The 52,710-nt window shown below is 33.8% G+C and carries 54 protein-coding genes, 1 tRNA gene, 1 rRNA gene and 1 other RNA gene; 46 read left to right on the top strand and 11 right to left on the bottom strand.

Features of this window, described 5'->3' with window-relative positions:
• The 3 genes from IDG64_RS09095 to IDG64_RS09085 all read left to right on the top strand — a co-directional run.
• A partial coding sequence (locus IDG64_RS09095) for a restriction endonuclease subunit S (RefSeq protein ID WP_206171307.1) occupies positions 1 to 800 on the top strand: 800 nt, incomplete at its 5' end.
• Positions 801 to 1,192: 392 nt separating this feature from the next.
• Positions 1,193 to 1,891, top strand: coding sequence for an exotoxin beta-grasp domain-containing protein (locus tag IDG64_RS09090; RefSeq protein WP_000769136.1), 699 nt, complete (start codon positions 1,193 to 1,195; stop codon positions 1,889 to 1,891).
• Between the two features lie 19 nt (positions 1,892 to 1,910).
• On the top strand, positions 1,911 to 3,473 hold the full coding sequence (locus IDG64_RS09085) for an FKLRK protein (protein WP_001208887.1): 1,563 nt from the start codon (positions 1,911 to 1,913) through the stop codon (positions 3,471 to 3,473).
• Positions 3,474 to 3,579: 106 nt separating this feature from the next.
• On the opposite strand, the gene spn is transcribed toward IDG64_RS09085, so the two are convergent.
• Positions 3,580 to 3,888: a myeloperoxidase inhibitor SPIN gene (gene spn / locus IDG64_RS09080; protein WP_000669519.1), complete on the bottom strand. Its 309-nt coding sequence runs from the start codon at positions 3,886 to 3,888 to the stop codon at positions 3,580 to 3,582.
• Between the two features lie 366 nt (positions 3,889 to 4,254).
• On the opposite strand from spn, the gene IDG64_RS09075 reads away from it, so the two are divergent.
• The 12 genes from IDG64_RS09075 to IDG64_RS09020 all read left to right on the top strand — a co-directional run bounded on the left by IDG64_RS09075 (position 4,255) and on the right by IDG64_RS09020 (position 13,777).
• Positions 4,255 to 5,037 carry a tandem-type lipoprotein gene (locus IDG64_RS09075; protein ID WP_014533152.1) on the top strand — a complete coding sequence of 261 codons (783 nt, stop codon included), beginning with the start codon at positions 4,255 to 4,257 and terminating at the stop codon, positions 5,035 to 5,037.
• A 47-nt stretch (positions 5,038 to 5,084) separates the two neighbouring features.
• A complete protein-coding gene (locus IDG64_RS09070) occupies positions 5,085 to 5,867 on the top strand; it encodes a tandem-type lipoprotein (protein WP_000540909.1) in 783 nt (260 codons plus the stop codon).
• Between the two features lie 47 nt (positions 5,868 to 5,914).
• A complete protein-coding gene (locus IDG64_RS09065) occupies positions 5,915 to 6,700 on the top strand; it encodes a tandem-type lipoprotein (RefSeq protein WP_000527388.1) in 786 nt (261 codons plus the stop codon).
• A gap of 27 nt (positions 6,701 to 6,727) precedes the next feature.
• Positions 6,728 to 7,513 carry a tandem-type lipoprotein gene (locus IDG64_RS09060; RefSeq protein WP_001058899.1) on the top strand — a complete coding sequence of 262 codons (786 nt, stop codon included), beginning with the start codon at positions 6,728 to 6,730 and terminating at the stop codon, positions 7,511 to 7,513.
• Between the two features lie 18 nt (positions 7,514 to 7,531).
• Positions 7,532 to 8,323 (top strand): tandem-type lipoprotein, encoded by a 792-nt coding sequence (locus IDG64_RS09055; RefSeq protein ID WP_000269697.1) that lies wholly within the window; start codon positions 7,532 to 7,534, stop codon positions 8,321 to 8,323.
• Positions 8,324 to 8,383: 60 nt separating this feature from the next.
• Complete coding sequence (locus IDG64_RS09050; RefSeq protein ID WP_001205665.1) at positions 8,384 to 9,190, top strand: tandem-type lipoprotein; 807 nt, start codon at positions 8,384 to 8,386, stop codon at positions 9,188 to 9,190.
• 35 nt (positions 9,191 to 9,225) lie between these two features.
• On the top strand, positions 9,226 to 10,017 hold the full coding sequence (locus tag IDG64_RS09045; RefSeq protein ID WP_024936941.1) for a tandem-type lipoprotein: 792 nt from the start codon (positions 9,226 to 9,228) through the stop codon (positions 10,015 to 10,017).
• A gap of 18 nt (positions 10,018 to 10,035) precedes the next feature.
• Positions 10,036 to 10,821, top strand: a complete 786-nt coding sequence (locus IDG64_RS09040; protein ID WP_024936940.1) for a tandem-type lipoprotein — start codon at positions 10,036 to 10,038, stop codon at positions 10,819 to 10,821.
• Positions 10,822 to 11,002: 181 nt separating this feature from the next.
• On the top strand, positions 11,003 to 11,815 hold the full coding sequence (locus tag IDG64_RS09035) for a tandem-type lipoprotein (protein WP_000455736.1): 813 nt from the start codon (positions 11,003 to 11,005) through the stop codon (positions 11,813 to 11,815).
• Positions 11,808 to 13,130: a lipase family protein gene (locus tag IDG64_RS09030; protein ID WP_000166024.1), complete on the top strand. Its 1,323-nt coding sequence runs from the start codon at positions 11,808 to 11,810 to the stop codon at positions 13,128 to 13,130. The genes IDG64_RS09035 and IDG64_RS09030 overlap by 8 nt, the downstream gene beginning before the upstream one ends.
• Entirely contained in the window at positions 13,127 to 13,450 is a 324-nt protein-coding gene (locus tag IDG64_RS09025; RefSeq protein ID WP_000971505.1) for a hypothetical protein, read from the top strand. The genes IDG64_RS09030 and IDG64_RS09025 overlap by 4 nt, the downstream gene beginning before the upstream one ends.
• A 27-nt stretch (positions 13,451 to 13,477) precedes the next feature.
• Positions 13,478 to 13,777 (top strand): hypothetical protein, encoded by a 300-nt coding sequence (locus IDG64_RS09020; protein WP_029258562.1) that lies wholly within the window; start codon positions 13,478 to 13,480, stop codon positions 13,775 to 13,777.
• A 322-nt stretch (positions 13,778 to 14,099) separates the two neighbouring features.
• Here IDG64_RS09020 and IDG64_RS09015 read toward each other — a convergent pair whose 3' ends face one another.
• Positions 14,100 to 14,300 (bottom strand): hypothetical protein, encoded by a 201-nt coding sequence (locus IDG64_RS09015; protein ID WP_072470803.1) that lies wholly within the window; start codon positions 14,298 to 14,300, stop codon positions 14,100 to 14,102.
• A gap of 191 nt (positions 14,301 to 14,491) precedes the next feature.
• On the opposite strand from IDG64_RS09015, the gene IDG64_RS09010 reads away from it, so the two are divergent.
• Both IDG64_RS09010 and IDG64_RS09005 read left to right on the top strand, forming a co-directional pair.
• Positions 14,492 to 15,694: a GTP-binding protein gene (locus tag IDG64_RS09010; protein WP_001062979.1), complete on the top strand. Its 1,203-nt coding sequence runs from the start codon at positions 14,492 to 14,494 to the stop codon at positions 15,692 to 15,694.
• A gap of 267 nt (positions 15,695 to 15,961) precedes the next feature.
• A complete protein-coding gene (locus IDG64_RS09005; protein ID WP_049872772.1) occupies positions 15,962 to 16,141 on the top strand; it encodes a hypothetical protein in 180 nt (59 codons plus the stop codon).
• Positions 16,142 to 16,351: 210 nt separating this feature from the next.
• Here IDG64_RS09005 and IDG64_RS09000 read toward each other — a convergent pair whose 3' ends face one another.
• From IDG64_RS09000 to IDG64_RS08985, 4 genes are all read right to left on the bottom strand, one after another.
• On the bottom strand, positions 16,352 to 16,414 hold the full coding sequence (locus IDG64_RS09000) for a phenol-soluble modulin PSM-alpha-4 (protein ID WP_014532416.1): 63 nt from the start codon (positions 16,412 to 16,414) through the stop codon (positions 16,352 to 16,354).
• Between the two features lie 63 nt (positions 16,415 to 16,477).
• A complete protein-coding gene (locus IDG64_RS08995) occupies positions 16,478 to 16,546 on the bottom strand; it encodes a phenol-soluble modulin PSM-alpha-3 (RefSeq protein ID WP_014373779.1) in 69 nt (22 codons plus the stop codon).
• 51 nt (positions 16,547 to 16,597) lie between these two features.
• Complete coding sequence (locus IDG64_RS08990) at positions 16,598 to 16,663, bottom strand: phenol-soluble modulin PSM-alpha-2 (protein ID WP_014373780.1); 66 nt, start codon at positions 16,661 to 16,663, stop codon at positions 16,598 to 16,600.
• A 31-nt stretch (positions 16,664 to 16,694) separates the two neighbouring features.
• Positions 16,695 to 16,760 (bottom strand): phenol-soluble modulin PSM-alpha-1, encoded by a 66-nt coding sequence (locus tag IDG64_RS08985; protein ID WP_014373781.1) that lies wholly within the window; start codon positions 16,758 to 16,760, stop codon positions 16,695 to 16,697.
• Between the two features lie 520 nt (positions 16,761 to 17,280).
• Here IDG64_RS08985 and IDG64_RS08980 point away from each other — a divergent pair.
• From IDG64_RS08980 to IDG64_RS08970, 3 genes are all read left to right on the top strand, one after another.
• Positions 17,281 to 18,765 carry an NADH dehydrogenase subunit 5 gene (locus IDG64_RS08980; RefSeq protein WP_000948300.1) on the top strand — a complete coding sequence of 495 codons (1,485 nt, stop codon included), beginning with the start codon at positions 17,281 to 17,283 and terminating at the stop codon, positions 18,763 to 18,765.
• A gap of 12 nt (positions 18,766 to 18,777) precedes the next feature.
• Entirely contained in the window at positions 18,778 to 21,483 is a 2,706-nt protein-coding gene (locus IDG64_RS08975; RefSeq protein ID WP_000211549.1) for a DUF2309 domain-containing protein, read from the top strand.
• Between the two features lie 161 nt (positions 21,484 to 21,644).
• Positions 21,645 to 22,007 (top strand): Na-translocating system protein MpsC family protein, encoded by a 363-nt coding sequence (locus tag IDG64_RS08970; protein WP_000831495.1) that lies wholly within the window; start codon positions 21,645 to 21,647, stop codon positions 22,005 to 22,007.
• A gap of 228 nt (positions 22,008 to 22,235) precedes the next feature.
• Here IDG64_RS08970 and IDG64_RS08965 read toward each other — a convergent pair whose 3' ends face one another.
• Complete coding sequence (locus tag IDG64_RS08965) at positions 22,236 to 22,652, bottom strand: hypothetical protein (protein ID WP_001789536.1); 417 nt, start codon at positions 22,650 to 22,652, stop codon at positions 22,236 to 22,238.
• Positions 22,653 to 22,689: 37 nt separating this feature from the next.
• On the opposite strand from IDG64_RS08965, the gene IDG64_RS08960 reads away from it, so the two are divergent.
• The 10 genes from IDG64_RS08960 (at position 22,690) to aaa (ending at position 32,433) form a co-directional block, all read left to right on the top strand.
• A complete protein-coding gene (locus IDG64_RS08960; protein WP_000565820.1) occupies positions 22,690 to 23,364 on the top strand; it encodes a phosphatase PAP2 family protein in 675 nt (224 codons plus the stop codon).
• Positions 23,365 to 23,400: 36 nt separating this feature from the next.
• A complete protein-coding gene (locus tag IDG64_RS08955) occupies positions 23,401 to 24,135 on the top strand; it encodes an alpha/beta hydrolase (protein WP_001220804.1) in 735 nt (244 codons plus the stop codon).
• Positions 24,136 to 24,361: 226 nt separating this feature from the next.
• Entirely contained in the window at positions 24,362 to 24,475 is a 114-nt protein-coding gene (locus IDG64_RS08950) for a hypothetical protein (RefSeq protein ID WP_000510435.1), read from the top strand.
• A gap of 164 nt (positions 24,476 to 24,639) precedes the next feature.
• Complete coding sequence (locus IDG64_RS08945; RefSeq protein WP_000828721.1) at positions 24,640 to 25,977, top strand: sodium-dependent transporter; 1,338 nt, start codon at positions 24,640 to 24,642, stop codon at positions 25,975 to 25,977.
• A 216-nt stretch (positions 25,978 to 26,193) separates the two neighbouring features.
• A complete protein-coding gene (locus tag IDG64_RS08940; protein WP_000634095.1) occupies positions 26,194 to 27,099 on the top strand; it encodes a PLP-dependent cysteine synthase family protein in 906 nt (301 codons plus the stop codon).
• Positions 27,092 to 28,234, top strand: a complete 1,143-nt coding sequence (locus IDG64_RS08935; protein WP_001036657.1) for a bifunctional cystathionine gamma-lyase/homocysteine desulfhydrase — start codon at positions 27,092 to 27,094, stop codon at positions 28,232 to 28,234. Before IDG64_RS08940 ends, IDG64_RS08935 begins: the two co-directional genes overlap by 8 nt.
• 295 nt (positions 28,235 to 28,529) lie before the next feature.
• On the top strand, positions 28,530 to 29,555 hold the full coding sequence (locus IDG64_RS08930) for a methionine ABC transporter ATP-binding protein (protein ID WP_000569271.1): 1,026 nt from the start codon (positions 28,530 to 28,532) through the stop codon (positions 29,553 to 29,555).
• A gap of 3 nt (positions 29,556 to 29,558) precedes the next feature.
• Positions 29,559 to 30,218: a methionine ABC transporter permease gene (locus tag IDG64_RS08925; RefSeq protein WP_000467994.1), complete on the top strand. Its 660-nt coding sequence runs from the start codon at positions 29,559 to 29,561 to the stop codon at positions 30,216 to 30,218.
• A gap of 36 nt (positions 30,219 to 30,254) precedes the next feature.
• On the top strand, positions 30,255 to 31,097 hold the full coding sequence (gene gmpC / locus IDG64_RS08920) for a dipeptide ABC transporter glycylmethionine-binding lipoprotein (RefSeq protein ID WP_000825526.1): 843 nt from the start codon (positions 30,255 to 30,257) through the stop codon (positions 31,095 to 31,097).
• Between the two features lie 331 nt (positions 31,098 to 31,428).
• Positions 31,429 to 32,433 (top strand): autolysin/adhesin Aaa, encoded by a 1,005-nt coding sequence (gene aaa / locus IDG64_RS08915; protein WP_001170264.1) that lies wholly within the window; start codon positions 31,429 to 31,431, stop codon positions 32,431 to 32,433.
• Positions 32,434 to 32,617: 184 nt separating this feature from the next.
• Here the strand turns inward: aaa and IDG64_RS08910 are convergent, their stop codons facing one another.
• Complete coding sequence (locus IDG64_RS08910) at positions 32,618 to 32,887, bottom strand: hypothetical protein (RefSeq protein ID WP_001129473.1); 270 nt, start codon at positions 32,885 to 32,887, stop codon at positions 32,618 to 32,620.
• A gap of 148 nt (positions 32,888 to 33,035) precedes the next feature.
• On the opposite strand from IDG64_RS08910, the gene IDG64_RS08905 reads away from it, so the two are divergent.
• Both IDG64_RS08905 and IDG64_RS08900 read left to right on the top strand, forming a co-directional pair.
• Positions 33,036 to 33,431 carry an NUDIX hydrolase gene (locus tag IDG64_RS08905; protein ID WP_000588530.1) on the top strand — a complete coding sequence of 132 codons (396 nt, stop codon included), beginning with the start codon at positions 33,036 to 33,038 and terminating at the stop codon, positions 33,429 to 33,431.
• Positions 33,421 to 33,906, top strand: coding sequence for a GNAT family N-acetyltransferase (locus IDG64_RS08900; RefSeq protein WP_000183668.1), 486 nt, complete (start codon positions 33,421 to 33,423; stop codon positions 33,904 to 33,906). The genes IDG64_RS08905 and IDG64_RS08900 overlap by 11 nt, the downstream gene beginning before the upstream one ends.
• 168 nt (positions 33,907 to 34,074) lie before the next feature.
• Here IDG64_RS08900 and IDG64_RS08895 read toward each other — a convergent pair whose 3' ends face one another.
• The 3 genes from IDG64_RS08895 to gltC form a co-directional block, all read right to left on the bottom strand.
• On the bottom strand, positions 34,075 to 34,857 hold the full coding sequence (locus IDG64_RS08895; protein WP_000994678.1) for a YibE/F family protein: 783 nt from the start codon (positions 34,855 to 34,857) through the stop codon (positions 34,075 to 34,077).
• Positions 34,854 to 35,972, bottom strand: coding sequence for a YibE/F family protein (locus tag IDG64_RS08890; protein WP_077477270.1), 1,119 nt, complete (start codon positions 35,970 to 35,972; stop codon positions 34,854 to 34,856). Before IDG64_RS08890 ends, IDG64_RS08895 begins: the two co-directional genes overlap by 4 nt.
• A 114-nt stretch (positions 35,973 to 36,086) precedes the next feature.
• Positions 36,087 to 36,971 carry a glutamate biosynthesis transcriptional regulator GltC gene (gltC, locus tag IDG64_RS08885; RefSeq protein WP_000403907.1) on the bottom strand — a complete coding sequence of 295 codons (885 nt, stop codon included), beginning with the start codon at positions 36,969 to 36,971 and terminating at the stop codon, positions 36,087 to 36,089.
• 181 nt (positions 36,972 to 37,152) lie between these two features.
• Between gltC and gltB the strand changes: the two genes are divergently transcribed.
• The 14 genes from gltB to IDG64_RS08815 all read left to right on the top strand — a co-directional run.
• Positions 37,153 to 41,652, top strand: a complete 4,500-nt coding sequence (gene gltB, locus IDG64_RS08880; RefSeq protein WP_000551377.1) for a glutamate synthase large subunit — start codon at positions 37,153 to 37,155, stop codon at positions 41,650 to 41,652.
• A gap of 17 nt (positions 41,653 to 41,669) precedes the next feature.
• Positions 41,670 to 43,133 carry a glutamate synthase subunit beta gene (locus tag IDG64_RS08875; protein WP_000503595.1) on the top strand — a complete coding sequence of 488 codons (1,464 nt, stop codon included), beginning with the start codon at positions 41,670 to 41,672 and terminating at the stop codon, positions 43,131 to 43,133.
• A 268-nt stretch (positions 43,134 to 43,401) separates the two neighbouring features.
• Positions 43,402 to 43,494 (top strand) — tRNA-Ser (locus IDG64_RS08870).
• Positions 43,495 to 43,963: 469 nt separating this feature from the next.
• On the top strand, positions 43,964 to 45,391 hold the full coding sequence (gene treP, locus IDG64_RS08865; RefSeq protein WP_000279374.1) for a PTS system trehalose-specific EIIBC component: 1,428 nt from the start codon (positions 43,964 to 43,966) through the stop codon (positions 45,389 to 45,391).
• A 63-nt stretch (positions 45,392 to 45,454) separates the two neighbouring features.
• A complete protein-coding gene (gene treC, locus IDG64_RS08860; protein ID WP_000031495.1) occupies positions 45,455 to 47,095 on the top strand; it encodes an alpha,alpha-phosphotrehalase in 1,641 nt (546 codons plus the stop codon).
• A gap of 24 nt (positions 47,096 to 47,119) precedes the next feature.
• The gene (gene treR / locus IDG64_RS08855; RefSeq protein WP_001118675.1) at positions 47,120 to 47,848 is read left to right on the top strand and encodes a trehalose operon repressor; all 729 of its coding nucleotides are present in this window, start codon (positions 47,120 to 47,122) and stop codon (positions 47,846 to 47,848) included.
• Between the two features lie 61 nt (positions 47,849 to 47,909).
• An RNA gene (ffs, locus tag IDG64_RS08850) (signal recognition particle sRNA large type) lies at positions 47,910 to 48,179 on the top strand.
• Positions 48,180 to 48,251: 72 nt separating this feature from the next.
• Positions 48,252 to 48,353, top strand: coding sequence for a hypothetical protein (locus IDG64_RS08845; RefSeq protein ID WP_031775041.1), 102 nt, complete (start codon positions 48,252 to 48,254; stop codon positions 48,351 to 48,353).
• A 137-nt stretch (positions 48,354 to 48,490) separates the two neighbouring features.
• On the top strand, positions 48,491 to 49,015 hold the full coding sequence (locus tag IDG64_RS08840; protein ID WP_001167822.1) for a GNAT family N-acetyltransferase: 525 nt from the start codon (positions 48,491 to 48,493) through the stop codon (positions 49,013 to 49,015).
• A gap of 68 nt (positions 49,016 to 49,083) precedes the next feature.
• On the top strand, positions 49,084 to 50,781 hold the full coding sequence (gene dnaX / locus IDG64_RS08835) for a DNA polymerase III subunit gamma/tau (RefSeq protein ID WP_001109058.1): 1,698 nt from the start codon (positions 49,084 to 49,086) through the stop codon (positions 50,779 to 50,781).
• 89 nt (positions 50,782 to 50,870) lie between these two features.
• On the top strand, positions 50,871 to 51,188 hold the full coding sequence (locus IDG64_RS08830) for a YbaB/EbfC family nucleoid-associated protein (RefSeq protein ID WP_001213992.1): 318 nt from the start codon (positions 50,871 to 50,873) through the stop codon (positions 51,186 to 51,188).
• A 6-nt stretch (positions 51,189 to 51,194) separates the two neighbouring features.
• Positions 51,195 to 51,791: a recombination mediator RecR gene (gene recR, locus IDG64_RS08825; RefSeq protein ID WP_000559156.1), complete on the top strand. Its 597-nt coding sequence runs from the start codon at positions 51,195 to 51,197 to the stop codon at positions 51,789 to 51,791.
• 204 nt (positions 51,792 to 51,995) lie between these two features.
• Positions 51,996 to 52,094 carry a hypothetical protein gene (locus IDG64_RS08820; RefSeq protein WP_001791812.1) on the top strand — a complete coding sequence of 33 codons (99 nt, stop codon included), beginning with the start codon at positions 51,996 to 51,998 and terminating at the stop codon, positions 52,092 to 52,094.
• A 552-nt stretch (positions 52,095 to 52,646) separates the two neighbouring features.
• A 16S ribosomal RNA gene (locus tag IDG64_RS08815) occupies positions 52,647 to 52,710 on the top strand; the annotation flags it as partial.

Below are 52,710 nucleotides of genomic sequence, written 5' to 3'. Positions count from 1 at the left end.
TATCTTTAGCAGGATCTTCGACGATACCAGATTTAAACCATAGTGATTTTTATAGTATTAGTTCTTCTTATCCGCTGCTTAGAGAACAGCAAAAAATAGGTAAATTCTTCAGCAAACTCGACCGACAAATTGAATTAGAAGAACAAAAGCTTGAATTACTTCAACAACAGAAAAAAGGCTATATGCAGAAAATCTTCTCACAGGAATTGCGATTTAAGGACGAGAATGGAAATGATTATCCGGATTGGGAGAAAAAGAAACTAAAAGAAATAGCTTGTGTTTATACAGGAAACACGCCAAGTAAAAAAGAAAATATATATTGGAATAAGGGTGAATACGTTTGGGTTACACCTACTGACATTAATAATAGTAAAAATATTTATGAAAGTGAAAACAAATTAACCCAAGAAGGCTATAAAAAAGCAAGACAATTACCAGAAAATACACTATTGGTTACGTGTATAGCTAGTATAGGAAAAAACGCAATATTGAGAAAACAGGGCTCGTGTAATCAACAAATAAATGCAGTAGTTCCATTTGAAAATATAAATATAGATTATCTTTATTATATTTCTGATTCATTATCAACGTTCATGAAATCTATTGCAGGAAAAACGGCTACACAAATAGTTAATAAAAACACTTTCGAAAATTTGGAAATTTATTTAGCTCCTTTTGAAGAACAGAATAAAATAGCAGATTTAATTAGCTCACTAGAAGAATTAATTGAAAAGCAAGCATCGAAGTTAATTAAAATGAAGAGTCGTAAACAAGGAATGCTTCAAATAATGTTTATTTAAGAGTAAGAAGAATTAACTATTTTGATAAGGCGAATTGATTTTAATGATTGCGTCGAGTTAAAAATATAGTAAAAATAAATCGAAATAAATACGAACATTAAATTTAGACACTGTGATAGTACGATGTCTTTTTTGTGTCGAAATTGTGTACAGAATAAGTAGTTAAATAAAGATTAAGTTGAGATAAAGTGTTATTCGTAAATAAAAGAGAGTAGATCGATAGGAATTGAATGATATTAGTTAACTATTTATTAAATTACTTAATAATGATTAATTTTTAGTTAAAGTAAGTTTAATGTGAAGCACGACCATTGCTCATTATAATGAATGAGGATTGTTCGTATTGCGTAATAGAATAAATCAAATAGACTAAAAATTGGGAGCATAGAATTATGAAATTAAAAAATATTGCTAAAGCAAGTTTAGCACTAGGGATTTTAACAACAGGGATGATTACAACTACTGCTCAGCCAGTAAAAGCAGACGAAGCTAGTAGCAGATTATCAGTTACTTCAAAAGATACACAAAATTTAAAGACGTATTATACTGGAGCAAGTTTTGATCTTAGAGGATTAAGCGGATATAAAGAAGGAGATAAAGTAATATTTCCTCAAAATGGTCAACAAATTGATGTTACATTAACAGGTAAAGAGGGAGACGTGGTTCAATCTAATGACGACGTTACAAATGTTGATGTGTTTGCTGTTCCTGAAGGTACAGGTCGTTCTGCCATAATGACTACAATTGGTGGGATTACTACACCAAACACTCAAAGTTATAAAGACACTACAAATAATGTGAACTTAAGAGTATCAAAGAGTACAAGTCCCAATACCATATCTGTGTCTGTAAAAAATTATGATATTTTTAAAGAAAAAATTTCATTAAAAGAACTTGATTTCAAATTAAGAAAGCATTTAATTGATAATCATGATCTTTATAAAACAGAACCTAAAGACAGTAAAATTAGAATTAATATGAAAGATGGCGGCTACTATACGTTTGAATTAAATAAAAAGTTACAAACTCATCGTATGGGTGACGTAATTGATGGTACTAAAATAAAAGAAATTAATGTTGAATTAAACTAAAAATTCGAGGGAGCATATCATGAGGGAAAATTTTAAGTTACGTAAAATAAAAGTCGGTTTAGTATCAGTTGCAATTACAATGTTATATATCATAACAAACGGACAAGCAGAAGCATCTGAAAATCAAAATATAGAATCTAAAAATTCTTCTAGTAATATAGCATCACAGCCAAAACAAATTAATGAGAATTATACAGGACATAAAGAAAATGAAAAAGGTGAAGATCAAAATAAACCTGCTAACTTTGTAAAATTAGGAAGTGTTAATCCTGGAGATACATCTGTCAAAGGTACAACATTACCACATCAAATTATACTTTTAAATATTGATAAACAGAGTGTAGAACCAGTGGAAGATAATAATGGTGGATTTGTAATGTCGGATGAAAAAGGAGAATTTGAATATAAACTTAAAGATCGTAAAATAGTTCATAACCAAGAAATAGAAGTTTCATCATCTTCCTTAGATGGATTAGAAGAGGATGACGAAGAGGAAGAAATTGAAAAAAAATCTTCGGATAACAAAGGTGAAAGTATAGAATCACCTATAGAGAAAAATGAAGAAGTTGAAGAGTCAAGTAATGATGCTACAGCTACATACACTACACAAAGATACGAAGGTGCGTATAAGATTCCTGATAAGCAATTAGAAAAGAAAGGCGATCATCACCAGATTTTAGTGGAACCTATTACTGAATGGACAGGCATAATTAAAGGACATACTTCAGTGAAAGGAAAAGTTGCATTATCAATTAATAATAAATTTATTAATTTTGAAGAAAGTGGTAAAAGCAAAAAAACTTTAACTGAAGAAGAAGGTAAATCAAGAATTGAAGGTATCTGGAAGCACATTGATGATAAAGGATATTTTGATTTTGATTTCAAAAAGAAAAGATTTGATAATTTAAACTTAAAGAAAGATGATATTGTTTCTTTGACATTTTTACCAGAAGATGAAGATGAGGCGTTAAAACCAATTATTTTCAAAACAAAAGTAACAAGCTTTGATAACATTGCTTCTGCATATACAGAATATAATCCTGAAAAGGTAGAAAAAGTAAAAACTCTAAATAATGGTTTAGAGGACTTGAATGTCAAAGATATTTATGGTTTTGTATACGAGAGTGAGCGTGGTATTGGTATTCCGCAAGCAAATAATAACGCCACTAAAGTAATTGAAGGAAAAACGAAATTTGCCAATGCTGTCGTAAAAGTTTACTCAAGTTTAGGGGATGGGCAAGAATTCCCTGATTTACAAGTAAATGAAAAAGGAGAATTCAGCTTCGACTCTTTTGATGCAGGTTATAGGTTATACAATGGTGAGAATTTAAACTTTACTGTTGTTGATCCTGTTACTGGTAAACTATTAAGCAAATTGGTAACTAAAGAAATTGATATTTATGAATCACCTGAACAAAAAGCAGACCGTGAATTTGATGAAAGACTTGAAAATACACCTGCTTACTACAAGTTATATGGTGATAAAATAGTTGGTTTCGATACTAATGATTTCCCAATTACTTGGTTCTATCCATTAGGTGAAAAGAAAGTTGAACGTAAGGCACCAAAATTAGAAAAATAATTAATAAAATAAAACAGCTTAATGATGTAATGAAACTAGTGAGTTAATCACTGACTTCAACGTCATTGAGCTGTTTTTTGTGCTTTGTTACAAAGCATTATTGAATTTATTTTACGTGTTCATATTTTGAAACATCAAAGCCGTCTTGCTTAGCTTTGTTGATGATGTCTTTGATTGAATGTAATCCTTTATCGGCGAAGTATGATCTTAAGTTGTCTTTTGTAGCTTGGTCAGCATTCTTATCTAGTAACACATCGATATAACTTAACTCGTGTTCTAAGAAGTTTGCGTCATCATGTAGTACGAGTCCATTTTGAGAATACACTTTCGCATCTGCTTGATTACCATATCCAACAACGCCAGTTGCTAATACACCTACCATTGCCGTAGCTACTAAAACCTTTTTAAATTTCATATCTATCACTCCTCTAAAAAATGTAACTCCATCATAACACTGAATATTAAGAAAATTACGTTTATTAAGTCGATTTAATAATTTTTAATAAATAGTTAAAGTGGCAAATATTGCTAAAAAGCAATTAATCTTTAGTGCGATGCTTGAGTTCCTTAGTATTGAGTAGTAGATTTCGAAGATATTTTAATTCAAATGAAACAATAATAAAAAAATGATGCAACATAATAATAAGTACAAATTTAATTAATAAATTAAATTGATTGTATATGTATATTTTGGTAACGTAAAAGAGAAATATACAAAATAATTAATTATTTATATGAAAAGAGAATATAAATGAAGTATAAAACAGAGAGACGTGAAACGATGGGATATTTAAAAAGGTTTGCATTGTACATAAGCGTTATGATTTTAATATTTGCGATAGCAGGTTGTGGCAAAGGTAATGAAACAAAAGAAGATTCAAAAGAAGAACAAATCAAAAAGAGCTTTTCGAAAACTTTAGATATGTATCCAATTAAGAATCTCGAGGATTTATACGACAAAGAAGGATATAGAGATGGTGAATTTAAAAAGGGCGATAAGGGTACATGGACTTTACTCACAAGTTTTTCAAAAAGTAGCAAACCAGGAGTAATAGATGATGAAGGTATGGTGCTATATCTAAATAGGAATACCAAAAAGGCAACAGGTTATTATTTTGTAAATAAAATTTATGATGATATTAGCAAAAATCAGAATGAGAAAAAATACCGTGTTGAACTTAAAAATAATAAGATTGTTCTTTTAGATAATGTAGAAGACGAAAAACTTAAACAAAAAATTGAAAATTTTAAATTTTTTAGTCAGTATGCCGATTTTAAAGATTTAAAAAATTATCAAGATGGAAGTATAACAACTAATGAAAATGTACCGAGCTATGAAGCAGAATACAAATTGAATAATAGTGATACAAATGTAAAAAAACTTAGAGATATTTATCCAATTACAACGAAAAAGGCTCCAATATTAAAGTTACATATAGATGGTGATATAAAAGGAAGTTCAGTTGGATACAAAAAAATAGAATATAAATTTTCAAAAGTTAAAGATCAAGAGACAACATTAAGAGATTATTTGAATTTTGGACCGTCTGATGAAGATAGCTAAAGATAATTAGATGTAGAAATAATTCTAAAACAGAGAGACGTGAAACGATGGGATATTTAAAAAGGATTGGATTGTACATAAGTATCTTGGTTTTAATAGTTATGGTAGCAGGTTGTGGCAAAGGTAATGAAACAAAAGAAGATTCAAAAGAAGAACAAATCAAAAAGAGCTTTGCGAAAACGTTAGATATGTATCCAATCAAAAATCTTGAAGATTTATATGACAAAGAAGGATATCGAGATGGCGAATTTAAAAAGGGTGACAAAGGGATGTGGACTTTACTCACAAGTTTTGCTAAAAGTAACAAGCCAGGTGAAATAGATGACGAAGGTATGGTTTTATTCCTTAATAGAAATACAAAGAAGGCAACAGGATATTATTATATGAGTAAAGCTCATGATGAATTTAATGGAAAAGATCAACAAAAAAAATATCATGTTGAATTAAAAAATAATAAGATAGTACTTTTGGATAAATTAGAAGATGCAAAGCTCAAAAATAAAATAGAAAATTTTAAATTCTTTAGTCAGTACGCTGATTTTAGAGATTTTAAAAACTATAAAAATGGAAATATATCAAGTGCAGATAATGTACCAAGTTTCGATGCAGAATATCAAATAAGTAATACGGATAAAAATGTAAAAAAACTTAGAGAAGTTTATCCAATCACAACCAAAAAGTCGCCAGTATTAAAATTACATATAGATGGCGACATAAAAGGAAGTTCAGTTGGTTATAAAAATATAGAATATAATTTTTTAAAAGTAAAAGACCAAGAAACAGCTGTAAGAGATTTTGTGAATTTTGGGCCGTCTGATGAAGATAGCTAAAGTTTATTAGATGTAGAAATAATTCTAAAACAGAGAGACGTGAAATGATGGGAAATTTAAAAAGTTTTGCATTGTACATAAGTATCTTGATTTTAATAGTTATTGTAGCAGGTTGTGGCAAAAGTGATGAAACAAAAGAAAATTCGAAAAAAACACAAATCAAAAAGAGCTTTGCGAAAACATTAGACATGTACCCAATTAAGAATCTCGAGGACCTATATGATAAAGAAGGATATAGAGATGGCGAATTTAAAAAGGGTGATAAAGGGACATGGGTTATCAGTTCAGCAATGGTTAAACAGCCAAAAGGTAAAATTATGAGATCAAGAGGTATGTATCTATTTTTAAATAGAAATACAAGAACGGCAAAAGGATATTTTATTGTAGATGTAACAAGTAACGATACATTAAAAAAGACAGAAGATAAAGAAAAGCGTTATCCAGTAAAGATGGTAAATAATAAAATAATACCGATTGGTCCAATTAATGACGAAGGCATAAAAAAAGAAATTGAAAACTTTAAGTTTTTCTCACAATATGGTGATTTTAAAGGATTTAAGAATTATCAAAATGGTGATTATTCATATAACTCAGAAGCACCTACTTATTCTGCTAAATTTCAATTAAGAAATGATGATTATAATGTAAAACAATTGCGTAAAATGTATGATATTCAAACCAAAAAAGCTCCTAAATTGTTGTTGAAAGGTACTGGAGATTTAAAAGGTTCATCAATCGGACATAAGGACATTGAGTTTACCTTCGTTGAGAATCAAGAAGAGAATGTATTTTTTACTGATAGTTTGGAGTTTACCCCAAGTGAGGACTATTAACTATGATGAAAAAAGGGGATACGGACAATGAATAATTTTAGGCAATGCGCGTTGTGTATAGGTACATCGGTCTTAATTCTATTAGTGTCAGGTTGCAGTGGCGTATTTGACACTCCTGAAGATTCAAAAGAAATACAAATTAAAAAGAGCTTTGCGAAAACGTTAGATATGTATCCAATCAAAAATCTCGAGGACCTATATGATAAAGAAGGATATCGAGATGGCGAATTTAAAAAAGGTGACAAAGGGATGTGGACGATTTACACAGATTTCGCCAAAAGTAATAGACCAGGTGTATTAGATAATGAAGGTATGGTTTTAAATTTGGATAGAAATACACGAACGGCCAAGGGATATTATTTTGTAGATACTATATATGACAATCATGAAAACTCTTATAGTAAAAATTATAGAGTTGAGATGAAAAACAATAAAATTATTTTATTAGACAAGGTGGAAGATCAAAAACTTAAAGAAAGAATAGAAAACTTTAAATTTTTCGGACAATATGCCGATTTCAAGAGTTTGAAAAGTTACAACAATGGCGACGTTTCAATTAATAGTAATGTTCCAAGTTATGACGCGAAATTTAAAATGAGTAATAAAGATGAAAATGTTAAGCAATTAAGAAGCCGTTATAACATTCCTACTGATAAAGCTCCAATATTAAAAATGCACATTGATGGGGACTTAAAAGGCAGTTCCGTTGGATATAAAAAGTTAGAAATAGACTTTTCAAAAGAAGAAAATAGCGAATTATCAGTAGTCGATTCATTAAATTTTCAACCTGCCAAAAATAAAGATGATAAATGATAGGGATGGTGTGAAACAATGTGGTCAATAAAAAGAATTGGAATGTACACAAATGTTATAATTTTGAGCGTTTTTATAATAGGCTGTGATAGATCTAGTGTTACTGCTGAAAAAGCAAAAGAAGATTCAAAGGAAGAACAAATCAAAAAGAGCTTTGCGAAAACTTTAGATATGTACCCAATCAAAAATCTTGAAGATTTATATGACAAAGAAGGATATCGAGATGGAGAATTTAAAAAGGGAGACAAAGGGACGTGGGTTGTTAGATCTGAAATGATAATTCAACCAAAAGGTAAAAGTTTAACTTCAAGAGGCATGATATTATACATGAATAGAAATACTAGGACCACAACCGGTTATTTTTCAATAGAAGAAATAGATTCAAGAAAAAGCCTTGATGAAAGAGAAACAGAAAAAAAGTATCCTGTGAAAATGATAAACAATAAAATTATTCCAACTGAGGAGATAAAAGATGAAAAGTTGAAAAAGGAAATTGAAAACTTTAAGTTTTTTGTGCAATATGGCAGTTTTAAAGGAATAGAGAATTATGAAAATGGTGACATTTCCTATAATTCTGAAGCTCCTATTTATTCAGCGAAATATAAACTGAAAAATGATGATTATAATGTTAAAGAATTACGAAAAAGATATAATATTCCAACAGAAAAGGCGCCTAAATTGTTGTTGAAAGGTTCGGGGGATTTGAAAGGGTCTTCAGTTGGATATAAGGAAATTGAATTTATATTCATAGAAAATAAAAAAGAAAATATATATTTTTCAGATGGATTAAACTTAATTCCAAGTGACTAAAAATAACACAAAGGTTGATAGTACTCAACAAATATTAACATGATAAAGAGAAGTGAAAAAATGAGGGATTCAAAAAGAGTAGTATTGTACATAAGCATTATGGTGTTGAGTATTTTTATAATTGGTTGTAATAGTTCAAGCGAGAATGCAAAAAAATCAAAAGAAGACTCAAAAGAAGACTCAAAAGAAGACCAAATTAAAAAGAGCTTTGCGAAAACATTAGATATTTACCCAATCAAAAATCTTGAAGATTTATATGACAAAGAAGGATATCGAGATGGCGAATTTGAAAAAGGTGATAAGGGGACGTGGACGATATATACAGATTTTGCCAAAAGTAATAAAGCGGGTGAATTGGATAGTGAAGGTATGGTATTACATTTGAATAGAAATAGGCGGACGGCTAAAGGATATTACTTTGTAAGAAAAACTTATAACGAAGAGGATAAGATGCCGCAAAGGAAAGATTATCGTATTGAACTAAAAAATAATAAAATAGTCCTTTTAGATAAAGTAGAAGATGAAAAACTCAAACATAAAATAGAAAATTTTAAATTTTTTGGGCAATATGCAGATTTTAAAGACTTGAAAAATTATCAAAACGGGAAAATATCGAGCAATGAAAATGTGCCATTTTATGAAGCAGAGTACAAAATGGGAAATAGTGATAGTAATGTAAAAAAACTTAGAGATGTTTATCCTATCACAACCAGTGAATCGCCAACTTTAAAATTTCATATAGATGGGGATATAAAAGGTAGCTCGATAGGATATAAAAAAGTGGAATATATCTTTTCAAAGCAAAAAGATAACCAAATTTCTGTTAGTGATTTTTTAAATTTTAACCCATCAAAAGATAATCAGTAGAGATTCAATAAAAAATCAGACAAGAAAGATGTGGAATAATGAGAAATTTAAAGAGAGACGTATTGTACATAAGCATTATGGCTTTGAGTATTTTTATAATAGGCTGTGATAAATCTAGTGTTACTGCTGAAAAAGCAAAAGAAGACCAAATCAAAAAGAGCTTTGCGAAAACGTTAGATATGTATCCTATTAAGAATCTCGAGGATTTATACGACAAAGAAGGATATCGAGATGGTGAGTTTGAAAAAGGCGATAAAGGGACTTGGACGATGTATACAGATTTCGCCAAAAGTAATAAACCGGGTGAGCTAAGTAATGAAGGCATGTTCTTGAGCTTAGATAGAAACACACGTACAGCTAAGGGGTACTACTTTGTCAGGACGTTTTATCGCAAGTATAAATTACCTTATAGAAAAAATTATAAAGTTAAAATGAAAAATAATAAAATCATTTTATTGGATAAAGTAGAAGATAAAAAGCTTAAACAAAAAATAGAAAATTTTAAGTTTTTTGGACAATATGCAAATCTTAAAGAATTGAAAAACTACAGCAATGGTGATGTCTCAATTAATGAGAATGTTCCAAGTTATGACGTGAAATATAAAATGAGTAATAAAGATGAAAATGTTAAGCAATTAAGAAGTCGTTATAATATTCCTACTGATAAATCACCGGTATTAAAAATGCATATTGATGGTAATTTGAAAGGAAGTTCCGTTGGAGATAGGAAGTTAGAAATTGATTTTTCAAAACGCGAAAATAGCCATTTATCAGTAATAGATTCTTTGGATTACCAGCCAGCGAAAACTAATAAAGATGACAAATGATAAGGATGGTGTGAAACAATGAGGTCTATAAAAAGGATCAGATTGTGCATAATCCTGTTGATTCTAATCATTTTTGTAACATCTTGCGGTGGTGGTAATAAGATCATGGGAGATTCAAAAGAAGAACAAATCAAAAAGAGCTTTGCGAAAACGTTAGATATGTATCCAATTAAGAATCTCGAGGATTTATACGACAAAGAAGGATATCGAGATGGAGAATTTAAAAAAGATGATAAAGGGACTTGGCTAATTAGATCTGAAATGAAAATCCAATTAAAAGGAGAAAACCTGGAATCTAGGGGAGTAGTTTTAGAAATTAACAGAAATACTAGAACGGCTAAAGGGAATTATATTGTTAGAGAAGTTGTTGAAGATAGCGATGGAATGACACACAATCATACAAAAATGTATCCTGTAAAAATGGAAAAGAATAAAATCATTCCATTAAAACCAATCGATGACGAAAAAGTAAAAAAAGAAATTGAAGAATTTAAATTCTTTGTGCAATACGGGAATTTCAAAGAATTGGAAAACTATAAAGATGGTGAAGTGTCATATAACCCAGAAGTACCAATATACTCTGCTCAATATCAATTGAAAAACAGTGATTACAATGTTGAACAATTAAGGAAGCGATATAATATCCCGACGAAAAAAGCGCCTAAATTATTATTGAAAGGGTCAGGTAATCTAAAAGGCTCATCAGTTGGATATAAAAATATTGAATTTACCTTTGTTGAAAATAAGGGAGAAAATATTTACTTCACAGATAGTGTCTACTTTAATCCAAGCGAGGATAAATAAATATAATTACTAATATAAAAAATAACGTTAGAACATTTAATAATAAAGTTAAATGAATTACATGTATTAAATTGAATAAGTTAGTTTTGTTTGATAACATAAAAGTTGAATAATCACTATTTTAATAAGTTGTATGAAATATTCAAATGTTTATAAAATTAAAACAGAGAGATGTGAAATGATGGAGTATATAAAAAAAATTGCTTTGTACATGAGTGTATTACTTTTAATCATTTTTATTGGGGGATGTGGAAATATGAAAGATGAACAGAAAAAAGAGGAACAAACGAATAAAACAGATTCAAAAGAAGAGCAAATCAAAAAGAGTTTTGCGAAAACGTTAGATATGTATCCAATTAAGAATCTCGAGGATCTATATGACAAAGAAGGATATCGAGATGGTGAGTTTAAAAAAGGCGATAAAGGTACGTGGACGATATCAACAGATTTTGCTAAAAGCAACAAACCGGGTGAAATGGATAGTGAAGGTATGGTACTGCATTTGAATAGAAATACGAGGACGGCAACTGGGTATTATACTATAAGAACAACTTATGATGAAGTGGGTAAGATGACACGCGAAAAAAATTATCGTGTTGAACTTAAAAATAATAAGATAGTACTTTTAGATAAAGTAGAAGATGAAAACCTTAAACATAAAATAGAGAATTTTAAATTTTTCGGGCAATATGCCGATTTTAAAGACTTGAAAAATTATAAAAATGGAAGAATAACCATCAATGAAAATGTTCCATATTATGAGGCAGAGTACAAAATTAATAATAGTGATGGAAATGTAAAAAAACTTAGAGAAAATTACCCAATTACAGCCAAAAAGTCTCCGATATTAAAACTGCATATAGACGGAGATATTAAAGGTAGCTCAGTTGGATATAAACAGATAGAATACAAGTTTTCTAAGGATAAAGAGGATGAGACTTTTATGAGTGATTTTCTAAATTTCGGACCAACTAAAGGTGGAAATAATGACTAAACAATTTGAAGTGGATTATGGCAAACTAAATAGTGAAACAGAAGCAACGAGTGCTGTTTCAAAATTAGCTTATGAGGTTGAAAATGCAAATAATAATAAAATATCAAATCGAGAATTGAAAACAAAATTTGAAGTATTAAAAAAACGGGGAAAATTCCCTTCTAATCTTGAGTATATAGATAGTCACACAGATAAAAAACACGGTGTGACAGCATCAGCTTTCCTAAACAAAGATACTGGGAAAGTGATTATTGGCATGACTGGTACAAATTTCAAAAAGGAAGCTCTTGCGAAGCAACTTTTGCTACCAGATTTTGCAACAACAAAACAGGATAGAATTGACTCAGCTGAGACTAAAAAGGATTTAATTTCCGATGCCCAAATTGGAACATTCCCTCCTTCTGATAACAGTAAACATTTTGAAGAAACACAAGAGTTCATCAAAAAAATAAAAAATAAGTATGATATTGATTTTATAACTGGGCATTCATTAGGTGGTAGAGAAGCGGTAATATTAGGAATGAGTAATGGTATTCCGAATATTGTTGTTTATAATCCAGCTCCTATAGCAGCTAGGTATTTAAATCATAACTCCCGATTATTTAAACTATATAAAGGTTATAAAGGTAACATTACTAGAATTGTATCTGATAAGGATTGGTTAACTAATATTATAAAGGGATATACGAATTATACTTATTTCGGTAATGAAATTGTGGTTCATAACGGCAAGTCACATGATATGGCTGGATTTTTAACTGAACAAGAACAAAAAGCTATAAAAAAAGAACTTAAAAAAGTACAAGGTTATGTAGAAGAAAATAATAAGTCGTTCGTAAAAAATTCTAATAATGCTATGTCTAAATTAGCTAGTATAGAATTACTTAGAGCCAATATGATGACTACAAATGGTGGTTGGTTATCTTCTTCGCAACAGAAAGTTTTAGAAAGTTTAACAGCTTTAACAATTGCGCAGTCATTCAATCAACTGATAGAGGACGAAATTAATCAAATCAAAAAAATGTATAATGAAAAGAAAAAGAAATTTGAAAAAAATTGGGAAGACGCGCAAAAAGCTGGAAACGCTGTAGGTAAAGATATAACCGTGAATGAAGTGCTAGAAGCTTTAGATGAAGGTCATGTGAATGAAAGTAGTATGGTAGGGGAACCTAAACAAATGATATCTGCAAAAGAAAAACAACTTTCAACAATAGGTTCATCTATATCAAATTATATTACAAGAGTTAGATCTAGTATTAATGAAATCGTTGATAAAGATCAAGCACTTGCATCGCAAATAGGTGGATTACTATGATGTTTAATCAAATTAATAATAAAAATGAATTAGAAGTATCATATAATTCTGAGAAAAAACGTATAGAGAATGAACTGCAAAATTTGAATGAACTTAGATACAGAACTCGAAAAGAAAATGAACGTAGTTATGATGTTTTTCAATATTTGAAACACGAAATGAATTATAGTGAAGATGCCCAAAGGAAAATGACGAGAAATATAGAAGCGTATGAGCAAGAAATCAATGAGATAATTAGAAAGCAAGAATGGAAATTAGAAGAATATAAAGAAGACTTAAAAAAATCTTATGAAAAGCAGTTAGATAAACTAAGTGATTGATAATTTGGAGGAGATTAAATGAGTCCAATGATAGGACCAGTTATAGGACCGGATATAGTACCGGATATAGTACCGGATATAAAGTCAATGATAAAGAATGCTCAAAAAGAAAATATTCGCACAGTTATTGCACCTGAACATAAGCATAAATACAAAGATATTGAAAACGGATTAAAAGGTGAAGAAAAAGTATTAATTGAACAAATGGCACAGCATTGCGAGGCTTTTAAAGCTAATTTTAAAGGCGCAGCTCAAGGAGATTGGGTTAAAAGTGCTATGTCTGAGATTGACAGCATTAAGGATGACCTGAAAAAAATTAATAGCTGAGCGACATATCGTATTAATAAATAAAGCTCCCTTCAAAATTTTCATTTTTTCAATGTCTACTTTGGAGGGAGCGCTTCAGTATATTCACAACTGACACTAGGCCGCTTCTTTTTATTTTATTCCCATGTGAAGTAATTCGAACTGAATCGAAATATCACACTCACAAATGTAAAAACACAACTTAAATTACTGTCCCGCATTAAACATATCCAAATTCCAAACAGCAACAACAAAATCCTCAAGTACCAAAAGCTATGATCACTTTATCAAAATCAACGCAAGTTAACCTCTCTGGAACTACCCGCCATAAATCATCTTCACCTTATAAACCATAAAGCGCTGCAGTTAAGTATTGAATGGCATAGCCAATTGAAATGAAAATAGCAATCGTTATAATGGCACTACCAATTGTATATAAAGTATGTTTCGTAGATAAACCTTCCGTCTTAGAACCAAAAACACTTAGTAGAATAAATGCAATGCCAATGATATATAAAACTAAAATGACAAATAACATGTTTATACACCTCGATTCTCTTTAGTGAGATATATCTTTGTCTCCATTATAAAGTAAAGTGCTCAATAATTTAATTAAGTATACTATTTTTTTATTATCGAAGATTGCGAAAGATGAAATGCTCCTATATAATGTAAAACGGAATTATTCCTATTTGCAAATGAACGAAACAAATAAATTGAAGTGAGGGTATATATATGGCTAAAATTCCAGTTACGGTATTAAGTGGTTATTTAGGCTCGGGGAAGACAACGTTGTTAAATCATATTTTACAAAATCGAGAAGGTCGACGTATCGCGGTAATTGTAAATGATATGAGTGAAGTAAATATCGATAAAGATCTTGTCGCAGATGGTGGGGGACTATCGCGTACAGATGAAAAATTAGTCGAACTTTCTAATGGTTGTATCTGTTGTACACTTAGAGACGATTTATTAAAAGAAGTTGAGCGTTTAGTGAAAAAAGGTGGCATCGATCAAATTGTTATTGAGTCAACAGGGATTTCAGAGCCAGTACCTGTTGCACAAACTTTCTCATATATTGATGATGAACTTGGCATTGATCTTACAGCGATTTGCCTTTTAGATACAATGGTTACAGTTGTGGATGCTAACCGCTTCGTACATGACATCAACTCAGAAGATTTATTGATGGATCGTGATCAAAGCGTTGATGAAACAGATGAACGTTCGATTGCTGATTTATTAATTGACCAAGTTGAATTTTGTGATGTATTGATTATTAATAAAATTGATTTAATTAGTGAAGAAGAACTTGCAAAGTTAGAAAAAGTGTTAAGCGCATTGCAACCTACTGCTAAAATTATTAAGACAACAAATTCTGAAGTAGATTTAAAAGAAGTCTTAAATACGCAGCGTTTTGATTTTGAAAAAGCGAGCGAGTCAGCAGGATGGATCAAAGAACTTGAGTCTGGTGGTCATGCATCGCATACGCCTGAAACAGAAGAATATGGCATATCATCATTTGTATATAAACGTCGTCTACCTTTCCATGCTAAAAGGTTCAATGATTGGTTAGAAAGCATGCCAAATAATGTCGTTCGATCAAAAGGTATCGTATGGTTAGCACAATACAATCATGTAGCATGTTTATTATCTCAAGCAGGGTCATCTTGCAATATTCATCCAGTTACATATTGGGTGGCTAGTATGTCTGAAGCGCAACAAACACAAATATTAGCAGAACGTCAAGATGTCGCAGCTGAATGGGATCCAGAATATGGCGATCGTCATACACAATTTGTCATTATTGGTACAGAATTAGATGAAGAAAAATTAACAAAAGAACTCGACGCATGCTTAGTCAATGCGCAAGAAATTGATGCAGATTGGCAACAATTTGAAGATCCATATCAATGGCAAATTAGACCAGCACGATAAGTTGAATGAAGTATAATCATTTTTGAATTGTGGCTTAATTGTTTGCAATTTATGACAATTAATAAAAAGTTAAGGTGTTCTTAGGATCTTTTTGTTTTCAATCTATCTAAAGTGTGATAGCTTTGATAAAGCAGAAATTTGCATTTTATCCATAGGGCTAGGACATGTATGTGTCTTAGTCCTTTTTATATTTGCGTTGATGAAAATGATAAAACCATCGTACCAACTGTCAAATGAAGGTACAATCATTGTTTAACGTTCATAAAAATGAGTGAAGTAAATGTAGCTATCAATGTACTATTACCGCTTACAGTCACACGAGTGTTTCAGTCTAAACGTGCAACGCAATTCTGCACGTGGCCAATATATCTTGTGCTAGATCAAGAAGATCATGAAGATTTCGCATGCCAATTCATGAATGTCTCAGACCTCGTGTATCAAACATAAAACACGCCACAAAAATATAACGCGTCAGACTACAAAGATCACGAATATTCCGTACGTCCCACTAAGAACATCCTATACAAAAAACACCAAGACCAATTATTTGCAACAAACTAACAAGACTTACCTCACATCAATAAATCAACACAAAGCAAAGCCACCATCCCTATTGGTATAGTGGCCTGAGAATTTTAAGTATTCAATTCGCTTAAATTATTTTGCGAAAATGTCGATAATTGCTTTGATGATTTTAATGATAGTACCTACAATAGCCATCGTTTTGTCCTCCTGTATGTTGATTTAACATAGTGATGAGTTGTTGATCGTTAATGTTTGAGATTAGTTGTTACCTAAAAATTTACCAAGTAAATCTTTAAAGAATTTGAATAATTTTGCTACGAATTCCATGTGAATGGCCCCCTTCAAATAAGATGTTCATATCTATGAGATTTTTATAACTTACTTACCAGTGAATTTCTCAATTAATCCTTTAATGAATTTAATGATTCCTGCAATGATACCCATGTGAAAGACCTCCTTTGTTTGTTATGAAATCTTATTTACCAGTGAATTGTTCGATTAAGCTTTTGATAACTTTAATGATGCCAGCGATGATACCCATTAAGATTACCTCCTTTGCTTATGAGTTAACTTCATTGTACATAGTTATCTTGTGCGTAATTGATTTTTTTCCTAACTTGAATTGTTATGATCATAACTGCGAATTTTTTATTTTAAAAGGACGGGAAATACTGCCTAACTGTACAGGTGCATTTACAAAATCTTTACAATCATTGGTTTAATAGAGGTTAAGCTCATGAATTTGACATGAAGCAGAAATTTAATTATATTTTATGTTATAAGTTTAAAACGAATAACACGTTAGGTCTCGTCTAGGCAAAGCATATTTATGAAGATGAATTGAACAGACAGAAGTAACATTTTATATACATATGTGCATGGGAGCACGCTTAAAGAGAACAATGCAACAAGGTATATCAACGTACCGTGATGCAGTGTCTAGTTAAACTGAAACCTGCAATAGTAAATTTTCTGCCATTATGTACAGAATCTACTATTGTAGGTTTTTATTTTTATACATAATCAATTATGCGAGAGATTAGAAATAAGGAGGTTATGCAGTGTTAAGTTTTCAATTGCTATTTTCACTGTTTGTTATTGCGCTTATCATTGCATTGATAAGTGGCTTGTTGTTTTTAGCACCAGTTATGCCAATGAGATATATTAAATTACATTTATACATACTAGTCATGCCAGTATTATTTGCAGTCATTGGCTTTTTCGGTATTCATGGTCAACATGTCTTAGGTCCATTTAAAATAGATCGTTTATCTTGGTTATTAGCTGGCTTTGTAATGGCGCTTGGTTTTATTATTCAAAAGTTTTCAATGCGATATTTACTAGGTGATCATCATTATAGACATTACTTTCCATTGTTCACTGCGATTACGTCGTTTGCATCTTTAGCATGGATGTCTGAAGACTTAAGACTGATGGCACTCTGCTGGGGTATGACATTATTATGTTTAACACTGCTGATGAACGTTAATCGTTTTTGGAAAGTGCCACGTGAGTCTGCGAAATTATCAAGCATGACATTTTTATGTGGTTGGCTTGCATTCGTTGGAGCAATTGTAACTATTTATATTGCGACTGGCGAGTGGCGCGTGCCTCAACATATGTCTAATTCGACATGGTCATTGTTGACGAATGTACTACTTGTATTAGCTGTCATGATACCAGCAGCACAATTTCCATTTCATCGATGGTTGATTGAATCTGTAACAGCACCAACGCCAGTATCGGCAATTATGCATGCAGGAATTGTGAATGCAGGTGGTGTTATTCTAACTCGTTTTGCGCCGATATTTGATAATGGATTTGCGTTATCATTATTACTTATCCTTTCTAGTATTTCTGTATTGTTAGGATCGGGTATTAGCTTGGTTCAAGTGGATTACAAAAGACAGTTAGTCGGCTCTACGATGAGTCAAATGGGCTTTATGTTAGTTCAGTGTGCGCTAGGTGTCTATTCAGCAGCGATTATTCATTTAATATTGCACGGTATTTTTAAAGCAACATTATTTTTACAATCAGGTTCTATCGTGAAGCGATTCAATATTCCAAAACAAGCATCTGCTAAAGACGCTTATGGCTGGATTGTCATGGGACGTGTATTAGCTATTATCGTGGCATTTCTGTTTTGGATGAGTAGTGACAGAAGTGCATATGAAGTGTTAAGTGCACTCATTCTAGCATGGTCATTACTTGTATCTTGGAATCAAATGGTAGCCTTTAGTAAAGGGCGTATGGCACGTCTGGTTGGCATGATTTTGATTTCAATTGTGACATTTATCTACATCATCACACATAATTATTTTTACGATGTATTACAAAATATAACAACATATGCGACAACACCGCCTACAATTAGTGTCATCATTAGTGTTGTCATATTAATATTTGGTAGTTTATTAAGTATCTGGGTAGCGCGTCATCGATACTCTAAGACTTTTGCGGTATTGTACGTGTGGTTAGTTAATCTAGGTGAAGCACGCTCGAAAGCGATAGAAAGTCATCCGAATTATTTGAAGAAGTATTTATAGGAGGTGAAAGGTATGACAACACAGTTAAATATCAATTCAGTCATTGAAAATGCGAAACGTGTTATTACACCATTATCACCGATTTCGATTTTTGCAGCACGTAACCCCTGGGAAGGATTAGAAGCGGATACGTTTGAAGATGTCGCAAAATGGTTACGTGACGTTCGCGATGTGGATATTTTCCCAAATAAAGCATTAATAGAAAGTGCTGTGGCACGTGGTGAATTAGATGAAAGTGTCTTTAATCAACTTGTTACTGATATGTTACTTGAACATCACTACAATATCCCGCAACACTACATCAATCTTTATATTGATAACATTAAAACATTAAAAGACGTACCTGCATCATATATGAATCATTCAAATGTTGATGTTGTTGCTGATCTACTATTAGAAAAATCAAAACGTGATATGGCTGAATCATATCATCACTATGATGTACGTCCGATGAGTGATGCAATAATAGATGAACAAGGTGAGCCACTTAGCGAACAAGTGAATCGTCAAATGATTAAATGGACGAAACTTTATATCGATCAATTTCTATCGAGTTGGACAATGCCGAAGCGTGAGCAAAGTTTTTACCATGCATGGTTGCATTTAGCGCAACATGACCATAGTTTTACTAAAGCACAGCGCCAAGTGATTAAAGGCTTACCCAATGATCCTGAAATGACGATAGAGTCAGTATTAACTTATTTTTCAATAGATCAGGAAGACTACCAAGCTTATGTTGAAGGACATCTTTTGGCGTTACCGGGTTGGGCAGGTATGTTGTATTACCGTTCACAACAGCATCACTTTGAACAACATTTGTTAACGGATTATTTGGCAATTCGGTTAGTTGTCGAACAATTGCTAGTTGGTGATGAGTTTAAGTCAGTCACTAAAGACTGTGAAAGTAGATCGGAAAATTGGTTTAAGCAAACTGTTGCATCATGGTGTTACTACAGTGATATGCCTAGCGATGTATTACTACAACATGACGTCAATGAAATTCAAACGTTTATTCATTTTGCAGCAACTATGAATAAAAATGTATTTAAAAATTTATGGCTAATTGCCTGGGAAATGACATACGAATCTCAGTTAAAACAAAAAATTAAAGCAGGTCATGAAAGTGTGGCGGGCGCATTAGATGCAAATCAAGTAAATGTTTCGGAAAATGACAACGCTAATCAGTTACATTCAGTATCGTTAAATGATACACAAGCAGTTGATGAAAATAATAGCGAGCTAAATCAGGTGGGCACATCAACGAAAGTGCAAATTGCATTTTGTATAGATGTTCGTTCAGAACCATTTCGTAGACATATCGAAGCAGCAGGTCCCTTTGAAACGATTGGTATTGCAGGTTTCTTTGGATTACCTATTCAAAAAGATGCCGTAGACGAACAATTCAAACATGATTCATTACCTGTCATGGTACCGCCGGCATATCGCATTAAAGAATTTGCAGACCGCTACGATATGAATGTTTATCGACAACAGCAACAGACAATGTCATCGATGTTTTACACATTTAAATTGATGAAAAATAATGTTATGCCTAGTCTGTTATTGCCTGAATTAAGTGGGCCATTTTTAAGTTTGAGTACCATTGTCAATTCGATTATGCCTAGAAAAAGTCGCGCGTCTTTACAAAAAATAAAACAAAAATGGTTGAAAAAGCCTGAAACAAAGTTAACGATTGATCGTGAGTTTGACCGAACATCAGACTTACCTGTTGGATTTACTGAGCAAGAGCAAATTGATTTCGCGTTACAAGCGTTGAAATTGATGGATTTAACCGAAGCATTTGCGCCGTTCGTTGTGTTAGCAGGTCATGCTAGTCATTCTCACAATAATCCACATCATGCATCACTTGAATGTGGGGCTTGTGGTGGCGCATCAAGCGGTTTTAATGCTAAGTTATTAGCGATGATATGTAATCGTCCAAATGTCAGACAAGGATTAAAACAATCAGGTGTGTATATTCCAGAGACAACTGTTTTTGCGGCAGCAGAACATCATACGTCTACTGATACGTTGGCATGGGTATATGTGCCAGACACATTATCAGCTTTAGCTCTAGATGCATATGAATCATTGAATGACGCGATGCCGATGATTTCTGAACAAGCGAATCGCGAACGTTTGGACAAACTGCCAACGATTGGTCGTGTGAATCATCCAGTGGAAGAAGCACAGCGGTTTGCAAGTGATTGGAGTGAGGTACGTCCAGAATGGGGCTTGGCTAAAAATGCATCATTTATAATTGGACGACGCCAATTAACAAAAGGCATTGATTTAGAAGGGCGGACATTTTTACACAATTATGATTGGCGTAAAGATAAAGATGGCACATTATTAAATACCATCATTTCTGGTCCGGCACTTGTGGCACAATGGATTAATTTACAATATTATGCGTCGACAGTTGCGCCGCATTTTTACGGAAGTGGGAATAAAGCGACACAAACCGTCACGTCAGGTGTTGGTGTCATGCAAGGTAATGCGAGTGATCTGATGTATGGCTTATCATGGCAATCTGTTATGGCTGCTGATCGAACGATGTATCATTCGCCAATTCGTTTGCTTGTCGTTATTCAGGCACCCGACTATGTTGTAGCTAGACTACTCGCGAATAATGAGCATTTCGCTAGGAAGGTGTCTAATCATTGGCTGCGTTTAATGAGCGTTAATGAGGAAGGGCGTTTTAAAAGTTGGATTTAACGATGAAATGTTGCGATGCTAAGTAACTAATATATCATCATATCTACAATGTTCTAGCTTCTTAAAATATACTAAAAATGATAAACTTAATGTAATAGTTGATGTCGTGATAACGATACAAAGATGAAGTAATCAATTTTAATATTATTGGAGTTAGTGATATGAAAAGAACGAAAGGTGAAATCGAAGCTGAAATCAGTAAAGCCATTACGCAATGGGAAAAAGATTTCCTTGGCAGAGGTTCCTTGTCAGTTAAATCAGACATTTTAAGAGATATGGTGATTATTAGTTTACAAGGTATCTTAACGCCAGCAGAATATCGTGTATGTAGTACGAATGAAGGATTATTAAATATTAAACGAACACGTTCTGAATTAGTTGAATCCGGTGAGCAAGATTTGAATGATATCATTTTTAAAATTACAGGTATCAAAGTGATGAGCTTCCATAGTGATTTAAGTACAGTTACAGGTGAACGTATTATCGTATTCAAACTTGAGGATAATTTGGAAAAGCATATTTAAGAAGGTTAGGTATGCTTCTGCTGGCTTATTAAAGCTATAGAAGTATGTTTGGTTAAACAGCGCAACGCCATATATTTGGGTGTGCTGTTTTTCTATTATATGATGTGTTTATTACGTGGATGAATGCGTGGGTCTGAATATAGCCCGTGAAAGGCGTATGTCATAAAATTTGCGAATGGTGACAAGTCGACGCAAGCATATTTGTTGCGAGACATGCCTACTATCCTTTTACATAAAGAGTATATGTGTGACGTAGGCATATAATCGATAAAGTATTCCTAAAAAATTAGGTATAATGACCATTGTTGCAATAAGTTTTTCGGCCTTGAAACCGATAACGCATAGTATAATAGGAATAAAATATAATACAAATATCCAGTAAATCAAATTTGAAAACGATGGATGAATAGGGGTAAAGAATCTAACTAATGTAATGATTAACGCTATATAGACAAAAATAACTCTATTGATACGCCTTACCCCCTCTGTATAATAAATATAGATCGTACTAAATTGAAAATAGCAAAATATTGTTATTTCAATTATACAATGTTTTATTTGCAATATACATAACAATATGAACTTTATAATTTTGATATTGTCGGTAAAGTGAAATTTGTGGCACATTGATATTATGGATAACATTTGTAAAATGAAAATGATGATACGAGGAGATTGTAAGATGATAGATAAAAAATTAACATCACCGAAAATGACAGTGCCTTTATTTTTAATCGCGCTGATTGTATTTATAGGTATGTTTTACAGTGTAGTGACAAATCAAGAATGGCTTAAAAATATAGATATGGGATCATTAACATGGTTTACAGATTATTTCGGTGAGCCACAACGTCAGTATGTTAACAATTTGTTTAATTACTATATGACGTTTAGTGCGGAAATTGGAGATGTCAAAGGTGTCGTGTTGATTTCCATTATCGTCACAATCATACTGTTTATTAAACAGAGGCATTTAGCGGTTTGGTTTGTGACATATTTGGTTTCAGGTGTCATCATGAACAAATTAATTAAAGATACTGTATTACGTCCAAGACCATATAATCATTTAGCCGTTGATACAGGCTTTTCATTTCCAAGTGGACATTCCAACGCCAGCACATTATTATATTTCGCCTTAATGATCATAATTATTTCACTTGCTGCTAAGACAATAACAAAAGTGTTGAGTGCGCTAGTTATGGGAATATTATGGCTTAGCATATTATTTTGTCGCCTTTATTTTCATGCGCATTACTTTTCAGATGTCATTGGCGGCACGTCACTAGCAATCATTTGGGTAGCGTTATTCTTAATGGTATACCCATACTTTATTAATCATCGACGACAACGCGTTTAGCAAACATCTTTAGACATAGTGGAGGTATATAGAAAAATGAGAATTAAAACACCGAGTCCATCTTATTTAAAAGGTACAAATGGACATGCGATATTATTATTACATTCATTTACAGGTACAAATCGGGATGTGAAGCATCTTGCAGCTGAGTTAAATGCACAAGGATTCAGTTGTTATGCACCGAATTATCCAGGTCATGGTTTATTGTTGAAAGATTTCATGACATATAATGTAGATGATTGGTGGGAAGAAGTTGAGAAAGCTTACCAATTTTTAGTCAATGAAGGTTATGAATCTATCAGTGCAACTGGTGTGTCTTTAGGTGGATTAATGACATTAAAATTGGCGCAACACTATCCTTTGAAACGTATCGCTGTCATGTCAGCACCAAAGGAAAAGAGTGACGATGGTTTAATAGAACATTTAGTTTATTATAGTCAACGCATGTCGGATATTTTAAATTTAGATCAGCAAGCATCGAGTGCGCAATTAGCAGCAATTGATGATTATGAAGGTGAAATTACGAAGTTTCAACATTTTATTGATGATATCATGACAAATTTAAATGTTATTAAAATGCCAGCTAATATATTATTTGGTGGTAAAGATGCGCCATCCTATGAAACAAGTGCACATTTTATTTATGAACATTTAGGATCAGTAGACAAAGAATTAAATGGTCTGAAGGATTCGCATCATTTAATGACGCATGGAGAAGGCAGAGATATTTTAGAAGAAAATGTTATTCGCTTTTTCAATGCTTTAACATAATTGAAGATTTTAAAAATTAACACTTGAGTGACGATGTTATTATATTTGTCATTTGAGTGTTTTTTGTGGCGTGATAGTATAGGGAACTTAGCTAAAGTTAATTTGTAGTGTGATGTCGTGGAAATATTATGGAGTTATACCAGAAGTTGATTTGTATTGTAATGTCGTGGAAATATTATGGAGTTATACCAGAAGTTGATTTGTATTGTAATGTCGTGGAAATTTTATGGGCATTGCACCTGAAGTTGTTATGTGGCGAGATGTTGGGGATATAGATGGTGTTGTATGTGGTGAGATGTTGGCGCACGTATACAGCGTTGAACCAGAAATTTTAATGTAGCGTAATGACAACACATTACAAGAGTTGACTATATTATGATAAATACAGGCGCTACCGTATTAATGAAACAATTTTGATGCAGGTGTATTGCATGTTATTTACATACATGTTAGAGTGTTACTTAAACACGTAGACGCTTTAACGCTTTAAAGGAGATGTGAATGATGAAAAGACAACAATCACAATGGAAGTCATCAACTGGATTTATTTTAGCTAGTGCGGGTTCTGCAATCGGTCTTGGTGCCATGTGGAAATTCCCATATATGGCAGGGATTTATGGCGGCGGTGCCTTTCTAGCTATGTTCTTAATATTCACCATTTTTGTTGGGTTGCCATTACTCATTATGGAATTCACTGTTGGGAAAATGGGACGGACATATACAACACAAATATATAGTAAATTAACTGGTAAAAAATGGCTCAATATCATTGGCTGGAACGGTAATTTGGCAGTGTTTATTTTATTTGGCTTCTATAGTGTTATCGGTGGTTGGATTGTCATTTACATCGGACAAGTTTTATGGCAATTAGTTATATTTCAACGCATCAATCATCTCCAAGAAATGAATTTTGAAGCGGTAATATCAAATCCTTGGTTAACCGTTCTAGGGCAAGGTATATTCATATTCGCTACGATGATTATTGTCATGTTAGGTGTTGAAAAAGGATTAGAAAAGGCATCAAAAGTTATGATGCCATTGCTGTTTGTCTTTTTAATCATCATTGTGATTAAGTCTTTAACATTAGATGGTGCCTTAGAAGGTGTGAAATTTATTTTACAACCAAGAGTATCAGAGATTACTGCTGACGGTATCTTGTTTGCGCTAGGCCAATCATTCTTTACGTTATCATTAGGAACTACAGGTATGATTACTTATGCGAGTTATGCCTCTAAAGACATGACGATTAAGTCATCAGCTATTTCTATCGTTGTTATGAATATCTTTGTATCTGTATTGGCAGGTCTAGCTATATTTCCGGCGTTACATAGTTTTGGCTATGAACCACAAGAAGGGCCTGGATTATTATTTAAAGTACTACCAATGGTCTTTAGTCAAATGCATCTAGGCACATTATTCTATTTGGGATTCTTAGTGCTGTTCTTATTTGCGGCTTTAACGTCATCTATTTCTTTATTAGAATTAAATGTTTCTAACTTCACGAAGAATGACAATACAAAACGTAAAAAAGTCGCAGTGATTGGTAGTATTTTAGTATTTATCATTAGTATTCCAGCAACCTTATCTTTTGGTATCTTAAAAGATGTAAGATTCGGTGCGGGAACGATTTTTGATAATATGGATTTCATCGTTTCGAATGTATTGATGCCATTAGGCGCATTAGGTACTACGCTTGTCGTAGGACAATTATTAGATAAAAAATTATTACAACAATATTTTGGTAAAGATCGATTTAGATTATTCAGTGGTTGGTATTACTTAATTAAGTATGCGATGCCTGCCGTTATTATTTTAGTCTTTATCGTGCAATTATTTAGTTAATATATAGAAGCATCTGACACACAAGTATTTGTGTTGCTCAGGTGTTTTTTTGTTTGGAATTGAAAATTTAGTACTGGTTCTGAATTAATCGAAACTTAGATAATTGCAAAATAACAAAATGTCGTTTTTAATTCTTATCTGAAAAGTAAGAATTAAAATTGAGACATGAAGAAAGGTTTCATTCATTTGATCGGCATGTCAGATGAGGGTGCATCTATGATTACTTATGATTTAATTGGCAATACACCATTAGTACTGTTAGAACATTATAGTGATGATAAAGTTAAAATTTATGCCAAGCTTGAACAATGGAATCCTGGAGGCAGTGTTAAAGACAGACTCGGGAAATATTTAGTAGAGAAGGCAATTCAAGAAGGGCGTGTGCGTGCAGGTCAAACTATTGTTGAAGCGACTGCTGGTAATACAGGCATAGGGTTAGCTATTGCAGCGAATAGACATCATTTGAAATGTAAGATCTTTGCGCCGTATGGTTTTTCAGAAGAAAAGATTAATATTATGATAGCGCTTGGTGCAGATGTTTCAAGGACGAGTCAGTCTGAAGGTATGCACGGGGCACAATTAGCTGCACGTTCCTATGCTGAAAAATATGGTGCCGTTTATATGAATCAATTTGAATCCGAACATAATCCGGATACATATTTTCATACATTGGGACCCGAATTGACTTCAGCATTACAGCAAATTGATTATTTTGTGGCTGGTATTGGCTCTGGCGGTACATTTACAGGTACCGCACGTTATTTAAAGCAACATCACGTGCAATGTTTTGCCGTTGAGCCAGAAGGGTCCGTGTTAAATGGAGGGCCAGCTCATGCACATGACACTGAAGGTATCGGTTCTGAGAAATGGCCGATATTTTTAGAGAGACGTCTTGTAGATGGGATATTTACGATTAAAGATCAAGATGCCTTTCGAAATGTCAAAAGTTTGGCTATAAATGAAGGGTTGTTAGTAGGCAGTTCTTCAGGTGCAGCATTACAAGGTGCATTGAATTTAAAAGCGCAACTAACTGAAGGTACGATTGTTGTCGTATTTCCAGATGGTAGCGATCGATATATGTCTAAGCAAATATTTAATTATGAGGAGAATGATTATGAATAAGAAAACTAAATTAATTCACGGTGGACACACAACGGACGACTATACAGGTGCAGTTACTACACCAATTTATCAAACAAGTACATATTTACAAGATGATATTGGTGATTTACGTCAAGGATATGAATATTCTCGTACTGCGAATCCAACAAGAAGTTCTGTAGAAAGCGTTATTGCGGCATTAGAAAATGGCCAACATGGCTTTGCATTTAGTTCAGGTGTTGCAGCAATCAGTGCAGTTGTTATGCTGTTGGACAAAGGTGATCATATTATTTTAAATTCAGATGTATACGGCGGTACTTATCGCGCATTGACAAAAGTATTTACACGATTTGGCATTGAAGTGGATTTTGTAGATACAACTCATACAGATTCAATTGTACAAGCGATACGCCCAACAACAAAGATGTTGTTTATTGAAACACCTTCTAATCCATTATTACGTGTTACTGACATTAAAAAGTCTGCTGAAATTGCGAAAGAACACGGTTTGATTTCAGTCGTTGATAACACATTTATGACACCTTATTATCAGAATCCATTAGATTTAGGCATCGATATTGTCTTGCATTCTGCAACGAAATATTTAGGTGGACATAGTGATGTCGTTGCTGGTTTAGTTGCAACATCGGATGACAAGCTTGCAGAACGTTTAGCATTTATTTCAAATTCAACAGGTGGCATTTTAGGACCTCAAGATAGCTATTTACTTGTGAGGGGTATTAAAACATTAGGTTTACGTATGGAACAAATTAATCGCAGTGTTATTGAAATTATTAAAATGTTACAAGCACATCCAGCTGTGCAACAAGTGTTCCATCCAAGTATTGAAAGTCATTTAAATCATGATGTCCATATGGCTCAAGCGGATGGCCATACAGGTGTGATTGCATTTGAAGTGAAAAATACAGAAAGTGCCAAACAATTGATTAAAGCAACATCGTATTACACATTAGCTGAAAGTTTAGGTGCAGTGGAAAGTTTAATTTCAGTACCTGCATTGATGACACATGCATCCATTCCAGCAGATATTCGAGCTAAAGAAGGTATTACAGACGGACTTGTAAGAATTTCTGTAGGTATTGAAGATACTGAAGATTTAGTCGATGATTTAAAACAAGCACTAGATACGTTATAAATAATAGCAGCACTAGCATAAATTTTGAGTTCAACTTAAATTGATTTTGAAAATGCTAGTGCTTTTTTGTGCGATGTTAATATTTAGTAATTGCGTTGTGGAGGATTGTTAGACATTTTTATTCATTTAATTCGATAAATGTCATAGTAGTCTCACAATTCGTCATTGTCTCATGAATTACTTATTTTTTAATTTTTTAGAAAATTCGGCAAATTGTATTGACGATATATGCAATTTTACATATAATGCTCTTATTCCTAGTGGATTAATAAGAATTTGTAGGAGGGGGCTTTGCATGATTGAGTTTCGACAAGTTAGTAAATCATTTCATAAGAAAAAGCAAACAATAGATGCTTTGAAGGACGTATCATTTACGGTCAATCGCAATGATATTTTTGGTGTGATTGGATATAGTGGTGCAGGAAAAAGTACGTTGGTAAGACTCGTGAATCATCTTGAAGCTGCCTCGAATGGACAAGTGATTGTAGATGGACATGATATTACGAATTATAGCGATAAAATGATGAGGGATATTAAGAAAGATATCGGTATGATATTTCAGCATTTCAATTTATTAAATTCAGCTACGGTATTTAAAAATGTAGCAATGCCACTCATTTTAAGTAAGAAAAGCAAAACAGAAATTAAGCAACGAGTAACAGAAATGCTTGAATTTGTAGGATTGAGTGATAAAAAAGACCAATTTCCTGATGAATTATCTGGTGGGCAGAAGCAAAGGGTGGCTATTGCAAGAGCGCTTGTTACTAATCCGAAAATACTCCTATGCGATGAAGCAACAAGCGCATTGGATCCAGCAACGACTGCTTCGATATTGACGTTATTAAAGAATGTCAATCAAACCTTTGGCATTACAATTATGATGATTACACATGAAATGCGCGTTATTAAAGACATTTGTAATCGTGTTGCTGTAATGGAAAAGGGGCAAGTGGTTGAAACAGGAACTGTTAAAGAGGTGTTTAGTCATCCTAAAACGACGATTGCTCAAAATTTTGTGTCTACAGTTATACAGACTGAGCCAAGTACATCATTGATTCGTCGATTGAATGACGAACAAGTTGGCGATTTTAAAGATTATAAAATCTTCGTCGAGGAAACTCAGGTGACACAACCGATTATAAATGACTTGATTCAAATTTGTGGCAGAGAGGTTAAAATTTTATTTTCATCTATGTCAGAAATACAAGGTAACACCGTATGTTATATGTGGCTTCGATTTAATATAGATCAACAATTTGATGACACGGCAATAAATCAATATTTCAAAGAGAAAAATATTCAATTTGAGGAGGTGCATTAACATATGTTTGGTTCTGATTTAGACAGTGCACAGTTATTACAAGCATTGTACGAAACGTTATATATGGTATCTATTGCTTTATTTTTAGGAGCAGTGATTGGTATTCCATTAGGTGTCTTATTGGTAATTACTCGAAAACAAGGCATATGGCCCAATATAGTGATACATCAAGTTTTAAATCCTTTAATCAATATTTTAAGGTCACTACCATTTATTATTTTGTTAATTGCGATTGTGCCATTCACAAAATTAGTAGTAGGTACTTCAATTGGTACGACTGCTGCCATCGTGCCTTTAACAGTATATGTGGCACCTTACATTGCAAGACTTGTTGAAAACTCATTATTGGAAGTAGACGAGGGGATTATTGAAGCGGCGAAAGCGATGGGCGCTTCACCACTACAAATCATTAGATATTTTTTAATTCCTGAAGCGTTAGGTTCATTAGTATTAGCAATTACCACTGCGATTATTGGACTTATTGGAAGTACGGCGATGGCAGGAGCTGTTGGCGGTGGTGGTATAGGAGACTTAGCTTTAGTGTATGGTTATCAAAGATTTGATACGACGGTCATTATTATTACCGTTATTGTATTAGTCATTATTGTCCAAGTGATTCAAACGCTAGGGAATGTCCTAGCTAGATTCATACGTAGACATTAATGATATATAGTGAAGATTTTGAAAGGAATTGATAGAATGAAAAGATTGATTGGGTTAGTTATCGTAGCACTTGTATTATTAGCAGCGTGTGGTAGTAACAATGATAAAAAAGTAACAATTGGTGTCGCATCAAATGACACTAAGGCTTGGGAGAAGGTTAAAGAATTAGCTAAAAAAGATGATATTGATGTGGAGATTAAGCACTTTTCCGATTACAATTTACCGAATAAAGCATTAAACGATGGTGATATTGATATGAATGCATTCCAACATTTTGCATTTTTAGATCAGTATAAGAAGGCACATAAAGGAACAAAGATTTCAGCATTAAGTACAACAGTTTTAGCACCGTTGGGCATTTACTCAGATAAAATTAAAGATATCAAAAAGGTTAAAGATGGTGCTAAAGTTGTCATTCCAAATGATGTATCAAACCAAGCACGTGCTCTTAAACTATTAGAAGCAGCTGGTTTAATAAAACTGAAAAAAGATTTCGGTTTGGCAGGCACGGTGAAAGATATAACGTCAAATCCAAAACATTTAAAAATTACTGCAGTAGATGCACAGCAAACTGCGCGTGCTTTATCTGATGTCGATATTGCAGTTATTAATAACGGTGTAGCAACTAAAGCGGGGAAAGACCCTAAAAATGATCCGATATTTTTAGAAAAATCAAATTCAGATGCTGTAAAGCCATATATTAATATTGTTGCAGTTAATGACAAAGACTTGGATAACAAAACATATGCTAAAATCGTAGAATTGTATCATTCAAAAGAAGCTCAAAAAGCGTTGCAGGAAGATGTCAAAGATGGAGAGAAACCTGTTAATTTATCTAAAGATGAGATTAAGGCAATAGAAACGTCATTAGCAAAATAAATTATATTGCGTCCTACAAGCAAAGTTCATGCTTATGTTTGTAGGGCGTTATTGTTGGAGAATAAAATTATTTCCAATAGAGAAAGGGATTGTAATCATTTTATAGTGAAATATTATGAAATTGTAATAATTTAGATATTGTAAAATCTAATAAGTTGTAATAATTTTAAGGGGTAATTATAAAATTTGATGATACAGTATATGATTTTTTTGTAATCATAATGTCATCAAACATCAACCTATTATACATAATAAAATCGTATAATGATGTAGTATTCATAAATTCGGATAAAAGAATGTTAGGAAAGTTAAGCAAGAGGAGGATTTTAAAGTGCAAAAAAAAGTAATTGCAGCTATTATTGGGACAAGCGCGATTAGCGCTGTTGCGGCAACTCAAGCAAATGCGGCTACAACTCACACAGTAAAACCGGGTGAATCAGTGTGGGCAATTTCAAATAAGTATGGGATTTCGATTGCTAAATTAAAGTCATTAAACAATTTAACATCTAATCTAATTTTCCCAAACCAAGTACTAAAAGTATCTGGCTCAAGTAATTCTACGAGTAATAGTAGCCGTCCATCAACGAACTCAGGTGGCGGATCATACTACACAGTACAAGCAGGCGACTCATTATCATTAATCGCATCAAAATATGGTACAACTTACCAAAACATTATGCGACTTAATGGTTTAAATAATTTCTTTATTTATCCAGGTCAAAAATTAAAAGTATCAGGTACTGCTAGCTCAAGTAACGCTGCGAGCAATAGTAGCCGTCCATCAACGAACTCAGGCGGTGGATCATACTACACAGTACAAGCAGGTGACTCATTGTCATTAATCGCATCAAAATATGGTACAACTTATCAAAAAATTATGAGCTTAAATGGCTTAAATAATTTCTTTATTTATCCGGGTCAAAAATTGAAAGTAACTGGTAATGCATCTACGAACTCAGGATCTGCAACAACGACAAATAGAGGTTACAATACACCAGTATTCAGTCACCAAAACTTATATACATGGGGTCAATGTACATATCATGTATTTAATCGTCGTGCTGAAATTGGTAAAGGTATTAGTACTTATTGGTGGAATGCTAATAACTGGGATAACGCAGCGGCAGCAGATGGTTACACTATCGACAATAGACCTACTGTAGGTTCTATCGCTCAAACAGATGTAGGTTACTATGGTCATGTTATGTTTGTAGAACGTGTAAATAACGATGGTAGTATTTTAGTTTCAGAAATGAACTATTCAGCTGCACCAGGTATTTTAACTTACAGAACGGTACCAGCTTACCAAGTAAATAATTATAGATATATTCACTAAAGTCTTACGTATATAAATATATAATGAATTCCTATTACATTTCACAAGCTGAAAAGTTGGATTGAATCCTAAACTTTATGGCGGGGCTATCAAAGTCGTGATTGTTGTAATAGGAATTTTTGTATAAGAAAAAGGATTGGTCGAATGAACTTCATGTTCTATGTTCGACCAATCCTTTTCTGAATTAGTATTCATGCTTTACTTTGCGAATGCTTGTAAATAATCTAGCACCGTTTGTTATTAAAGTAACAACTGCCACTGCTTTTTTGAACTTACGTGGTGACTTAATTGAAATGTAAAAGTCTAACACGGTTCCTACAGTGCTTAAACCTAATGAAAGATATACTAATTTTTTATTTTTAGCATGATATTTATAGCCATTGTAGCCGTCGACTATGAAACCTGCGACATTTAGTAAACTTGATAAACGTTGTGATTTGGAACGTTTTGCCATAATAATAATTCCCCCTAGTATCTTCTGTTTATATGAAAAATTGGGTGCGCTGAATTGCTAACGTTTTGCGCTATAACTACTCATATATGATAACATAATTGTACAGTATAATTTGAAAAATTGATTTCACAAAGTTGGGGTGTCAAAGATGATTAAATGTGTCTGTTTAGTTGAAGAAACAGCTGATAAAATATTACTTGTTCAAGTAAGGAATCGCGAAAAGTATTATTTCCCAGGTGGTAAAATAGAAGAAGGGGAATCACGAGTACAAGCGCTGTTAAGAGAAGTAAAAGAAGAATTAAATTTAACATTAACAATGGATGAAATTGAATATATCGGGACAATTGTAGGTCCTGCATATCCACAACAGGATATGTTAACTGAGTTAAATGGATTTCGCGCATTAACCAAAATCGATTGGGAAAACGTAACTATCAATAATGAAATTACGGATATACGCTGGATTGATAAAGATAATGATGCGTTGATTGCGCCTGCTGTCAAAGTTTGGATTGAAACGTATGGTGGTAAACATGACAAATAATGACACCATCATGTTACGACATTATGTCCCACAAGATTATTCGATGTTAGAAGCTTTTCAATTAAGTGAAAGTGATTTGAAGTTTGTTAAAACGCCAGAGGAAAATATTACAGCTGCAATGTCTGATAATGAAAGGTATCCCATCGTTGTAATGGATGGCAGGCAATGTGTGGCCTTTTTTACATTACATCGTGGAAAAGGGGTCGCACCATTTAGCGATAACCAAGATGCAGTATTTTTCAGGTCATTTAGTGTTGATCAACGTTATCGTAATAGAGGAATAGGTAAAGTGGTAATGGAAAAATTGGCGTCATTTATCACTTCAACATTTCAGGATATTAATGAGATTGTGTTAACGGTTAATACTGACAATCCACATGCCATGGCACTTTATCGCCAACAAGGATATCAATATATGGGAGATAGTATGTTCATCGGAAGACCTGTTCATATTATGGCGTTAACTATAAAATAAATTAAATTTAAAAGCATCTTTACTCATCGTCGACCACAACAATTAATGATGAATAAAGGTGCTTTTTGTTATAGATCACCGGACAATTTAATATAGTAAAAAGCGACCTAGTGAACAATTGACATATATCCACAGGTCGCTTAACTTAAGTTATATTGCTAGTTGCGATTAATTGATAGACTCATCATTTTTGCGCTGTCGAGATGGTCTTTTTATTAAAAATGCCGTAATCCAAGCCGTAATCGGAATACTGATTGCAACGGCAATACCGCCTAAAATAATAGAAATAAATTCTTGGGCAAATATTTTCGAGTTTATAATATGACCAAATGAATATTTAAGTTTGAAAAACCAAATAAATAAAGCAAGTTGGCCACCAAAAAAGGCAAGGTAAATCGTGTTCGCAGATGTCGCTAAAATTTCTCTACCAACACGCATGCCAGATTGGAATAATTCGTATTGCGTAAGTGTTGGATTTACTTGATGCAATTCATAAATGGGTGAACTAATGGTAATCGTTAAATCTATCACAGCTGCAATAACAGCAAGAATAATAGTGAACACCATAAATTGAACCATATCAATGCCAATATTCATTGAATACACATATGTTTCATCTTGTTGTTCGGTTGAAAAGCCTTGTAGATGACCGAAGTAGACAGATAAATAAATGAGTGTAATCAACAATATTGTTGTAACGATAGTGCTGATAAATGCAGCTTGTGTTTTAACATTGTAACTATTGAGTACGAATAAATTACAAGCGCCAATAATAATGCAGAAAAAGAATGTGACGACATAAATCGGTACGCCAAAAATAATCAATACAATACTAATAATTAAAATAGCGAAATTTAAAAATAGGGTTAAATAAGAGATGAATCCCTTTTTACCTCCGAAAATTATCATCAGAAAGAGGAGCAATAACGCCAATATAAATACAGCATTCATTGTTTCGCCCTCCTTAATGTTTCAAATACTTCCATAAACAATATTGTGATAGGAATTGTAAGTACGATACCTATACCGCCTGTTAGTGCGCGCGCAATTTCTAACGACCAATTCATCGAAATAGTATAAGTCACAGTATTTGCATTTTTTAAAAAGATTAAAAACATAGGTAGTGCACCGGATAAATATGAGAATAATAAGATGTTAGTCATTGTTCCCATAATATCTTGGCCGATGTTTCGCCCAGCAAGCGCCCATCTCCTCATTGAAATGTGTGGCGTACGCTGTAAAATTTCATGCATACCACTAGCAATTGTAATTGCAACATCCATAATAGCGCCAAGTGAACCTATTAACACTGAGGCTAGGAAGATATCTTTCGGTGGTAATGATAAAAAGTTCATCGTTTCATATTTAATGCCTTTACCATCTGTCATATATATGATTAATTCTGTTAAACCTATACTCAAAAAAGTTCCGATAATTGTACTGGCTATGGTAATGAGTGTACGCATATGCCAGCCTGTAACGAGCAATAAAGTGAGTATTGTTGAACAGATCATGGCAATGGTCATGAGTAAGAATAAATTAATATTGCTATGTTGAATATGAATGTAAATTGCGATTAATATGGCAATAGAATTCAAGATTAACGATAAAATCGATTGCAGTCCGACTTTGCGACCAACCAATAATACAGTTAATAAGAACAAACCAGTGATGATAACCGTTAAGGTATCACGCTTCTTTTCTATAATATAAGCATCACTCGGCTTGTTAGAAATATGTAATAATACTTTTTCGTGTGTGCGAAATGCCTCAGAATCTGCTTGCGATTTGACGTACTGATGATTAATCGTCGTCGTTTCTCCAGCAAATTGACCATTTAATATTTTGACTTTTAATTGATTTTTATATTTAATATCACGATTATTTTGTGCATCTTTTGTAGGTGTCGAAGAAACATGTTTGACATCTATAATTTGACCAATTGGTTTGTTGTAAAAGTTCTCATTATTGAATGTAAATAAAATAGCACCAATGAATGCGATGCAGAACAAACCTAAAATTATATTAAATGGCTTTGTAAATAAATTTCTATATTTCAAAAACAAAACCCCAATTCTATGAATGAATTAATATGGTGATTATACGCCCTTAATTTTTTATTTTCAAAGATATTACTGCTAAGTGTAAAACGAAAATCATCATTGATAAAGTCGAATTACTTAATGGAATGTAGACGTTTTAGTCATTAATTGCTGAATAAGTGTTAATAAGATACCAATATCACTCTTTGTATAAGGCTCCTTTGTAATAGCACATATCGTTCTTTTTAATTCAGTATGATCTAATTTTATATCTATCCATGATTTAGATTCTGGTAAATGTATATTTTGTGATGAAATGATATAACCTTCTTTTTGACGAAGGAGATACTGCGCAAGTGGTTGGCTACTGATTGTGTATACATCTGATTTAGTAATCTTGCGCAATTGTTTTTTTACAGTTTCGGCAAATGGTGCCAAGCAATAAATATGACTATGCTCAAACTGAATTAATGGTGGGTGTGTCGCCATCGTAATTGGATCGTCTGAAGGCGCATATAAATGATAGTGCTCTTCGAATAAAGGTAGCATATGTAATTGTTTGTGTTTACGTATTTCTGGTGTAAGTTCCGTGAAACCAATGTCTATATTCCCATTTAATACGCTATTTATAATTGTGTCATGTTCTAATAAGCTCGGTATGACATGTGTATCATTTTGTAAATGAAACGTTTGGATAAGTGGTAGTAACATGTGGGATGCGTCACTCTCATCATAGCCAATGTAGATACTTTTATTTTTAGTTAATCCATGGCTTTGAAATTGTTCAATCGTGCTATCTAAATGTTCAATAATACGCAGAGCTTCATTAAATAATAATTTCCCTTCAGATGTGAGCGTAATATTGCGTCCTTGCTTTTTAAATAAAGACACATTAAGTTCTTGTTCTAATAATGTAATTTGACGGCTTATCGCTGATTGAGCAATGTTTAGTTCAAGTGCTGTTTCGGAGATATGTTCTCTTTTAGCGACCTCGATAAAATATCTTAATTGTTTAATTTCCATAGCGATATAGGCACCTCCAAAAATGAGTGTTTTGTAACTATTATAGCAATATTATTGATAAATGTTCTATTTTTTAGATGAATATCTTCTATTTTATATATTGAACAGATAAATTTTTTAGATTATAGTAATTATCATTAATAACTAATATCAGAATATTCTAAAAAAAGGGGTGTGCATCATGCACAATGAGAAATTAATTAAAGGCTTATATGACTATCGTGAGGAACATGATGCGTGTGGTATTGGTTTTTATGCGAATATGGATAATAAAAGGTCTCACGACATCATTGATAAATCGCTTGAAATGTTGCGACGCTTAGATCACAGGGGCGGGGTCGGCGCAGATGGCATCACTGGTGATGGCGCAGGTATTATGACTGAAATACCTTTTGCATTTTTCAAACAACATGTAACGGACTTTGATATCCCAGGTGAAGGTGAATATGCCGTGGGGTTATTTTTTTCCAAAGAACGCGTTTTAGGTTCTGAACATGAAGCAGTTTTTAAAAAATATTTTGAAGGCGAAGGGTTATCAATTCTTGGTTATCGTAATGTACCAGTTAATAAAGATGCCATTGCTAAACATGTAGCAGATACGATGCCAGTCATTCAACAAGTGTTTATTGATATTAGGGACATTGAAGATGTTGAAAAGCGTTTATTTTTAGCGAGAAAACAATTAGAGTTCTATTCGACTCAGTGCGATTTAGAATTGTATTTTACGAGCTTATCACGTAAAACAATTGTATATAAAGGTTGGTTACGATCAGACCAAATTAAAAAACTCTATACAGATTTATCGGATGATTTATATCAATCAAAGCTAGGGTTAGTGCATTCGAGATTTAGTACGAATACATTCCCGAGTTGGAAAAGGGCGCATCCTAACCGTATGTTAATGCATAATGGTGAGATTAACACGATAAAAGGTAATGTGAACTGGATGCGAGCACGCCAACATAAATTAATCGAAACATTATTTGGCGAGGATCAACATAAAGTGTTTCAAATTGTCGATGAGGATGGTAGTGACTCTGCTATTGTAGATAATGCGCTAGAGTTCTTATCGTTAGCCATGGAGCCTGAAAAGGCAGCGATGTTACTCATACCTGAACCTTGGTTATACAATGAAGCGAATGATGCAAATGTACGTGCGTTTTATGAATTTTATAGTTATTTAATGGAACCGTGGGATGGTCCTACAATGATTTCGTTCTGTAACGGTGACAAACTTGGCGCGCTTACAGATAGAAATGGATTACGTCCAGGTCGTTATACGATTACTAAAGATAACTTTATTGTCTTTTCATCTGAAGTGGGTGTTGTGGACGTACCTGAAAGTAATGTTGCTTTTAAAGGTCAATTGAATCCTGGAAAGTTATTGCTTGTTGATTTTAAACAGAATAAAGTCATTGAAAATAATGATTTAAAAGGTGCGATTGCTGGAGAATTACCATATAAAGCGTGGATTGATAACCATAAAGTTGACTTTGATTTTGAAAATATACAATATCAAGATTCGCAATGGAAAGATGAGACGTTATTTAAATTACAACGTCAATTTGCATACACGAAAGAAGAGATTCATAAGTATATTCAGGAACTTGTAGAAGGTAAGAAGGATCCTATCGGTGCAATGGGATATGATGCGCCAATTGCAGTGTTGAACGAGCGACCAGAATCACTATTTAATTACTTTAAACAGCTGTTTGCACAAGTTACGAATCCACCAATTGATGCGTATCGTGAAAAAATCGTAACGAGTGAACTTTCTTATTTAGGTGGCGAAGGTAACTTACTAGCACCTGACGAAACGGTTTTAGATCGTATTCAATTGAAAAGGCCAGTATTGAATGAATCACACTTAGCAGCGATTGATCAGGAACATTTTAAATTAACTTATTTATCAACGGTATATGAAGGGGATTTGGAAGATGCGTTAGAAGCATTAGGCCGAGAAGCAGTGAATGCTGTAAAGCAAGGCGCTCAAATTCTAGTGTTAGATGATAGTGGATTAGTTGATAGCAATGGCTTTGCAATGCCGATGTTACTCGCAATAAGTCATGTGCATCAATTACTTATTAAAGCAGATTTACGTATGTCTACAAGTTTAGTCGCTAAATCTGGTGAGACACGAGAAGTGCATCATGTTGCTTGTTTACTCGCATATGGCGCGAATGCAATTGTGCCATACCTAGCGCAACGTACAGTTGAACAACTGACATTGACAGAAGGGTTACAAGGCACCGTTGTCGATAATGTTAAGACATATACGGATGTATTGTCAGAAGGTGTCATTAAAGTAATGGCTAAGATGGGAATTTCGACAGTGCAAAGTTATCAAGGTGCACAAATATTTGAAGCGATTGGCTTGTCTCATGATGTGATTGATCGTTATTTTACTGGAACACAGTCTAAGTTATCTGGTATTTCGATTGATCAAATTGATGCTGAAAATAAAGCACGTCAACAAAGTGATGATAATTATCTTGCATCAGGTAGTACATTCCAATGGAGACAACAAGGTCAACATCATGCTTTTAATCCGGAATCTATTTTCTTATTGCAGCACGCATGTAAAGAAAATGACTATGCGCAATTTAAAGCATACTCTGAAGCGGTGAACAAAAATAGAACAGATCACATTAGACATTTACTTGAATTTAAAGCATGTACACCGATTGACATCGACCAAGTTGAACCGGTAAGTGACATTGTCAAACGCTTTAATACAGGGGCGATGAGTTATGGATCGATTTCAGCGGAAGCACATGAAACGTTAGCACAAGCCATGAACCAATTAGGTGGAAAGAGTAATAGTGGTGAAGGTGGCGAAGATGCAAAACGTTATGAAGTACAAGTTGATGGAAGCAACAAAGTAAGTGCGATTAAACAAGTTGCTTCTGGGCGTTTTGGTGTAACTAGTGATTATTTACAACATGCCAAAGAAATTCAAATTAAAGTTGCGCAAGGTGCAAAGCCTGGTGAAGGTGGTCAATTACCTGGTACTAAGGTATATCCGTGGATTGCGAAGACAAGAGGGTCAACGCCAGGTATCGGTCTGATTTCACCACCGCCACATCATGATATTTATTCAATAGAAGATTTAGCGCAACTGATACATGATTTGAAAAATGCGAATAAAGATGCAGATATCGCGGTAAAATTAGTTTCGAAAACAGGTGTTGGTACCATTGCATCTGGGGTGGCAAAAGCATTTGCAGATAAAATTGTCATCAGTGGTTACGATGGTGGTACAGGGGCTTCACCTAAAACGAGTATTCAGCATGCCGGTGTTCCTTGGGAGATTGGTTTAGCAGAAACACATCAAACATTAAAACTAAATGACTTAAGAAGTCGTGTTAAGTTAGAAACAGACGGTAAGTTATTAACTGGTAAAGATGTAGCGTACGCATGTGCGCTTGGAGCGGAAGAATTTGGATTTGCAACTGCACCATTAGTGGTGTTGGGCTGTATTATGATGCGTGTATGCCATAAAGATACATGTCCAGTAGGAGTTGCAACTCAAAACAAAGATTTACGTGCTTTATATAGAGGTAAAGCACATCATGTTGTTAATTTTATGCATTTTATTGCACAAGAATTAAGAGAAATTTTAGCATCTTTAGGTTTGAAACGTGTAGAAGACTTAGTTGGAAGAACTGATTTATTACAACGATCATCAACATTAAAAGCGAATAGCAAAGCGGCTAGTATTGATGTTGAAAAACTGTTATGTCCTTTCGATGGGCCAAACACAAAAGAAATTCAACAAAATCATAATCTTGAGCATGGATTTGATTTAACAAATTTATATGAAGTAACGAAGCCATATATTGCTGAAGGACGTCGCTATACAGGTAGCTTTACAGTAAATAATGAACAACGTGATGTAGGAGTTATTACAGGTAGTGAGATTTCGAAACAATATGGAGAAGCAGGACTTCCTGAAAATACAATTAATGTTTATACGAATGGTCATGCTGGTCAAAGTCTTGCAGCATACGCACCGAAAGGCTTAATGATTCATCATACTGGAGATGCGAATGACTATGTTGGTAAAGGATTATCTGGTGGTACGCTCATTGTCAAAGCACCTTTTGAAGAACGACAAAATGAAATTATTGCTGGTAACGTCTCATTCTATGGTGCGACAGGTGGTAAGGCATTTATTAACGGTAGTGCAGGAGAAAGATTCTGTATTAGAAATAGTGGTGTAGATGTTGTCGTTGAAGGTATCGGTGACCATGGATTAGAGTACATGACTGGTGGACATGTCATTAATTTAGGGGATGTAGGTAAGAACTTCGGTCAAGGTATGAGTGGTGGTATTGCTTACGTTATCCCGTCTGATGTAGAAGCTTTTGTTGAAAATAATCAACTAGATACGCTTTCGTTTACAAAGATTAAACACCAAGAAGAAAAAGCGTTCATTAAGCAAATGCTGGAAGAACATGTGTCACACACGAATAGTACGAGAGCGATTCATGTGTTAAAACATTTTGATCGCATTGAAGATGTCGTCGTTAAAGTTATTCCAAAAGATTATCAATTAATGATGCAAAAAATTCATTTGCACAAATCATTACATGACAATGAAGATGAAGCGATGTTAGCTGCATTTTACGATGACAGTAAAACAATCGATGCTAAACATAAACCAGCCGTTGTGTATTAAGGAAAGGGGGAGATACGATGGGTGAATTTAAAGGATTTATGAAGTATGACAAACAGTACTTAGGTGAATTATCACTGGTAGACCGTTTGAAGCATCATAAAGCATATCAACAACGATTTACTAAAGAAGATGCCTCTATCCAAGGTGCACGATGTATGGATTGTGGAACGCCGTTTTGTCAAACCGGACAACAGTATGGTAGGGAAACAATAGGTTGTCCAATTGGAAACTACATTCCTGAATGGAACGACTTAGTGTATCATCAAGATTTTAAAACTGCTTATGAACGCTTAAGCGAAACAAATAACTTTCCTGACTTTACAGGGCGTGTATGTCCTGCACCATGCGAAAGTGCTTGTGTGATGAAGATTAATAGAGAATCGATTGCGATTAAAGGTATTGAACGCACAATTATTGATGAAGCTTTTGAAAATGGTTGGGTAGCACCGAAAGTTCCGAGTCGTCGTAGAGATGAAAAAGTGGCAATCGTTGGAAGCGGTCCAGCAGGATTAACTGCTGCTGAAGAACTTAATCTACTAGGATATCAAGTAACTATTTATGAACGTGCTAGAGAATCAGGCGGTTTATTAATGTATGGTATTCCGAATATGAAACTTGATAAAGATGTGGTTCGACGTCGTATTAAGTTAATGGAAGAAGCGGGCATTACTTTCATTAATGGTGTTGAAGTAGGCGTTGATATTGATAAAGCAACGTTAGAATCTGAGTATGATGCCATTATATTATGTACTGGTGCACAAAAAGGTAGAGATTTACCTTTAGAAGGACGCATGGGTGATGGTATACATTTCGCTATGGATTATTTAACTGAACAAACGCAGCTGTTAAATGGAGAAATTGATGATATAACAATAACTGCAAAAGATAAGAATGTCATTATCATTGGTGCTGGTGATACAGGGGCAGACTGTGTAGCGACAGCATTAAGAGAAAATTGTAAATCGATTGTTCAATTTAATAAATATACGAAATTGCCAGAAGCAATTACATTTACAGAAAATGCATCATGGCCTTTAGCAATGCCGGTGTTTAAAATGGGCTATGCGCACCAAGAGTACGAAGCTAAGTTTGGTAAGGAACCACGTGCATATGGTGTTCAAACAATGCGTTACGATGTTGACGATAAAGGACACATACGTGGTTTGTATACTCAAATTTTAGAGCAAGGCGAAAATGGTATGGTCATGAAAGAAGGACCTGAAAGATTTTGGCCTGCTGACCTTGTATTATTATCAATCGGCTTCGAAGGTACAGAACCAACAGTACCGAATGCTTTTAACATTAAAACGGATAGAAATCGAATCGTGGCGGATGATACAAACTATCAAACTAATAATGAAAAGGTATTTGCTGCTGGAGATGCTAGACGTGGTCAAAGTTTAGTTGTATGGGCAATTAAAGAAGGTAGAGGCGTAGCGAAAGCAGTAGATCAGTATTTAGCGAGTAAAGTTTGTGTATAATCTTTGTATGGAAATGGTGGTTACGTTGACGTTGTGTCATGCTGAATCGATTTTGAAATAATCTAGTATCTATCAACGTCACATGCCATCTTTGTAACCTAAAAACAAAGGTTTGTAAGACAACAAATAGATTAATTATAAGTAGTGATTTTTTACATTCGTTTATAGGTCAACTGTAGTGGAAGACAATGATTTGTGGTAATCATGTAATGCTTAAAAACAATATTGACTTTTACAGAACGTTCATATATGATAAATATTGTGTTTAGGAGGAATACCCAAGTCCGGCTGAAGGGATCGGTCTTGAAAACCGACAGGGGCTTAACGGCTCGCGGGGGTTCGAATCCCTCTTCCTCCGCCATCAATATTTATATTAAATACTATATATAATGAAGGTAAGTGCTCAAATTTTGAGTATTTACCTTTTTATTTGTCTTTGAATGACTCGTAATTTTTGATAATAGAAATGATAAGGCATTGAGATTGGAAGGGCATTTGGCTTGTGCAATATACATAGCTAAATGTCTTTTTTGTTTTGTGAAATATGATGGATGGCTTGTGTGGACAAGTTTGCTATTTATAGATATGCATTTTTCAATTTAGGAGTTGGCCATGCATCTACACTTTATAATGGTGAGAGCGTGGTGAGGTATTGTTAATAACGCAATTGTAGCGAGGAGTTATTGCTACATATGTCGTTATGGCTCATTGATTTTCTGAAATGGCTACCCCAGATAATTGTGACAAAATAAAAATATTTTGTTGAAAGCCTTTACATAACTTGTCTAGACAAGTTATACTCGTTTTAAGACATTAAGGGAGTGAAATATATGGCTGTAAAAAGAGAAGATGTAAAAGCCATCGTAACCGCTATTGGGGGAAAAGAAAATCTTGAAGCTGCAACGCATTGTGTAACACGATTACGTTTAGTGCTGAAGGATGAAAGTAAAGTTGATAAAGACGCATTAAGTAATAACGCGTTGGTCAAGGGGCAGTTTAAAGCAGACCATCAATATCAAATTGTCATTGGTCCAGGAACAGTCGATGAAGTGTATAAGCAGTTTATTGATGAAACAGGTGCTCAAGAAGCTTCGAAAGATGAAGCGAAACAAGCAGCTGCACAAAAAGGGAATCCAGTACAACGTTTGATCAAATTGTTGGGGGATATTTTTATACCAATATTACCTGCGATTGTGACAGCTGGTTTGTTAATGGGAATCAATAATTTACTTACAATGAAAGGTTTATTTGGTCCAAAAGCACTTATTGAGATGTATCCACAAATTGCTGATATTTCAAACATCATTAATGTGATTGCGAGTACGGCATTTATTTTCTTACCAGCATTAATTGGTTGGAGTAGTATGCGTGTATTTGGTGGTAGTCCGATTCTAGGCATAGTCTTAGGTTTGATTTTAATGCATCCGCAATTAGTATCTCAGTATGATTTGGCAAAAGGGAATATTCCGACGTGGAACTTATTTGGCTTAGAGATTAAGCAGTTGAATTACCAAGGTCAAGTGTTGCCAGTTTTAATTGCAGCTTACGTTCTAGCTAAAATTGAAAAAGGATTAAATAAAGTCGTTCACGATTCGATAAAAATGTTGGTCGTTGGACCCGTAGCGCTTTTAGTTACTGGATTTTTAGCATTTATTATCATTGGACCAGTTGCGTTATTGATTGGTACAGGTATTACATCTGGTGTTACATTTATATTCCAACATGCAGGATGGCTTGGCGGAGCAATATATGGATTGTTATATGCACCACTTGTAATTACAGGACTACACCATATGTTTTTAGCAGTAGATTTCCAATTGATGGGTAGCAGCTTAGGCGGTACGTATTTATGGCCAATTGTTGCGATTTCCAATATTTGTCAGGGCTCTGCAGCATTTGGAGCATGGTTTGTCTATAAACGTCGTAAAATGGTTAAAGAAGAAGGCTTGGCATTAACATCTTGTATTTCTGGTATGTTAGGTGTTACTGAACCAGCCATGTTCGGTGTGAACTTACCTCTGAAATATCCATTTATCGCTGCGATATCAACGTCTTGTGTATTGGGGGCAATCGTTGGTATGAATAACGTACTTGGAAAAGTTGGTGTTGGTGGCGTGCCAGCATTCATTTCAATTCAAAAAGAATTTTGGCCAGTATATCTTATTGTGACAGCTATTGCTATTGTTGTACCATGTATACTAACAATTGTGATGTCTCATTTTAGTAAACAAAAAGCGAAAGAAATTGTTGAAGATTAATAAAATAAAAAAGGGGCGTTCGTTATTTGGACGTCCTTTATTACGTTATAAGGTGGTAATTGTGTGTCGAAAGAAATAGATTGGAGAAAATCCGTTGTATATCAAATTTATCCTAAGTCGTTTAATGATACGACGGGGAATGGTATAGGAGATATCAACGGAATTATAGAAAAATTGGATTATATCAAGTTATTGGGTGTTGATTATATTTGGTTAACACCAGTGTATGAATCACCTATGAATGATAATGGCTATGATATCAGCAATTATTTAGAAATCAATGAAGACTTTGGAACGATGGATGATTTTGAAAAGTTAATCAAAGTTGCTCATCAAAAAGACTTGAAAGTAATGTTAGATATTGTCATTAATCATACGTCGACGGAGCATGAATGGTTTAAAGAAGCCCGTAAATCTAAAGATAACCCTTATAGAGATTATTACTTTTTCAGATCACCTGAAGACGGGCCGCCAACAAATTGGCATTCTAAATTCGGTGGTAATGCATGGAAGTATGATTCTGAGACAGATGAATATTATTTACATTTATTTGATGTCAGTCAAGCTGATTTAAATTGGGATAATCCGGAAGTACGTCAATCGTTATATCGCATAGTCAATCATTGGATAGACTTCGGCGTTGATGGTTTTCGATTTGATGTCATTAACTTAATTTCTAAAGGTGAATTTAAGGACTCTGACAAAATAGGTAAAGAATTTTATACGGATGGTCCTAGAGTGCATGAGTTTCTGCATGAATTAAATCGTCAAACGTTTGGTAACACTGACATGATGACTGTAGGAGAAATGTCTTCGACGACGATTGAAAATTGTATTAAGTATACACAACCAGAACGCCAAGAATTGAATAGTGTTTTTAATTTTCATCATCTAAAGGTTGATTATGTTGATGGTGAAAAGTGGACAAATGCGAAGCTTGATTTCCATAAGTTAAAGAAAATTCTGATGCAATGGCAACGAGGTATTTATGACGGTGGCGGATGGAACGCGATTTTCTGGTGTAATCATGATCAGCCACGGGTAGTGTCTAGATTTGGTGATGATACGTCGGAAGAGATGAGGATACAAAGTGCTAAAATGTTAGCTATCGCACTGCATATGTTGCAAGGGACGCCATATATTTACCAAGGTGAAGAAATTGGTATGACGGACCCACATTTTACATCAATAGCACAATATCGCGATGTTGAATCGATTAATGCCTACCATCAGTTGTTAAGTGAAGGGCATGCTGAAGCGGATGTGTTAACGATTTTAGGACAGAAGTCACGAGACAATTCGAGAACGCCTATGCAATGGAGTGATGATGTTAATGCTGGATTTACAGCTGGTAAGCCTTGGATTGATATTTCGGAAAATTATCATCAGGTCAACGTTAGACAAGCACTTCAGAATAAAGAGTCTATTTTCTATACGTATCAAAAATTAATACAATTAAGACATACGCATGATATTATTACGTATGGAGACATTGTGCCACGTTTTATGGATCATGATCATTTATTTGTTTATGAACGTCATTATAAGAATCAACAATGGCTAGTAATTGCGAATTTCTCAGCATCGGCTGTTGATTTGCCAGAAGGATTGGCTAGAGAAGGTCGTGTTGTGATTCAAACAGGCACAGTGGAAAATAATACGATAAGCGGGTTTGGTGCAATTGTAATCGAAACAAACGCGTAAAATAAATTGAGTGGATGCGTTTATATGGCGAAACAAAAAAAGTTTATGAAGATTTATGAGGCGTTGAAAGAAGATATATTAAACGGGCAGATTCAATATGGTGAACAAATTCCGTCTGAACATGATTTGGTGCAATTGTACCAGTCATCTCGAGAGACCGTGCGTAAGGCATTAGATTTGTTGGCATTAGACGGCATGATTCAAAAGATTCATGGTAAAGGGTCACTTGTCATTTATCAGGAGGTTACAGAGTTTCCATTTTCTGAACTGGTTAGTTTTAAAGAAATGCAAGAAGAAATGGGCGTCGCATATTTAACTGAAGTTGTTGTGAATGAGGTTGTTGAAGCGCATGAAGTTCCAGAAGTTCAACATGCTTTAAACATCAATTCTAGTGAATCACTCATTCATATTGTTAGAACTCGTCGGCTTAACCAACATGTGAAGATTGTTGATGAAGATTATTTTCTAAAGTCGATTGTTTCAGACATAGGTAATGATGTTGCGAGTGATTCTATTTATGATTATTTGGAAAAGGTATTAAATCTTAATATTAGTTATTCAAGTAAGTCTATTACTTTTGAACCGTTTGATGAACAAGCATATCAATTGTTTGGTGATGTATCGGTGGCTTATTCAGCAACAGTTCGAAGTATTGTGTATTTAGAAAATACAATGCCGTTTCAATATAATATTTCAAAACATCTTGCAAATGAATTTAAATTTAACGACTTCTCAAGACGTCGTATAAAGTAAACAATGATATAAATGATTTATACTTGCAATTAACTATTAAAATATAGTAATATATATCTTGCCGTGCTAGGTGGGGAGGTAGCGGTTCCCTGTACTCGAAATCCGCTTTATGCGAGGCTTAATTCCTTTGTTGAGGCCGTATTTTTGCGAAGTCTGCCCAAAGCACGTAGTGTTTGAAGATTTCGGTCCTATGCAATATGAACCCATGAACCATGTCAGGTCCTGACGGAAGCAGCATTAAGTGGATCATCATATGTGCCGTAGGGTAGCCGAGATTTAGCTAACGACTTTGGTTACGTTCGTGAATTACGTTCGATGCTTAGGTGCACGGTTTTTTATTTTTTAAATATTAAACCGATTATTAAGAGTTGAAAATATATATTTATTTATAGAAGCTACTTTCTTGAAGACAATTCAGCGTATTATACGTGGAACATGTTTGTGGGAAGTAGCTTTTTTATATGTGAAGTTTGATTCAAGTGAAATCGATGTGCAGTTTGAATGATTTTTGTGTCAATGAAAAGTAAGAAGTTATTATTTGATGATAAAGAAATGATGGTGAAATGAGGGGGAGTATCTTACAATAGAATTATTAATGAGATACGTTATGATTATTGACAATCAAATGCCTACGGAGGACATATGCAAATATATTTAAGTACTTTAACAGAGTTAGATTATGATAAATCTTTAAATAGTATTGAAGAAAGTTTTGATGATAATCCTGAAACGAGTTGGCAAGCACTTGCGAAAGTAAAACATTTAAGAAAATCTCCTTGCTATAATTTTGAATTAGAAGTAATAGCGAAAAATGAAAATAACGATGTCGTTGGACACGTTTTATTAATTGAAGTAGAAATTAATAGTGATGATAAGACGTATTATGGTTTGGCGATTGCCTCTTTATCAGTTCATCCTGAATTACGTGGACAAAAATTAGGTCGTGGCTTGGTTCAAGCAGTAGAAGAGCGTGCCAAAGCACAAGAGTATAGTACGGTTGTTGTAGACCATTGTTTTGACTACTTTGAAAAGTTGGGTTATCAAAATGCTGCTGAGCATGACATTAAATTAGAATCTGGTGATGCACCGTTACTTGTAAAATATTTATGGGATAATTTGACGGATGCACCACACGGAATCGTAAAATTTCCAGAACATTTTTATTAATTGTTCAATTAAGAAGTAAAGGTATTATCATGCTATAATGAGAGGTAATTGTTTATGGAGGTGCTAACTTGAATTATCAAGCCTTATATCGTATGTACAGACCCCAAAGTTTCGAGGATGTCGTCGGACAAGAACATGTCACGAAGACATTGCGCAATGCGATTTCTAAAGAAAAACAGTCGCATGCTTATATTTTTAGTGGTCCGAGAGGCACGGGGAAAACGAGTATTGCCAAAGTGTTTGCTAAAGCAATCAACTGTTTAAATAGCACTGATGGAGAACCTTGTAATGAATGTCATATTTGTAAAGGCATTACGCAGGGGACTAATTCAGATGTGATAGAAATTGATGCTGCTAGTAATAATGGCGTTGATGAAATAAGAAATATTAGAGACAAAGTTAAATATGCACCAAGTGAATCGAAATATAAAGTTTATATTATAGATGAGGTGCACATGCTAACAACAGGTGCTTTTAATGCCCTTTTAAAGACGTTAGAAGAACCTCCAGCACACGCTATTTTTATATTGGCAACGACAGAACCACATAAAATCCCTCCAACAATCATTTCTAGGGCACAACGTTTTGATTTTAAAGCAATTAGCCTAAATCAAATTGTTGAACGTTTAAAATTTGTAGCAGATGCACAACAAATTGAATGTGAAGATGAAGCCTTGGCATTTATCGCTAAAGCGTCTGAAGGGGGTATGCGTGATGCATTAAGTATTATGGATCAGGCTATTGCATTTGGTGATGGTACGTTAACATTGCAAGATGCGTTGAATGTCACAGGTAGCGTACATGATGAAGCGTTGGATCACTTGTTTGATGATATTGTACAAGGTGACGTACAAGCATCTTTTAAAAAATACCATCAGTTTATAACAGAGGGTAAAGAAGTGAATCGCCTAATAAATGATATGATTTATTTTGTCAGAGATACGATTATGAATAAAACATCTGAGAAAGATACTGAGTATCGAGCACTGATGAACTTAGAATTAGATATGTTATATCAAATGATTGATCTTATTAATGATACATTAGTGTCGATTCGTTTTAGTGTGAATCAAAACGTTCATTTTGAAGTGTTGTTAGTAAAATTAGCTGAGCAGATTAAGGGTCAACCACAAGTGATTGCGAATGTAGCTGAACCAGCACAAATTGCTTCATCGCCAAACACAGATGTATTGTTGCAACGTATGGAACAGTTAGAGCAAGAACTAAAAACACTAAAAGCACAAGGAGTGAGTGTCGCTCCTGTTCAAAAATCTTCGAAAAAGCCTGCGAGAGGCATACAAAAATCTAAAAATGCATTTTCAATGCAACAAATTGCAAAAGTGCTAGATAAAGCGAATAAGGCAGATATCAAATTGTTGAAAGATCATTGGCAAGAAGTGATTGATCATGCCAAAAACAATGATAAAAAATCACTCGTTAGTTTATTGCAAAATTCGGAACCTGTGGCGGCAAGTGAAGATCACGTACTTGTGAAATTTGAGGAAGAGATCCATTGTGAAATCGTCAATAAAGACGACGAGAAACGTAGTAGTATAGAAAGTGTTGTATGTAATATCGTTAATAAAAACGTTAAAGTTGTTGGTGTACCATCAGATCAATGGCAAAGAGTTCGAACGGAGTATTTACAAAATCGTAAAAACGAAGGCGATGATATGCCAAAGCAACAAGCACAACAAACAGATATTGCTCAAAAAGCAAAAGATCTTTTCGGTGAAGAAACTGTACATGTGATAGATGAAGAGTGATACATGACAAGCGATATAATCGTATGTATAATGAAAGAAACATCATTTTATTGATAAATATTTATTGATTTTCAAGGAGGAAATGGAATATGCGCGGTGGCGGAAACATGCAACAAATGATGAAACAAATGCAAAAAATGCAAAAGAAAATGGCTCAAGAACAAGAAAAACTTAAAGAAGAGCGTATTGTAGGAACAGCTGGCGGTGGCATGGTTGCAGTTACTGTAACTGGTCATAAAGAAGTTGTCGACGTTGAAATCAAAGAAGAAGCTGTAGACCCAGATGATATTGAAATGCTACAAGACTTAGTGTTAGCAGCTACTAATGAAGCGATGAATAAAGCTGATGAGCTTACTCAAGAACGTTTAGGTAAACATACTCAAGGCTTAAACATCCCTGGAATGTGATCATAGATGCATTATCCAGAACCTATATCAAAACTTATTGATAGCTTTATGAAATTGCCAGGCATTGGTCCAAAGACAGCCCAACGTCTGGCTTTTCATACCTTAGATATGAAAGAAGACGATGTTGTTCAGTTTGCCAAAGCATTAGTAGATGTTAAGAGAGAATTAACATATTGTAGCGTATGTGGTCACATTACTGAAAATGATCCATGTTATATTTGTGAAGATAAGCAAAGAGATCGTTCAGTTATTTGTGTTGTGGAAGATGACAAAGATGTCATAGCTATGGAAAAAATGAGAGAATACAAAGGTTTATATCACGTTTTACATGGGTCTATTTCGCCTATGGATGGCATTGGACCAGAAGATATTAATATTCCTTCATTGATTGAACGCTTGAAAAACGATGAAGTTAGCGAATTAATCTTAGCTATGAACCCGAACTTAGAGGGGGAATCTACAGCCATGTATATTTCTAGATTAGTTAAGCCTATAGGTATCAAAGTGACGAGATTAGCACAAGGGTTATCGGTAGGTGGCGATTTAGAGTATGCTGACGAAGTAACATTATCTAAAGCAATCGCAGGTAGAACAGAAATGTAATGTCTTCTATTAAACATTTTTGATTTTAATACTATAGTAAGAAAAGTCACAGTGTAATCATTGTGGCTTTTTTTATGGTGTGGTGTGATGTACTACTTTATTTGCGGTGTGGCGGTGGTATGGTTTACCTAGTTTTACTGAGGGATGGGTAATCTTTAGGAAGCAAGCCGTTGGTTGTGATTTGTTACTTCTAATAGTAATGATGTGAATTGGATTATCGAATTAGATCTATGGTTATGGTGTGTTGGTGCTATTAATTTGATAAATGCGGTTAATGACTATGCAAATGAAATTCTTTTGTAATTGAAATGATAGATGCTGGCTTAGTAAGTTGTACTTCTTTGGTCTAAAGCTTATTAAATCAGCCTGTATAGCGGTGTTTTGAGAGATTATTTAAAACTTGTAAATTTTTTTTTAATTTCTGGTAAAAAAATAACGTTCTGTTTTGCGGTTTTTTTTGATTGATATGGTTAGAAAAAAATCTGTTTCTTGTTCTAAAAAACGTACTATTTATAAGTGGGGATTTTTTTAAGTTCGATTTTTAGGATAAGGGCGTTCAGCACAGATGACAAAGGTGTAATTTTTACTGTTGTTAAGCAGTTTGAAAGCCTGTATAGTATTTATTTGTTGAGGCAAACAAAACAATTCAACTTAAGAAATAACTTGAATTACTAACGAAAATTAATTTTAAAAAGTTGTTGACTTAAATGTTAATAAAATGTATAATTAATTCTTGTCGGTAAGAAAAATGAACATTGAAAACTGAATGACAATATGTCAACGTTAATTCCAAAAAACGTAACTATAAGTTACAAACATTATTTAGTATTTATGAGCTAATCAAACATCATAATTTTTATGGAGAGTTTGATCCTGGCTCAGGATGAACGCTGGCGGCGTGCCTAATACATGCAAGTCG

The organism is Staphylococcus sp. EG-SA-15, assembly GCF_017151895.1.
In the GTDB taxonomy this organism is placed as follows: Bacteria; Bacillota; Bacilli; order Staphylococcales; family Staphylococcaceae; genus Staphylococcus; species Staphylococcus aureus.
Note: the sequence above shows the minus strand (reverse complement) of the source record. Positions and strands in the feature narration are given on the sequence as shown.

Coding starts and splice junctions, on each gene's coding strand:
- spn (WP_000669519.1), bottom strand. CDS start 3,888: ATGAAATTTAAAAAGGTTTTAGTAGCTACGGCAATGGTAGGTGTATTA.
- IDG64_RS09030 (WP_000166024.1), top strand. CDS start 11,808: ATGACTAAACAATTTGAAGTGGATTATGGCAAACTAAATAGTGAAACA.
- gltB (WP_000551377.1), top strand. CDS start 37,153: ATGCACAATGAGAAATTAATTAAAGGCTTATATGACTATCGTGAGGAA.
- gmpC (WP_000825526.1), top strand. CDS start 30,255: ATGAAAAGATTGATTGGGTTAGTTATCGTAGCACTTGTATTATTAGCA.
- IDG64_RS08970 (WP_000831495.1), top strand. CDS start 21,645: ATGAAAAGAACGAAAGGTGAAATCGAAGCTGAAATCAGTAAAGCCATT.
- IDG64_RS09065 (WP_000527388.1), top strand. CDS start 5,915: ATGGGAAATTTAAAAAGTTTTGCATTGTACATAAGTATCTTGATTTTA.
- IDG64_RS08940 (WP_000634095.1), top strand. CDS start 26,194: ATGATTACTTATGATTTAATTGGCAATACACCATTAGTACTGTTAGAA.
- IDG64_RS09040 (WP_024936940.1), top strand. CDS start 10,036: ATGAGGTCTATAAAAAGGATCAGATTGTGCATAATCCTGTTGATTCTA.
- recR (WP_000559156.1), top strand. CDS start 51,195: ATGCATTATCCAGAACCTATATCAAAACTTATTGATAGCTTTATGAAA.
- IDG64_RS08950 (WP_000510435.1), top strand. CDS start 24,362: ATGGGCATTGCACCTGAAGTTGTTATGTGGCGAGATGTTGGGGATATA.
- IDG64_RS09070 (WP_000540909.1), top strand. CDS start 5,085: ATGGGATATTTAAAAAGGATTGGATTGTACATAAGTATCTTGGTTTTA.
- IDG64_RS08895 (WP_000994678.1), bottom strand. CDS start 34,857: ATGAATGCTGTATTTATATTGGCGTTATTGCTCCTCTTTCTGATGATA.
- IDG64_RS09035 (WP_000455736.1), top strand. CDS start 11,003: ATGGAGTATATAAAAAAAATTGCTTTGTACATGAGTGTATTACTTTTA.
- IDG64_RS09005 (WP_049872772.1), top strand. CDS start 15,962: ATGAGTGAAGTAAATGTAGCTATCAATGTACTATTACCGCTTACAGTC.
- IDG64_RS08960 (WP_000565820.1), top strand. CDS start 22,690: ATGATAGATAAAAAATTAACATCACCGAAAATGACAGTGCCTTTATTT.
- treP (WP_000279374.1), top strand. CDS start 43,964: ATGGCTGTAAAAAGAGAAGATGTAAAAGCCATCGTAACCGCTATTGGG.
- IDG64_RS09020 (WP_029258562.1), top strand. CDS start 13,478: ATGATAGGACCAGTTATAGGACCGGATATAGTACCGGATATAGTACCG.
- IDG64_RS09090 (WP_000769136.1), top strand. CDS start 1,193: ATGAAATTAAAAAATATTGCTAAAGCAAGTTTAGCACTAGGGATTTTA.
- IDG64_RS08945 (WP_000828721.1), top strand. CDS start 24,640: ATGAAAAGACAACAATCACAATGGAAGTCATCAACTGGATTTATTTTA.
- IDG64_RS09075 (WP_014533152.1), top strand. CDS start 4,255: ATGGGATATTTAAAAAGGTTTGCATTGTACATAAGCGTTATGATTTTA.
- IDG64_RS08875 (WP_000503595.1), top strand. CDS start 41,670: ATGGGTGAATTTAAAGGATTTATGAAGTATGACAAACAGTACTTAGGT.
- IDG64_RS09050 (WP_001205665.1), top strand. CDS start 8,384: ATGAGGGATTCAAAAAGAGTAGTATTGTACATAAGCATTATGGTGTTG.
- IDG64_RS09060 (WP_001058899.1), top strand. CDS start 6,728: ATGAATAATTTTAGGCAATGCGCGTTGTGTATAGGTACATCGGTCTTA.
- IDG64_RS09085 (WP_001208887.1), top strand. CDS start 1,911: ATGAGGGAAAATTTTAAGTTACGTAAAATAAAAGTCGGTTTAGTATCA.
- gltC (WP_000403907.1), bottom strand. CDS start 36,971: ATGGAAATTAAACAATTAAGATATTTTATCGAGGTCGCTAAAAGAGAA.
- IDG64_RS08905 (WP_000588530.1), top strand. CDS start 33,036: ATGATTAAATGTGTCTGTTTAGTTGAAGAAACAGCTGATAAAATATTA.
- IDG64_RS09010 (WP_001062979.1), top strand. CDS start 14,492: ATGGCTAAAATTCCAGTTACGGTATTAAGTGGTTATTTAGGCTCGGGG.
- IDG64_RS08910 (WP_001129473.1), bottom strand. CDS start 32,887: ATGGCAAAACGTTCCAAATCACAACGTTTATCAAGTTTACTAAATGTC.
- IDG64_RS08955 (WP_001220804.1), top strand. CDS start 23,401: ATGAGAATTAAAACACCGAGTCCATCTTATTTAAAAGGTACAAATGGA.
- IDG64_RS08925 (WP_000467994.1), top strand. CDS start 29,559: ATGTTTGGTTCTGATTTAGACAGTGCACAGTTATTACAAGCATTGTAC.
- IDG64_RS08965 (WP_001789536.1), bottom strand. CDS start 22,652: ATGTTATCCATAATATCAATGTGCCACAAATTTCACTTTACCGACAAT.
- IDG64_RS08840 (WP_001167822.1), top strand. CDS start 48,491: ATGCAAATATATTTAAGTACTTTAACAGAGTTAGATTATGATAAATCT.
- treR (WP_001118675.1), top strand. CDS start 47,120: ATGGCGAAACAAAAAAAGTTTATGAAGATTTATGAGGCGTTGAAAGAA.
- IDG64_RS08935 (WP_001036657.1), top strand. CDS start 27,092: ATGAATAAGAAAACTAAATTAATTCACGGTGGACACACAACGGACGAC.
- IDG64_RS09025 (WP_000971505.1), top strand. CDS start 13,127: ATGATGTTTAATCAAATTAATAATAAAAATGAATTAGAAGTATCATAT.
- IDG64_RS08930 (WP_000569271.1), top strand. CDS start 28,530: ATGATTGAGTTTCGACAAGTTAGTAAATCATTTCATAAGAAAAAGCAA.
- IDG64_RS09055 (WP_000269697.1), top strand. CDS start 7,532: ATGTGGTCAATAAAAAGAATTGGAATGTACACAAATGTTATAATTTTG.
- IDG64_RS08975 (WP_000211549.1), top strand. CDS start 18,778: ATGACAACACAGTTAAATATCAATTCAGTCATTGAAAATGCGAAACGT.
- IDG64_RS08830 (WP_001213992.1), top strand. CDS start 50,871: ATGCGCGGTGGCGGAAACATGCAACAAATGATGAAACAAATGCAAAAA.
- IDG64_RS08900 (WP_000183668.1), top strand. CDS start 33,421: ATGACAAATAATGACACCATCATGTTACGACATTATGTCCCACAAGAT.